Source organism: Rhodococcus sp. NPDC019647, assembly GCF_044389235.1.
GTDB classification, from domain to species: domain Bacteria; phylum Actinomycetota; class Actinomycetes; order Mycobacteriales; family Mycobacteriaceae; genus Rhodococcus_F; species Rhodococcus_F oxybenzonivorans.
Genome location: NZ_JBIRXS010000021.1, coordinates 1 through 56,144, shown reverse-complemented (window position 1 = coordinate 56,144; position 56,144 = coordinate 1). Strand labels below are relative to the sequence as shown.

The 56,144-nt window shown below is 66.9% G+C and carries 58 protein-coding genes (2 of these 58 only partly in view); 25 read left to right on the top strand and 33 right to left on the bottom strand.

Going from position 1 to position 56,144, the window contains the following annotated elements; genetic code table 11:
* A protein-coding gene (locus tag ACH49N_RS27770; protein WP_358275799.1) for a hypothetical protein crosses the window boundary here: on the top strand, positions 1-21 show its 3' end. Its footprint begins 963 nt before the window's first position; the window shows 21 of its 984 coding nt (coding positions 964-984); its start codon lies off the left edge, out of view; its stop codon occupies positions 19-21.
* Here ACH49N_RS27770 and ACH49N_RS27765 read toward each other — a convergent pair.
* On the bottom strand, positions 1-850 hold the 5' portion of the coding sequence (locus ACH49N_RS27765) for an SAM-dependent methyltransferase (protein ID WP_159928222.1). Its footprint begins 2 nt before the window's first position; only the first 850 of its 852 coding nucleotides appear in the window; it begins with the start codon at positions 848-850; its stop codon straddles the left edge of the window (only 1 of its three bases is visible, at position 1). The two genes, ACH49N_RS27770 and ACH49N_RS27765, sit on opposite strands and share 23 nt — an antisense overlap.
* A gap of 720 nt (positions 851-1,570) precedes the next feature.
* On the opposite strand from ACH49N_RS27765, the gene ACH49N_RS27760 reads away from it, so the two are divergent.
* The 6 genes from ACH49N_RS27760 to ACH49N_RS27735 all read left to right on the top strand — a co-directional run bounded on the left by ACH49N_RS27760 (position 1,571) and on the right by ACH49N_RS27735 (position 8,691).
* Positions 1,571-3,316 carry a winged helix-turn-helix domain-containing protein gene (locus tag ACH49N_RS27760; RefSeq protein ID WP_358275797.1) on the top strand — a complete coding sequence of 582 codons (1,746 nt, stop codon included), beginning with the start codon at positions 1,571-1,573 and terminating at the stop codon, positions 3,314-3,316.
* 176 nt (positions 3,317-3,492) lie between these two features.
* A complete protein-coding gene (locus ACH49N_RS27755) occupies positions 3,493-4,173 on the top strand; it encodes an MBL fold metallo-hydrolase (protein ID WP_358275915.1) in 681 nt (226 codons plus the stop codon).
* A gap of 888 nt (positions 4,174-5,061) precedes the next feature.
* Positions 5,062-5,850: a ParA family protein gene (locus tag ACH49N_RS27750; protein WP_159928218.1), complete on the top strand. Its 789-nt coding sequence runs from the start codon at positions 5,062-5,064 to the stop codon at positions 5,848-5,850.
* Positions 5,850-6,290, top strand: coding sequence for a hypothetical protein (locus ACH49N_RS27745; RefSeq protein ID WP_358275796.1), 441 nt, complete (start codon positions 5,850-5,852; stop codon positions 6,288-6,290). Before ACH49N_RS27750 ends, ACH49N_RS27745 begins: the two co-directional genes overlap by 1 nt.
* Before the next feature lie 204 nt (positions 6,291-6,494).
* Complete coding sequence (locus tag ACH49N_RS27740; protein ID WP_358275794.1) at positions 6,495-7,691, top strand: DUF2637 domain-containing protein; 1,197 nt, start codon at positions 6,495-6,497, stop codon at positions 7,689-7,691.
* A gap of 421 nt (positions 7,692-8,112) precedes the next feature.
* A complete protein-coding gene (locus ACH49N_RS27735) occupies positions 8,113-8,691 on the top strand; it encodes a hypothetical protein (protein WP_358275792.1) in 579 nt (192 codons plus the stop codon).
* 182 nt (positions 8,692-8,873) lie between these two features.
* Here the strand turns inward: ACH49N_RS27735 and ACH49N_RS27730 are convergent, their stop codons facing one another.
* The 10 genes from ACH49N_RS27730 to ACH49N_RS27685 form a co-directional block, all read right to left on the bottom strand.
* Positions 8,874-9,140: a hypothetical protein gene (locus ACH49N_RS27730; RefSeq protein WP_159928212.1), complete on the bottom strand. Its 267-nt coding sequence runs from the start codon at positions 9,138-9,140 to the stop codon at positions 8,874-8,876.
* Between the two features lie 500 nt (positions 9,141-9,640).
* Complete coding sequence (locus ACH49N_RS27725; RefSeq protein WP_159928210.1) at positions 9,641-10,333, bottom strand: pentapeptide repeat-containing protein; 693 nt, start codon at positions 10,331-10,333, stop codon at positions 9,641-9,643.
* A gap of 297 nt (positions 10,334-10,630) precedes the next feature.
* Positions 10,631-11,473 (bottom strand): hypothetical protein, encoded by an 843-nt coding sequence (locus tag ACH49N_RS27720; protein WP_358275791.1) that lies wholly within the window; start codon positions 11,471-11,473, stop codon positions 10,631-10,633.
* Positions 11,474-11,702: 229 nt separating this feature from the next.
* Positions 11,703-12,374 carry a recombinase family protein gene (locus tag ACH49N_RS27715; RefSeq protein WP_236603594.1) on the bottom strand — a complete coding sequence of 224 codons (672 nt, stop codon included), beginning with the start codon at positions 12,372-12,374 and terminating at the stop codon, positions 11,703-11,705.
* 375 nt (positions 12,375-12,749) lie between these two features.
* Complete coding sequence (locus ACH49N_RS27710; protein WP_358275789.1) at positions 12,750-13,616, bottom strand: ParB/RepB/Spo0J family partition protein; 867 nt, start codon at positions 13,614-13,616, stop codon at positions 12,750-12,752.
* Positions 13,616-14,329, bottom strand: coding sequence for a ParA family protein (locus tag ACH49N_RS27705; RefSeq protein WP_109336429.1), 714 nt, complete (start codon positions 14,327-14,329; stop codon positions 13,616-13,618). The genes ACH49N_RS27710 and ACH49N_RS27705 overlap by 1 nt, the downstream gene beginning before the upstream one ends.
* 397 nt (positions 14,330-14,726) lie before the next feature.
* Positions 14,727-15,281: a hypothetical protein gene (locus tag ACH49N_RS27700; protein WP_358275788.1), complete on the bottom strand. Its 555-nt coding sequence runs from the start codon at positions 15,279-15,281 to the stop codon at positions 14,727-14,729.
* 542 nt (positions 15,282-15,823) lie between these two features.
* Positions 15,824-16,111 (bottom strand): hypothetical protein, encoded by a 288-nt coding sequence (locus tag ACH49N_RS27695; RefSeq protein WP_397504804.1) that lies wholly within the window; start codon positions 16,109-16,111, stop codon positions 15,824-15,826.
* Positions 16,112-16,181: 70 nt separating this feature from the next.
* Positions 16,182-16,769 carry a hypothetical protein gene (locus ACH49N_RS27690; RefSeq protein WP_358275913.1) on the bottom strand — a complete coding sequence of 196 codons (588 nt, stop codon included), beginning with the start codon at positions 16,767-16,769 and terminating at the stop codon, positions 16,182-16,184.
* A 462-nt stretch (positions 16,770-17,231) separates the two neighbouring features.
* The gene (locus tag ACH49N_RS27685) at positions 17,232-17,966 is read right to left on the bottom strand and encodes a M23 family metallopeptidase (RefSeq protein WP_358275787.1); all 735 of its coding nucleotides are present in this window, start codon (positions 17,964-17,966) and stop codon (positions 17,232-17,234) included.
* Between the two features lie 639 nt (positions 17,967-18,605).
* Between ACH49N_RS27685 and ACH49N_RS27680 the strand changes: the two genes are divergently transcribed.
* The 12 genes from ACH49N_RS27680 (at position 18,606) to ACH49N_RS27625 (ending at position 30,759) form a co-directional block, all read left to right on the top strand.
* Positions 18,606-19,667 carry a multicopper oxidase domain-containing protein gene (locus tag ACH49N_RS27680; RefSeq protein WP_358275785.1) on the top strand — a complete coding sequence of 354 codons (1,062 nt, stop codon included), beginning with the start codon at positions 18,606-18,608 and terminating at the stop codon, positions 19,665-19,667.
* Positions 19,664-20,932, top strand: a complete 1,269-nt coding sequence (locus ACH49N_RS27675; RefSeq protein WP_397504803.1) for a ZIP family metal transporter — start codon at positions 19,664-19,666, stop codon at positions 20,930-20,932. Before ACH49N_RS27680 ends, ACH49N_RS27675 begins: the two co-directional genes overlap by 4 nt.
* Positions 20,929-21,342: a Rieske 2Fe-2S domain-containing protein gene (locus ACH49N_RS27670; RefSeq protein WP_358275784.1), complete on the top strand. Its 414-nt coding sequence runs from the start codon at positions 20,929-20,931 to the stop codon at positions 21,340-21,342. Before ACH49N_RS27675 ends, ACH49N_RS27670 begins: the two co-directional genes overlap by 4 nt.
* A 349-nt stretch (positions 21,343-21,691) precedes the next feature.
* Positions 21,692-22,075: a metalloregulator ArsR/SmtB family transcription factor gene (locus ACH49N_RS27665; protein WP_358275782.1), complete on the top strand. Its 384-nt coding sequence runs from the start codon at positions 21,692-21,694 to the stop codon at positions 22,073-22,075.
* Positions 22,072-24,030 carry a cation-translocating P-type ATPase gene (locus ACH49N_RS27660; protein ID WP_358275780.1) on the top strand — a complete coding sequence of 653 codons (1,959 nt, stop codon included), beginning with the start codon at positions 22,072-22,074 and terminating at the stop codon, positions 24,028-24,030. The genes ACH49N_RS27665 and ACH49N_RS27660 overlap by 4 nt, the downstream gene beginning before the upstream one ends.
* An 88-nt stretch (positions 24,031-24,118) precedes the next feature.
* Positions 24,119-24,466 (top strand): DUF3703 domain-containing protein, encoded by a 348-nt coding sequence (locus tag ACH49N_RS27655; protein WP_358275779.1) that lies wholly within the window; start codon positions 24,119-24,121, stop codon positions 24,464-24,466.
* Positions 24,467-24,636: 170 nt separating this feature from the next.
* Entirely contained in the window at positions 24,637-25,281 is a 645-nt protein-coding gene (locus ACH49N_RS27650; protein ID WP_358275778.1) for a thioredoxin domain-containing protein, read from the top strand.
* Complete coding sequence (locus tag ACH49N_RS27645) at positions 25,256-25,921, top strand: vitamin K epoxide reductase family protein (RefSeq protein WP_358275776.1); 666 nt, start codon at positions 25,256-25,258, stop codon at positions 25,919-25,921. Before ACH49N_RS27650 ends, ACH49N_RS27645 begins: the two co-directional genes overlap by 26 nt.
* A 483-nt stretch (positions 25,922-26,404) precedes the next feature.
* Positions 26,405-27,112: a hypothetical protein gene (locus ACH49N_RS27640; protein ID WP_358275774.1), complete on the top strand. Its 708-nt coding sequence runs from the start codon at positions 26,405-26,407 to the stop codon at positions 27,110-27,112.
* A gap of 77 nt (positions 27,113-27,189) precedes the next feature.
* Positions 27,190-28,530, top strand: a complete 1,341-nt coding sequence (locus ACH49N_RS27635; protein ID WP_358275772.1) for a TIGR03118 family protein — start codon at positions 27,190-27,192, stop codon at positions 28,528-28,530.
* A 12-nt stretch (positions 28,531-28,542) separates the two neighbouring features.
* A complete protein-coding gene (locus tag ACH49N_RS27630) occupies positions 28,543-29,958 on the top strand; it encodes a hypothetical protein (RefSeq protein ID WP_358275770.1) in 1,416 nt (471 codons plus the stop codon).
* Positions 29,959-30,252: 294 nt separating this feature from the next.
* The gene (locus ACH49N_RS27625) at positions 30,253-30,759 is read left to right on the top strand and encodes a hypothetical protein (protein ID WP_358275769.1); all 507 of its coding nucleotides are present in this window, start codon (positions 30,253-30,255) and stop codon (positions 30,757-30,759) included.
* Positions 30,760-31,205: 446 nt separating this feature from the next.
* Here ACH49N_RS27625 and merB read toward each other — a convergent pair whose 3' ends face one another.
* From merB to ACH49N_RS27555, 14 genes are all read right to left on the bottom strand, one after another.
* Entirely contained in the window at positions 31,206-32,063 is an 858-nt protein-coding gene (gene merB / locus ACH49N_RS27620; RefSeq protein WP_358275767.1) for an organomercurial lyase, read from the bottom strand.
* A 140-nt stretch (positions 32,064-32,203) separates the two neighbouring features.
* On the bottom strand, positions 32,204-32,464 hold the full coding sequence (locus ACH49N_RS27615) for a MerR family transcriptional regulator (protein WP_358275765.1): 261 nt from the start codon (positions 32,462-32,464) through the stop codon (positions 32,204-32,206).
* A gap of 199 nt (positions 32,465-32,663) precedes the next feature.
* Complete coding sequence (locus tag ACH49N_RS27610) at positions 32,664-33,308, bottom strand: TVP38/TMEM64 family protein (RefSeq protein WP_397504808.1); 645 nt, start codon at positions 33,306-33,308, stop codon at positions 32,664-32,666.
* Between the two features lie 170 nt (positions 33,309-33,478).
* Positions 33,479-34,714, bottom strand: a complete 1,236-nt coding sequence (locus ACH49N_RS27605; protein ID WP_358275764.1) for an Ig-like domain-containing protein — start codon at positions 34,712-34,714, stop codon at positions 33,479-33,481.
* 123 nt (positions 34,715-34,837) lie between these two features.
* Positions 34,838-35,512 (bottom strand): DUF305 domain-containing protein, encoded by a 675-nt coding sequence (locus ACH49N_RS27600; protein WP_358275762.1) that lies wholly within the window; start codon positions 35,510-35,512, stop codon positions 34,838-34,840.
* A gap of 94 nt (positions 35,513-35,606) precedes the next feature.
* On the bottom strand, positions 35,607-36,056 hold the full coding sequence (locus ACH49N_RS27595) for a DUF6153 family protein (RefSeq protein ID WP_358275907.1): 450 nt from the start codon (positions 36,054-36,056) through the stop codon (positions 35,607-35,609).
* A 125-nt stretch (positions 36,057-36,181) separates the two neighbouring features.
* Positions 36,182-38,122: a copper resistance protein CopC gene (locus ACH49N_RS27590; protein ID WP_358275761.1), complete on the bottom strand. Its 1,941-nt coding sequence runs from the start codon at positions 38,120-38,122 to the stop codon at positions 36,182-36,184.
* 6 nt (positions 38,123-38,128) lie between these two features.
* Entirely contained in the window at positions 38,129-38,947 is an 819-nt protein-coding gene (locus tag ACH49N_RS27585; RefSeq protein WP_358275759.1) for a F510_1955 family glycosylhydrolase, read from the bottom strand.
* A gap of 98 nt (positions 38,948-39,045) precedes the next feature.
* Complete coding sequence (locus ACH49N_RS27580; RefSeq protein ID WP_358275758.1) at positions 39,046-40,593, bottom strand: multicopper oxidase family protein; 1,548 nt, start codon at positions 40,591-40,593, stop codon at positions 39,046-39,048.
* A gap of 125 nt (positions 40,594-40,718) precedes the next feature.
* Complete coding sequence (locus ACH49N_RS27575; RefSeq protein ID WP_358275757.1) at positions 40,719-42,008, bottom strand: MFS transporter; 1,290 nt, start codon at positions 42,006-42,008, stop codon at positions 40,719-40,721.
* Positions 42,008-43,120: a PLP-dependent cysteine synthase family protein gene (locus ACH49N_RS27570; protein ID WP_358275755.1), complete on the bottom strand. Its 1,113-nt coding sequence runs from the start codon at positions 43,118-43,120 to the stop codon at positions 42,008-42,010. The genes ACH49N_RS27575 and ACH49N_RS27570 overlap by 1 nt, the downstream gene beginning before the upstream one ends.
* Before the next feature lie 106 nt (positions 43,121-43,226).
* Complete coding sequence (locus ACH49N_RS27565; RefSeq protein WP_358275753.1) at positions 43,227-43,616, bottom strand: hypothetical protein; 390 nt, start codon at positions 43,614-43,616, stop codon at positions 43,227-43,229.
* A gap of 115 nt (positions 43,617-43,731) precedes the next feature.
* On the bottom strand, positions 43,732-44,694 hold the full coding sequence (locus ACH49N_RS27560; protein WP_358275751.1) for a M56 family metallopeptidase: 963 nt from the start codon (positions 44,692-44,694) through the stop codon (positions 43,732-43,734).
* Entirely contained in the window at positions 44,691-45,071 is a 381-nt protein-coding gene (locus ACH49N_RS27555; protein WP_358275750.1) for a BlaI/MecI/CopY family transcriptional regulator, read from the bottom strand. Before ACH49N_RS27555 ends, ACH49N_RS27560 begins: the two co-directional genes overlap by 4 nt.
* A 325-nt stretch (positions 45,072-45,396) precedes the next feature.
* Here ACH49N_RS27555 and ACH49N_RS27550 point away from each other — a divergent pair, with 325 nt between their 5' ends.
* The 4 genes from ACH49N_RS27550 to ACH49N_RS27535 all read left to right on the top strand — a co-directional run bounded on the left by ACH49N_RS27550 (position 45,397) and on the right by ACH49N_RS27535 (position 49,049).
* A complete protein-coding gene (locus ACH49N_RS27550) occupies positions 45,397-46,038 on the top strand; it encodes a TlpA disulfide reductase family protein (RefSeq protein ID WP_358275748.1) in 642 nt (213 codons plus the stop codon).
* Positions 46,035-46,640, top strand: coding sequence for a TlpA disulfide reductase family protein (locus ACH49N_RS27545; RefSeq protein WP_358275747.1), 606 nt, complete (start codon positions 46,035-46,037; stop codon positions 46,638-46,640). The genes ACH49N_RS27550 and ACH49N_RS27545 overlap by 4 nt, the downstream gene beginning before the upstream one ends.
* The gene (locus ACH49N_RS27540) at positions 46,637-47,443 is read left to right on the top strand and encodes a cytochrome c biogenesis CcdA family protein (protein ID WP_358275746.1); all 807 of its coding nucleotides are present in this window, start codon (positions 46,637-46,639) and stop codon (positions 47,441-47,443) included. Before ACH49N_RS27545 ends, ACH49N_RS27540 begins: the two co-directional genes overlap by 4 nt.
* A gap of 727 nt (positions 47,444-48,170) precedes the next feature.
* Complete coding sequence (locus ACH49N_RS27535) at positions 48,171-49,049, top strand: peptidoglycan DD-metalloendopeptidase family protein (RefSeq protein ID WP_397504807.1); 879 nt, start codon at positions 48,171-48,173, stop codon at positions 49,047-49,049.
* Between the two features lie 34 nt (positions 49,050-49,083).
* On the opposite strand, the gene ACH49N_RS27530 is transcribed toward ACH49N_RS27535, so the two are convergent.
* Positions 49,084-49,599: a DUF2269 domain-containing protein gene (locus tag ACH49N_RS27530; protein ID WP_358275903.1), complete on the bottom strand. Its 516-nt coding sequence runs from the start codon at positions 49,597-49,599 to the stop codon at positions 49,084-49,086.
* Between the two features lie 2 nt (positions 49,600-49,601).
* Positions 49,602-49,892: a hypothetical protein gene (locus tag ACH49N_RS27525; protein WP_358275744.1), complete on the bottom strand. Its 291-nt coding sequence runs from the start codon at positions 49,890-49,892 to the stop codon at positions 49,602-49,604.
* A 107-nt stretch (positions 49,893-49,999) separates the two neighbouring features.
* Between ACH49N_RS27525 and ACH49N_RS27520 the strand changes: the two genes are divergently transcribed.
* Positions 50,000-50,575, top strand: coding sequence for a TetR/AcrR family transcriptional regulator (locus ACH49N_RS27520; protein WP_358275742.1), 576 nt, complete (start codon positions 50,000-50,002; stop codon positions 50,573-50,575).
* Positions 50,576-50,784: 209 nt separating this feature from the next.
* Here ACH49N_RS27520 and ACH49N_RS27515 read toward each other — a convergent pair whose 3' ends face one another.
* The 4 genes from ACH49N_RS27515 to ACH49N_RS27500 all read right to left on the bottom strand — a co-directional run bounded on the left by ACH49N_RS27515 (position 50,785) and on the right by ACH49N_RS27500 (position 54,413).
* On the bottom strand, positions 50,785-52,917 hold the full coding sequence (locus tag ACH49N_RS27515) for a copper-translocating P-type ATPase (protein ID WP_358275740.1): 2,133 nt from the start codon (positions 52,915-52,917) through the stop codon (positions 50,785-50,787).
* A 25-nt stretch (positions 52,918-52,942) separates the two neighbouring features.
* Positions 52,943-53,170 carry a heavy metal-associated domain-containing protein gene (locus ACH49N_RS27510; RefSeq protein ID WP_358275738.1) on the bottom strand — a complete coding sequence of 76 codons (228 nt, stop codon included), beginning with the start codon at positions 53,168-53,170 and terminating at the stop codon, positions 52,943-52,945.
* A 63-nt stretch (positions 53,171-53,233) separates the two neighbouring features.
* A complete protein-coding gene (locus ACH49N_RS27505; RefSeq protein WP_358275737.1) occupies positions 53,234-53,953 on the bottom strand; it encodes a DUF305 domain-containing protein in 720 nt (239 codons plus the stop codon).
* A 52-nt stretch (positions 53,954-54,005) separates the two neighbouring features.
* Positions 54,006-54,413 carry a four-helix bundle copper-binding protein gene (locus tag ACH49N_RS27500; RefSeq protein WP_358275736.1) on the bottom strand — a complete coding sequence of 136 codons (408 nt, stop codon included), beginning with the start codon at positions 54,411-54,413 and terminating at the stop codon, positions 54,006-54,008.
* A gap of 144 nt (positions 54,414-54,557) precedes the next feature.
* On the opposite strand from ACH49N_RS27500, the gene ACH49N_RS27495 reads away from it, so the two are divergent.
* Positions 54,558-54,950, top strand: a complete 393-nt coding sequence (locus tag ACH49N_RS27495) for a metalloregulator ArsR/SmtB family transcription factor (RefSeq protein ID WP_358275734.1) — start codon at positions 54,558-54,560, stop codon at positions 54,948-54,950.
* Between the two features lie 27 nt (positions 54,951-54,977).
* Here the strand turns inward: ACH49N_RS27495 and ACH49N_RS27490 are convergent, their stop codons facing one another.
* Together ACH49N_RS27490 and ACH49N_RS27485 are read right to left on the bottom strand one after the other, a co-directional pair.
* The gene (locus ACH49N_RS27490) at positions 54,978-55,319 is read right to left on the bottom strand and encodes a metal-sensitive transcriptional regulator (protein WP_358275901.1); all 342 of its coding nucleotides are present in this window, start codon (positions 55,317-55,319) and stop codon (positions 54,978-54,980) included.
* Between the two features lie 296 nt (positions 55,320-55,615).
* Positions 55,616-56,144, bottom strand: a 529-nt coding sequence (locus tag ACH49N_RS27485) for an HAD-IC family P-type ATPase (RefSeq protein WP_358275733.1), incomplete at its 5' end; no start/stop codon positions are given.

Genomic DNA, 56,144 nt, shown 5'->3' with positions numbered 1-56,144 from the left:
ACGGCAATCGCGACGCAATGAGCCAGGCAACCTCATGCCCTGGCTGTTCGAGGTACGGGACCTCCCTGCCAAGGGCCTGAGCGAAGCCTTTTATCGATACGGATTCGGTCACCCAACTCCATTCGGCCAGCCAATCACCGGGATCGGCCACTACGGATTTAAAGCCGTAGCCTCCTTGTTCAGTGCGCGCCGCCATCTCCTTGGACTGCGCCTCTTCAAGCGAACCGACTCCGAAATGGACGGCCAGTAGACGACTTCCGGAAGCGGAGAGCTGCGTGAGCTGTTTCATGATCTGGGCGTTCTGCTCAGTCGTGAAGTAGATGAAGACTCCCTCTACGACCCATGCAGTCGGCAGCTTTGCATCAAATCCCGCAGCGACCAGATGTGTCCCCCAATCATCGGCGAGGAGATCAGCTGCGACGTCAATGACCGGAAAAGCAGCGCCGATCGGCTTCGTGGGCGCTGAATCGAGCGCGCGCCGCTTGAAACTGAAGAGGTGCGGGAGATCCAGCTCGTAAGCCGATTCCACCCCCGGCAGGACGAGCCTTCGGGCGCGGGTGTCCAGGCCCGCGCCAAGCACGACTAGCTGCTTGACCGCACCCGAGGCAGCGGCCTCGCGCAGCGCGTCGTCCAGGAATTTCGTACGCGTGACGACCGACTGATAGACCCGCGACGCTGTCACGTCACTGAGACCGATTGACCCGATCGGCAACCCCGAAGCATCGACGAAATGCGCTGCTAAGGGGTCGGAAAAAAGGCGGTCATCACGTCCGGTCTCCAGAGCACGGAAGTGCGCGACAGCCACTGCCGTTGCGCTGATGTCGCCTTCGCTTTGGATCTCTTCGCTCATGCCCCGGTTCTACCGCATGCCGGCCCGAAGACAGGAGCGGGGATGGCGGAACCGTTATGATGCTCATATGTTGCATGTATGTTGCCAATGGTGATGATCGTATGAATTGCGTTGCTTACGGCGTGTCGTCCATCTTGAAGAGATTTTAGGCACCACAATGTCTGGCATGGCACAACCATCGACACGCCGCATAGGACGGCCAAGCAAGGGAGAACGCACACGGCTCGTTACTCGCGTGCCGGTGGAGCTCAAAGCGGCAGTGCACAGGGCCGCTCGTGAGCACGATATGACCGAAAACGACTATGTCTCCGCCATCTTGGCTGCGGAAATTGGTCTCACGGACTTAGTTGCACCAATCCAACAGGAGGTCTTGCCACGGACAGCGTGAACCGCTAGGTGGACGCGGGGCTGACCCGCGACTCAAAACTTCAACCGCAAGTGACAATCGAAAAACCCCCGGCGGGCAAGCCGAGGGTATTCGAGGTCTGAGAAACGAGTGGCCGCTCGGTTCTCTGCGGTTTTCAAATGTTCCCCGAAGGGACTGTCGTGGTAGACAGCACCCAGGGTATCACTGCATGCCCTGATGAGGTTTCCATTCATGCGCGTGTCTCAACTAACGAGCACACGCATGCTGATCTATATCAAACATTTGCGCATCAATGGTCGCCTCGCCGGACCGTCCGGGTCGACCCATCGCGCACACACGAGTACCGCGCAAGCATGGTGGTGCCGCAGCAGGCGCCTGACTATCCATGGGCGATCTATCTCGCAAGCTCGGTGGACCACCGCTTTCGGCTTCTCGCGTTCGACTTCGACTCTGCCCGTCTTGGCGCCGATCAGGCTCGTAGCGATTCGGACCGCTTCGCCGCACACCTCGACAGCCTCGGTGTCCATTACCTGCGAGCGCATTCCGGCCCGGCGGGCGGCCAACATATCTGGCTCCGCCTGAGCGAGGACGGCGCCGATTCGGCTGATGTCCGCGAACTGGCCCGCGTACTCAAACAGCACTACGCCACCTTCGACAGATCACCCCTGGAAAACCCTGGTTCGGGGGTTGTGCGGCCTCCAGGCGCACCCCATCGCAACGGAGGACGGTCCGTCCCTCACCTGGCCGGTGTCGAGCTGCACCAGGCTCTCAACCGCGTCAGCCGCGGAACGACGCCGGAAGTCGTCACCTGGCTTCTAGCGCGCCACCCCCACACCCCACCCATACCGAGGCCGACAGCCGCGACCTCGGCGACGGTGCGCGCCACACCGATCCGCATCGGTGACCCGGAGACAAACCCTCACCTCGACCGCCCACGCCGTCTGCTGTCTGCCGCCACCCAGGAGCTCCTCTCCACCGCACCCGGTAAGCGTGCCGATCGAAGCGCCATCACACACAGCATCTTTCTGGGGATGGCATGTGCGGGCCATACCCTCAGCGATGCCCGCACCGCGGCCGCATCCGCGCCCGGACTTGTCCGCCTTCGGGAAGACCGCGACAACGGCCGCGACGACGTCGCCCGTCAATGGGGCCGAGCCCTACAGCGCGCCGCCACCTTCTCCTACCTCCCCGATCGCACTCTCCCGCAGGAACCGCTCGACGAAGATCTCGACACGATCGAACGGGCCCTCACTGTCCACGCAGCGCGATTCGCTCAACCCGGTGGCGAGAGCGACGAGCGGATCCTCTACGCCCTGATCTCCTTCGCCCGTACAGCCCGTACTCGCACCCTGGACATCGACTGTCGCCGTCTTGCGCAGAGGGCGGGCCTCGCGGCGTCGACGATCTCACGGCGCCTACGTGTGCTTGCTCAGACCGGGTGGGTCACGCGGACTTCCGCTGCGGCCGGCACCAGAGCAGCCAGCTGGACTCTCAATCTTCCCCCGACAGGTTGGGAAGATGCAGCTGCAACACAAGGGAACCCGCCCCCGCTTACGGAACCCGGTCTTACAGTTCTGGCTCACCACACACACGACCTCTGGTCCCCCCGGCCCGGTCTCGGTGCTGCCGCTGCTCGTATCCACTGGGCGCTCCTCGGTGGAGCACGGACTACTCAGCAGGTCACGAGTGCGACGGGCTACTCCCCTGTGACCGTGGAAAAGACCCTACGGCGATTCAGTCGTCTCCAGCTGATTGGATCGAGTTCGCGGGGTGCGGACAGAGTGCTGAGGCGGCTTCATGGGGCCGCGCAGGAGCTAGGCGTGGCCGACGTGTCAGCTAACAGACGGGAGCGGCACATCATCGATCGGGAGCTGTTCGAATGGTGGAACGACGAACTAGCGTGGCGACGGCGGAAGGGCAAGAAGCGCGGACTCAAACGTCACTCTGAAGTCGCAACAACCCTCGCGCTGCCGATCGGCGGACCAGCCAGGATCAAGTACGGAAGATTTCCCACAAAATCCAGCGGCCGGGCCGACTACCGGACCGCACGTGACATCGTCCGTAGCTGTCTTGCACCGGCGGAAGGTGCTGTGGCGTGACTGCAATCGCACATTATCGCAGGCAATTCGTCACTGTGACGAACTATCCACCGGTGGCGGGCTACCTTATCGCCCGCGGTACCCTCCCCGACGCAGTACGCCCGCACGAGCAGAATGATGTACCACTGGCCGCGACCACCGTCGCAAATCCGCGATCAAGAAAGGTCCCACTGAACGTGGTTATTACCCTCGACCAGCCCTACACCGGTCACGTCTCACCTGGATCGAACCCCCAAGTGCGCCTCATCCCCGGCGGCCGCATCATCAAGATGTCCGTCGCGGCCGGGGACAACAACGTCTACCTCATCGAGTGCACCGCGACCGGGCAAGCGCTACTCATCGACGCCGCGAACGAACCTGAACGCGTCACAGCGCTCGTAAAGCAGGAAGCACCCGAGCTTCGCCTGGTCGTCACCACTCACCAGCACATCGACCACTGGTGGGCGCTCAAGGATGTCGTCGCGGCTACCGGCACCCTCACTGCAGCGCACCCACTCGATGCCGACGCCCTGCCCGTCACTCCAGACCGTCTTCTCGTGGACGGTGACACGATCACGATTGGTACTCTCACCTTCGAGGTCATTCATCTCCGCGGGCACACTCCCGGGTCCCTCGCTCTCGCCCTTACCGAACCCGACGGTGGGCGAACCCATCTCTTCACCGGCGATTCTCTCTTCCCCGGCGGTATCGGGAAGACTGCGGAGCCCGAGAACTTTGCCACCCTCATCGCCGACGTGGAAACAAAGATTTTCGACCGATACCCAGAGAGCACTGTCGTCTACCCCGGCCACGGCGACGACACCACCCTCGGCGTAGATCGGCCACACCTCGCCGAATGGCGCGAGCGAGGCTGGTAGCCGAGTTCCAAAGTGAGAACCACAATCCGGAATCGTGCGGTTCCATCGCGATAGACTCCCAACGGTTCTACAAGACCTGAAGCTCGATGGGCTTCCTGGGGTGTCCATCCATCCATCCATCCGGGCGAGCCGGAAATGACCGGCCCTATCCGAGAACTGGTGCCCTCACCGTCGAAACGATGAGGGCACCAGCCGTATTTGCCGCCGCGTCTCGAACGGGTCGGTGGAATCCAGCTTCCCCGAACGTGCTTTAGGTGTGGAACCGAATGCGGCCGGAAAAGGGCCGCGGGTGACTGCTTGGCCCTGTTCGGGCATCGTTGTCGACGGCGAGGACTCCGTAGAGGGAGACTGACGGACGCCGGCCGGCGTTCTTGCCGGCATAGTGAAGGTCAGCTTCTTCACGATGCCGGGCATGGAGGTGCCCTTCGCGCGTAGCGCAGTCGATCGGCTATTGACGCCCTCATGGAATCGGACTGGCCAGGTGCGGGGGTTGCCGATCGTTCGGCTTGTTAGTTGTCGATCTACGTCATCTCGATCGAATCCGAGTAGGTGCCCTAGGTGTTCATCTCGTCGTTGTGGAACACGTTGGTGTCGTGGACCTCGCACTTGGCTGAGCACAGTTTGCGTCAGCCCTGATGTCGCTGACCTGCCATTTATGAGATCAAAAGATGTTTTGGCAACTGCTCTTATCTCGCATCATCTTCCTTGAGATGTGCTTTAGGTAGCGAATATGAGCGAAAGTTTCTCTATATAACCGCATGTCATTACCCGTTAAGTGATATTGGGCTGCATACGATTCCACTATCTACCAGCACGACACCAAAGGTACGATGCTATAAGCTAATATTAGCTTATATAAGCTCCCATATGGGAATGGAAGGGAGGGGCATGACGATCACTGCGATCGCGAACCTCAAGGGCGGCGTGGGAAAGACAACGGTGGCCAATGGGCTCTCGCACGCCGCCGCCGCGATAGGCCGCACAGTTCTGCTAGTCGACGCGGACATGCAGGGCAACTCAACCAAGCACCTCACCGGTTACACGACATCCGAGCCCGCACCACACTCGCTAGCCGACGTACTCGACCGTCAGACGGATCTACCGGCCCGCGACGCGATCGTCGTGGCGCGGCGTGAAGCGATTCATGTCCTGCCATCCGGGTTCGCCGAATTGCAGGCTGTCTCAGATCAGCTCGGCACAAAGCCTGGGGGAGAGATGTCGTTCGCTCGCGCTCTCAAGCCAGTCTCGGGCGAGTACGAGCACATCCTGATCGACTGCCGTCCCGCGATTGACCTTGTCTCTCGGAGCGCCCTGTACGCCGCGGATAACGTACTGATCGTCGTTCAGCCGGAATCGGATGCCGTCGACGGGCTTGATTCGATTCGCGAGGCCCTCGAAGACCTGGCCGAGTACATGGACAAAGTCCTCCCGATAGCTGGGATCGTCATCAACAAGATCGACGGACGCCGTAACGATCACGCCGAGATCGTCAGCTATCTAAAGAACTACGCGGTTGAGGACCAGATTGCGCTCCTCGGCGACCCGATCCCGCAGAAGGCAGACATATCGAAATTGACCAACGTTGGAATGGGCTTCGATGAGCATCCCAGCCAGCCGGCGTGGTCCCGCAACCTCCATAAGAACTTCATCGAAATCCTGGAGAAGGTGGCCCTCTGATGAGCGCAATTCCCAAACCTGCCCCGCCCGCACCTCGCAGTGCACGCAACACTTTCAAGCAAGCCGCCGCGAAGACGACGGCAACGCCAGAGCCTGTTGCACCCGAGCCAGCCGCAACGTCGTCAGTCACGCCCGCAACGACCGCCCCGCGTGCAACGCCGACCGCAACGCCGCAACAGCGCAAGGCGTCGGCGCCGGCGCCGGCGAGGCAGCCAACGGAGAGAAAGCGGAAGGCTCAGACCACCGACATTCTGCTATCGCTGGAGGAAGAGTTGAAGGACCGCATGGTTGCAGCCCTCGAGCACACTCGCCCCCGTACCGGGATCAAGAGTCAGCAGGTGTTCATCCGCACCGCGATCGACCAGCTTTGCGCCAGACTCGAAAATCAGTACAACAACGGCGAACCCTTTCCCGCGCCCGCCGACGAAATCGCCATATAACCCCTACAGCCCATATGGGGTGAAATAGCCCATATGGGCGAAAGGTGCATTGCACCGAGCAGATATGCGTCCTACCAGCAGAAAGAATTGCTTAGCAGCGCGACGCGAGCGCGGTCAGCGAATGGCCGCAACGAAGAGAGACCCCTGCCGAGTGGGTCGGCAGGGGCCTCGTCGACCGGGACCCCGTGGAAGGAAAACCCGATCATGACTGACCTTAATCTCCGAGCAGCACGAATCCAGCTCCGATCCCTGATTGCAGCCCTCGCCGTTGCGATCGCCATTGCGGTGGGGATCACCTCTGGTGCATTCGTTTTGTCCTTTGCGGTGCAACGCGACCTCGCATTGCAGGCCGGTGTCCCGCAATACCTCACCTGGATCTTTCCCTCCATCGTCGACGGCGCAATCCTCGGCGCAACGATCGCGACCGTTGCGCTGAGCAAGATCAACGGAAGTGCAGCGGGGAAGAAGTTCTTCCTGACGCTGGCTGTCAGCGTGGTCCTCATCAGCGTCTACGGCAACGCCTACCACGCGCACCGGGCCGGTGAAGACGCTGCACGGAAACTCGCCGCTGGTATCGACCTGGGCTACACCCCCCTCACACCGACCGGCGCCGCTCTCCTCGCGATCATTCCGCCGCTGCTGGTTCTGGCCTTCACGCACGGCGTCGGCATTCTCATCAAGTCCATCGGGACCGCCTACGCCGAGTACAACGCCCTCATGCAGGCTGCAAGCGTCAGGGCTGAGGTGGGGCGCAACGAACTCAGCAACGTGCTCGAGGAGCAAGGTATCGAGGTGAACCACCAAGCATGGGAGGCGTTCCGACGCTTTCAGGCCAACCCTGTTGCGCCCGACGTTGCGTCGGCATCCGACGTTGCGACGGGGCCGGTTGCTGAGGCCGGCGATCCGGCACCGCGAGGGACCGCAGCTGGCGACGCGTCGGTGCCGCTTGAAGACCAGACGGACACCACGCCAGCCACTGTTGCGGTGGGTGCCGAACCGCTCGTTGCGGATGCACCCAGCGTTGCCGCCGTTGCAGACCTGGGGGAGCGGTTGGTTGCCCGCAATGCGCCCTCCGAGGCGTCACCGGAGGTCAACGTGTTGCCCGACGGGGAACAGACCATCGAGAACCTCCTGGACTTCATCGACGCCTGCGACGACTTCGACCCGACAGTCAAGGAAACCGCCCGCCTCCGGATCACCGAGAATCTCAGCTACGCGGAAATCGCAACGATTACCCACGCCAAGGCGGCTTCCACCGCAATGCGCCGATACGACAAGGTCGCGCAACGCGCTGTACAGGCGGGGTTCCGCACCCCGCCGCTGCCCGAGGTCGACGACGCAACCGACAGCCGCAATGCGGCAACGACAGGTCAGCAGTACGCACTGGTCGGTGCCCGGTGATGTCCGACCCCAGGCTGGGGGAGTGACGACCAGTTCGCGCTTTTCGACCTGACCGCCGACAACCGGTCCGAGGACAACCCCTCGACAGATCCGTTGCGGCAACAACGTCCACCGAGTCCGACGTTGCGGTGCAACATCCACACGTTGCGGCCGCACAGGAAAGTCGCCGTTGCACTCCCCGTGCAGCGCAACGAACCCAGCACCATTGGGAGGCGTGCCTGATCGGATCGTGGGGCGGGCGGCGGGTCAACGGGCGGCACTATGGGACCACGAATCTGGCTGGCAGCGCCCCGATAGGCTGTCCCGAGAAATGAGGGAGAGGACAGTGCCGATGCGCGAGCGATCGTCAGTCTTCCGGGGTGCATGGACCCGGGATGAAGTGGTTGGTGTCGCCGTAGCTACTGCTGAAATCGCGGTGGTGATGAGTGCGTTCTCTGCCGGAATCCTCGTCGTGGCAATCGCTGTCGACGAGACTAATGGTCTGACTGCGGCCGTGGCAGCGTTGAGCGTGTCGGTTGTCGCGTCCACGGTGATGCTCGCCGACCACCGCAGCGGTCATCGGCTTCCGCGCTCTGCCGCCTGGGCGCTGGGCGTGGTCGGAATGGCTTCGATATCTGCCCTCTACGTCGTCGCCCAGGCTCTAATCTCGACCACTGGTTCGGACCTGCTGCTGCTGTTGTCCGCGCTGTTAGCCGGTATCCCTGGACTGCCCACCATCCTGTACGTGTGCGAGCTTCACGCAATCGCCCAACACGATCGCCTCAAACGCCCGGTCGCGATCCTTCAGGACGGATCAGAGTCGCATGACGTCGAGGTCCGTACAAGTGACGGCGATCTACTCGATAGCTGGGTAATAGGCGCTGTGTCCGATGATCTGCCGGCGGTCATCGCCGCTCGAACAGCCCTCAGAAAGCGGCGGTGGGTGCCTGTTGGGGCATGGGTTCCGCACGCAGATGGCTCGCTCCGCCAACGGGTCGAACTCACGGCCCGTAGCCGCTGAACTTGACCAGTCCCCCGCGATGGAAGTCGTTCGTCGCCGCTGCCGAAGACGAGGGCTCCTCCGTGCTGTCCTGCCGCAGCCGTTCGACACCGAGGCCGACTTGCAGCCTGCGTAAAGTGGCCAATGCACGCCCGGAGCGGGCGACCAGCGTGTGCGTCGCCTGCTCCGACGAGCGTCGTGTGTTAGTTAAGGATGTTCGGCGGTACGAAAATCAGACGAATGTCGCGGCACGGCCACGGTTGGTTGCACTTAAGGCAGTCGGACCCGACGGACTCGGTCGCGGCGGTGTGAGCGTCCAAGCTTTTTTTCAGGACACGGGCGTGCATGCCGAGTTGTTGGGGGTCAAACGGAGTCATGGTGGCTTCGCGCGCATAGTCGGCGATGCGCGCGGCGGCGGCGCTTCTGATCGACTGATAGTCGCCACTCGGCGTGTAGTGGTCTGTGGTCACTGTCCCTAGCTTTCCGGATGATTAGGGTGCTCGCCACCGAGTACGTGAACCCGCTCGTCGTAGGCGTCAGGGTCGTCTTCTTCGCCCATCCCCAGCCGGAAGGTTGTGCGATAACTGCATCCGGTTTCGGGACAGTCGATATTGACCCACGCACCCAATTTCAGACTCCTGTCGGATCGTTGATTCACTGCCCCGGGAAACAATCGGAACGGGGACATCTTCGCATGGGTACCCGACAGCCTGACTTGCCGTCGGCCTTCGAGATCGGCTTGGCCTCGCGCTTCGTCATCGAAACGGAACGGTGCTGACCGTACTCAACTCGTGTGATCCCTGAGCGGGGGATCAGTCCTGTCTCCCTGCGTAGTTCAGTCCACGACGCCGAATGAAACGTGGTTAAGCTGCTCTGGATGACGCGCTTTTTCGTTGCCTCTCATTCAGCCGATCTGGAACTCGCGAAACGCGGGAGCAGTTGGGGAACAACGGAGTGTTAGTGCGAGTGTCTACTCGTTGCACCCTGTCCGATCTGATGGCGGTGTGAAATTTGCGGGCCACTTGGTGGAGTCATCCCAGCAGATACTTGTGAGGTTCACATCCGGTAGATGCATGCCCGCCAGCGTCGTCTCGGCCGGGTTTGCGTTGGCTAGCTCCGCGCCGGTCATTAACGCGCCGGACAGATCCGCTGCGGACAGATCCGCTCTCGTCAAGTTCGCCGCCGTCAGGATTGCGCCAGTCAAATTTGCTCCCGGCAGGTGCGCGCCGGTCAAATTTGCTTCAACCAGGTTCGCGCCGGACAGGTTCACGACCAACATGTAAGCACCGGTCATATTTGTTTGTAAGAGGATCGCGCCGGTCAAGTCTGTACCCTGAAGCTGCGCTTTCGTCAGATCTGCCTTCGAAAGTTTTGCTCCGGAAAGGTCCGCGCCGTCGAAGGTGGCACCGGACAGGCTTGCACCGCTGAAGATCGCGCCGCGCAACTGCAATCCCCCCAGGCTCTGGTCGGCAAGATCCAGTGCCGCAAACGGGCGAGGCAGATCGGCGTCCGAACTGGAGCGCTCCCGCACAAACCGTAGGTTTTCGATACGCTCCGCGCGCACTTCGGCAGCTGCTGCAATCTCTCGGTCCCTAACGGCACGCCTATCGTCGATCACCGTAGTTGCCAGTACGACCAAAGCAGACACCAACACCGCAATCACGACATCTCTGAACCACCATGGCGGATCTCGAAACCAGACACGAGCACGTCCCCAACGAGTTGAAGGACCAGGGGTCGGCGTCGGAGCCGGTGGCTGCGGCATCGGCTGCGGCGGAAGAGTCATAGAGGGGATTCTGACCCACAGACTTCAGATTCGCGACGCAGCGTGCCATGGATCGATCTGCGTAAGTCGCGCGCGAGGTCGGGCTCGGATATCCAAGTCTCCTTGGCGCGCCTCAGTGACGACCGTTACTGAGATGGTTATAGGTGCGACATCGTCCGCGCGCCTGAACCACTATTACGGGTGTGAAGGTGCCGAGTCATCCTCTGATGGCGACTGATCAAACTCGATGTTCACCGACTGGTCTATGACGATGGTAGACGTAGGACGCCCCGCCTCAGCGGACGGCGAAATGGCCTCGACAGCGGCTTGATACGCAGGTGGTAAGGCCAAAACCGTGCCAGGAATGCCGATCAAACTGGTGATCAGTGCGATCTGGACGGAAAACTTCTTCCACCACGGCTGTGCTTCGGGGCTCTCCTGAATCCGGGGCATGATCCTCGATGTGACTGTTGCGCCCACAGCTTGGTTGATTGCTTCTGCCAGCGCTTCGGGTCCTCGGATTATGAACTCACGGAATGCTCGGAGAATTCCTTCGAGCTGGTCCAGCATGAACGACTTGAGATCGGCTGGGAGGTCCTCTGCGTTGAACAGGTCATCGCGAAGATCCTGCGTCTTCTGCCAGAGGTCGTCGAGCGTTTCGGGTGCAATGCGAGGTTCGATTCGCGCGCGACCGAGCAGATTGCCGCACGCTTCGAGGTAAATGATGTCATTTGAGGAATACAACTGCTGCACACTGTGGACCGCAGACGTAAAAGCCCATGCCTGGCTCAATGCTCGGTCGACGGTGGGCCTCCACTGGAGATACCAGTCAACGTCGTCATGGTCGGGATCGGCCGCGTTGGTGACTGCGGCCGCAACCTGCTGTGGTAGCCCGATCAGATACCCGAAGCTACGCGCAAACTCGACCCCGTCGGCACTTCCTAAGATGGGCGCGAGCGCGTCCTTGGTTGAAATGTTCTTGTTTGCTTCGAGCAGTCTTTTCAGAATGTTCGCGAGCCGGGCTGCCGGGCTGTTCATGGGAGGCACAGCAATGATTCTGCCTGACCGCGATGACACCCTCGGCGATCGGAGGATAGTTGTGGACTTCTACGCAAGTCTCACATTCGATACCTTCTCGGACGCTCCGGGATCGGCACGGGCAGTCGCCGGTGACCTTTCACTACCGAACCGTTGAGTGTCGCAAACCCGTCCGACACCCTTTGGTAGCTGAATGTTCCTGCGTGCAATCGCCTTCTGAAACGGGCGGTCAAGCAGATAGTCCCGCTTCCGCCGAGCCCACGTCCGCGCCATCGCGTTCCACACGTGCCAGCTCGAGGTTGGCGTAGAGACTCGTGCGTTTGAGGCTGTAATTTTGGCTCAGGTCGGCGATCGTGAACTTGCCCGTCTCGTAGTCACGGAGCAGCAGGCTGCGGCGGAGCGGAGACAACCGGTGCTGCTTGCCGCGCATCTTGCCCTTCGCTTTCGCAACCTCGACGCCGGCCCGGGTGCGCTGCCGGTTTAGGTCCGACTCGAACTCGGCCATGATCGCGAGGAAGCCAATGAACATCTTGCCCATCGGGTCGGTCGGGTCGTACACCCGGCCGTCGATGTTGAGGGCGACGCCGTGGGCGACGAGTCCGTCGACGATCTCGTGCAAATCGCGGGCCGATCGGCCAAGCCGGTCGAGTTTGGTGACAACGAATTCGTCCCCGGCCCGGGCGACCTCGAGGGCGCGGGCGAGTGAGGGACGTTTTCTGTTGCGCCCGGTGTATCCATGGTCGGTGTAGATACGTGACTGCTCGACGCCGAGCTTGCCGAGCCAGGCGACCTGGCCGGCCAGGTCCTGAGCCTTGGTGCTGCATCGTGCGTAGCCGATTTTCACGTCCATCAGTATCTCCGGACGGTCCGACATCCACATCGTCCGGTATCGGCGCGTCATACCGGATTTTTCAACCGAACACTGAAAACGAACGACAGGGAGGGTGTCGACCGGGCACAGTTTCGCCGTAGAGCGCCGTTCTCGGGTGTACCGGTATGACGTTGGCCAAAACGGACCCTGGTGGCCGCAGAATGGCGCTCAGCCCGTTTTGCCTTGTCGGCCGGACTCGGTAACAGCTAGCGAAGCGGATGTTCGCGATCGTCAGCTACTGCTCGCCCCTTTGAATAGGTGGATGCGGGCACAGCCGACGAGAGGTGCGGACGTCGTCGGAGGCGTTAGGTCTTCGCACGTCGTGCTCGTGACGCAGTTGGTAACAAGGATTTCGATGCTGGGGCTCTTCACCACATGGTGAAGAGCCCCAGCAGGCGTCCCGAGTCAGTGTCGATCGGTGAGTGCCTTGATGAGTGCTTGCAGTCCGTCGGGGTCGAGGTAGTCGACAAGGGCGTCGGCGAGCGTGGTCGGGTCGGCGTCGAGGCGCTGGAAGGTGCGGGTTACCTTCGCGGCGGTTACCGGCACTCGTTTGACCGGCTTGTGGCCGCTGTCAGTGGGAGCCGAATCTTGTTCAATGCCTTGATGTTTTCGCTTGCGTTCGGAGTTCCAGGCCTCGACTTGCTCCTTTGGCGGAACTTGCGCGAGCGAGCGGGCGGTGCGAATGGCGAGTTCGCCGTTACGGAGGGCGGTTTGGAGTTCGGGGGTGAGTTGTAGCAGGGCCCGTCGCTGGGAGATCCAGCCCTTTGACTTCGCGAGTTTCATGGCGGCCTTCTCGACGGTTCCGCACTCGCCGATCAGGAGTTCGACGGCCTTGGCTTCTTCGATGACGTCGAAGTCGCGGCGGCCGACGTTCTCGATGACCGCCGCGGCGAGCAGGGTGACTCGGTCCTTGGCGACTTCATCTTTGACGACGATGTCGAGGTTGGGGCGGCCGAAGTTGGTGGCCGCGGCCAGTCGCCGGCACCCATTGATCACCACCCATCGGGCGAGCCCGATCGTGGTGTCGTCTTCCGGATACAGGCGCAGATAGGCGTCCCGGGTAACGACCAGGGCGGGTTGGAGTTGGGTGCCGGTGATCGAGGCCAGATCGCTGAGATCGCCGAGGTCATCACGTGGATTACGTGGATTCGGTGCCAGTTCGCTCAAGGGCACGTTGGTCGGTGTCCCACCGGCGGTGGGCCGGTCGACGGGGGAGTTCTCGCCGACGACGCCGGCGAGGGTTGCGAGGTTGGTGCGGGTGCCGCGTGCCATCACCGACCACCGTCGATCCGCAACTCCAGTGCCAGTCGGTAGAAGTCCTCACGGGCTTGCAGCGCAACCCTGTTCGCGGGGTACTCGGTGACCACCAGGCCGTCGGCGCTCGCCCGGGCATGCAATTTGTAGTGGCGGATCACGGTTTTCGCCAGTGGCCACTTGTTCGCGCGGACGAAGTCCTTGGTCTCCTCGAGATCGAGCTTGCCGTCACGGGGATCCCAGTTGTTGATCACCACCGTGTACGGAATGCCGCGCGGCTCCAAGATTTTTCGGATGGTGCGGGCGGTCGGGTCGAACGAGAGCGGTTCGGTTTCCATCGGCACGATGACGTGATCGGCAACCTCGAGGACCGTCCGCAACGCATCGGCGGCCGGTCCGCGACCGAGAGGGTCGGAGGTGTCATCGGCGGCGTTGAGGTCGATCCAGCCAGGGGTGTCGACGTACACGTGGCGGATGCCGGGCAGCTGACCCAGCTGACGGAGCCCGTTGAGGTCGTCGTGAGCCTGCACGACGTGAAAGGGCAGGTTGTCGAGGCGGTCGGCCCACCAGATCGCCGAGCCCTGCGGGTCCACGGAGACCGCGGCAACGGGAGAGGTGGCGTCGGGATCGTCGTCTTGGTTGAGTACGTCCGCGGTGACGGCGGCGAGATTGACGGCGACGGTACTTTTGCCGACGCCGCCCTTCTGATTGAGAAGGACATGAATGGTCATGGGACCCTTTCCGTTTGCTTCACCCACTCCTGTGGGCTACTTCGGACGGGATGCACGGTACGGCACCGCAGCAGTTGGAGCGGGGCCGACACGCGGAGCGTCACGCGATCGGAGGGCAAAGGTCGGCCGTCCTCGGAAAACGGATCATCGTCGAGGCCTCCACGCTTTTTTCGTGAAAGGTCCGGCTGGCGTGAAACACGCTGACGCGGCAGGCGTCCGCAGCGCTCGTCCCCGCACCGCCACCAGCACACTCTCTGCGGGTGCCCGAGCATCTCGTGCCGTTGTTTACCGCGGTAAACAAACAAGACCAATCGGTTTGGTTTGTTTACCGCGGTAAACAACGGGCAAAACGGACATCGCGATCCAGTTCCAGGTCATCGATGTTCGGCGCGCTGCGCTATCTGGCGGTGACCGTGACGTTCGTGCGGGCAGGGCCGAAGATGGTGACACCGCGGGCGGCCGCGGCGTGGGCGTTGCCGTGCAGCACGATGCGGGTGTCGTCGGTGGCGTGTACCTGCGCGTCGTCGTGCGCGTGGACGGCGGCGTAGTCGTAGGCGTAGACGGTGGTGTTCTCGCCGGCGAGGGCGAGCGCGTGGTCGACGGCGGAGACGGATGCGCGGTTGTGGGCGGTGACCCGGGCGTGATCGAAGGCGTCGACGGTGGCGGTGGTGTAGGCGTGCGCGCGGGTGTGCCCGAAGAGCTGGGCGTGGGCGGCGCCGGTGATGACGATCGCCGGGGCGTGTTTCTCTGGCCGATTGGTGGTGTCGGTGATCTGCACGCGAGATGAGCCTTCGACGCGAAGGGTGAGGCCATCGGGGAGGTCGCGCAGTTCGATGGTGGTCTCAGGTGGGCTGTCGAGGACTACCGTTCTCGCGCCCGTTGCCAATCGGGTCTGTACTTCGTGCGCGGTGCGGCACGGTTTGCGACGGACGTGCGCGGACGCGGATTTCATGCCGTGAATCTAACTTGGTGACTGGATGTTTTCCGGCTGGGAAGAGGTGGTGTCGGAAAACGGGGAGGATTAATCCGCCTGTTGGGCGAAGGCGGTCCGTAGCCGCAGCACCGCGGCCGGGGTGCGGCATCCACAACCGCAGTCGCAGCTCGCGGCTGGGTGCGGCATCCGTTGTGGTGAGGGTGAAGAGCGCCGCCGCGGCTGCGGGATCCTGGCGGGTGGTCGTGATCGCGCTTCCATGCTCGAGTTCACGCGCCTACACCGCCGCGGCGTCGTCACTGGACGCGGGGTGTGCCGAACGGGGCGCTGACGGATGGCGGGGGAGGCGGCCACCGAAGACGGGTGTCGGCGGCCAGGTCCGACGGTTGCGTCGAGACAACCCGGACCAACATAATGCGGATGCCCGAGGCAATAGCCGCGGGAAGTGGTTCGTGTAGGAGGTCTCCGGGGCGTAAGAACCCCTGTTGGCAGCCCACCCAGCGGTTTCCAGCCTTGCGCGCCCATTCCGATCGCTTCTTTCTGGTGGCGCTTGATGGCGATTGCTATAGTTTCGGTGTAGCCATCCCATCGCGGTGGGATTGGAAGTGAGCCGCAGGATTACTCGCCGGACGACGAGGCTTGAGTTCGCTCACGGCCGCCACCAGCTCGTGCCGTCGATCGGAACTGCTCCCGTGCCAGTGAACCTTCGTCTCGTGCCCAAGACGGAGCGCTTCCATCGCCTTCCGTACGGTCGGAACATCCTCCTCGTCGCACAAGGCTGCGGCGAGGAGGTACGTGTTGGGGTCGCGGTCGGGTTGGGATCCGCTCTCGTCACCCCAGGCTGTCAGCATGAGCAGCAATTCTAGGCAGGTGCCGCGACACTACTTGTCGGTCAAGGCAAGCGACGGTCGCAGCCTGCTGTTACCACAGAGTCAGGGGCATTCCGGCGGCCTCAGCCACCGCGATCCGTGTTTCGACAACGTGGGGAAGTTCGCGATCGGCCAAACCCATCCGGATCGCGGTGGCGACGGCGCGGGTGCGGCCAGCGGGGCCGCGGACGTCGGCGAGGGGGCTGGCGAGGTTACGGCGCCGCAGGTGGTACTCGGTGCGGTTAACGGCGTTGGTGCCCAACCGCAGGTGGTGGGGATTGACGCAACCGGCGAAGTCGCACTGGTGGCACAGCACCGCGTCGTCGGTGCCGGACCATCCCAGCCGGGGGATGATCCCGTATTCGCGTTGATACGCGAACAAATGGGCCGGGACGGTGCCGCGGCGGGAGGGCCCGGGCAGGCTCGCGGCCCGGAAGGAGCCGTGTCCGGTGGAGGAGACACTGCCCAGCCAGACCGTGCATCGGTCCGATTCCCTCTCATAGCATTTGGCGTCGAACCGGGCCAGTACCGAGGGGTCGTCGAGCCAGGACCGCCACAGTCGTTCGGGGACCCGGATCGGTTGCGGTTGCCCGAGCAGGGCGAGTTGTTCCACCGCCGAGACCAACTGATGTGCGGGCATCCCGGGGAGCGGAACAACGTCGTCTACGACTGCCACACTGCTCTCCCTCCGCCTCCGCGGTGCTGTTACCGGGAGGGTAGGGGCGGTGTCCGACATCAATTGTGCCGGTGGTGCAGGGAACCGCCCGGGCACGCGGACCGGAGCGAGTGGCGCAGGCGATCGGCTACGACTGCGTCATCAGATGCAATGACGACCGAATGCGTCTGTTAGAGGCCGATGTCGGTGACCGTCTCGGCGATCAGCGGTGCGTTCTCTCGGGTGTGGAGCTCGATCATCGCCGGGGGCAAGCTCGACGATTCCACGACCCGAGGTGTGGGTTGGGCTGTTTTCGAGCTAGGAACCTGGAACCAGGGCTTCCCGTGTGACCGCATCGAACGACATCGGGGTTCTGCCAGGGTCATTCGGCGCAGCGCGGCGGAATCGTGTGGAACTGACTACCGCCGGGGCGAAGTTCTAGTCAGCTCACCAGGTCACCGAGACGCCGCGGTCGCGCAGCCACTGGCTCGGGTTGAGCCGGTTGCCGCTGGCGTCCGACACCTCGAAGTGCAGGTGCGGGCCGGTCGACTGACCACGGTTGCCGACGGTGGCGATCTGCTGGCCCGCCGCGACCCGCTGGCCGACGTTGACGATGAACTCGTTGATGTGGCCGTAGACGCTGACGGCGCCGTCGTCGTGGCGCACCCGCACCCACAACCCGAACCCGGAGGCCGGGCCCGCGGAGATGACCTCACCGTCAGCCGCGGACTGGATCGGGGTGCCGATCGGGGCCGCGATGTCGAGGCCGCCGTGCTGCGCGCCCCAACGGGGGCCGTAACCGGAGGACAGCGTGCCGGACACCGGCTGCACGGTGTGGGTCTTGAGCGGGGCGGGGGCGCCCGGGTTGAGCGGGGCGGGGGTGCCCGGGTTGAGCGGGGCGGGGGTGCCCGGATTGAGCGGGGCGGGGGTGCCCGGGTTGACCGGCCCGGGCATGCCGGGCGCGGGCGGTGCGGCCGGCAGGTCGGGCAGCTCGATCGCGGGCAGCTGAACACCGGCCGGCAGTAGGCCCGGCGGGATCTCGAGCGGGCGGGCGGTCGCGGACCCGGCGCCGAACTGCGCGCCGCCGATCAGGATGGCACCGCTCGCCGCGGCGACGGTCGCGATCTTCAGGCGGCCGGTGATGGAATGAGAACGATGTGCCGTCCTGCGGTGTTTCGCCACGGTGTCTTACCTCATCTGTGTTGGCTAGGCCCGCGTTCGTAGAGATTCGCGGCCTCGGACCCCCGTCGAAAAGGAAAGTAACAAAGCGGTATCGAACTCGCTATCGTGACCTAATCGATATACAAACATGATCTTGCTCGAATATGTCCACGTCAGAGCCCTGCAGCGGGCATCGCAGACAGGTAACGACACGGGACCACCGTTCCGGAATTCCCGTCGAGCAGCACCGCGCAAGGGGAGAGAAAACCGATGATGACCTCGACGTTTACGGGGCTGGTGAGTGAGTGCAGGACTCCCGCGGCGACATCCCGCGACGCGGTCCGAGCGGCCTCGCTAACCCGCGCAAGCAGACACGCCGCGGCTCAATCAAAATGTGATATAAACCACACGCTCCGGTCCTCCAGGTGCTGGTGGGAGTGCGTGCCCTCATGCGCACCAGAATCCTGCCAGCGCCCATGTGGAACGTCTGCCACTTCTGGCACCTCTCCCGCTGATCCCGTGGATGGTTGCCGGTGATCCGCTCCCCGTCCGACTTGGATTCGGTGTATTGAAGTTCCTATTTTGGGATGCCAAACTCTAAGATGTGCCGATGCTGATCAAGGTGCGTTACGGGTGTGCGGTCCGGCCGGGGCTGGTGTGGTGAGCGCGCCGTCTCGCCGTCAGGTGCTGCTCGGTGGTGCGCTGGCGGGTTCGGCGGGTCTGGTGCTGGGTGCGGGTCGATTGACCCAACCGCCGGGCGGGCAGTATCCGGCTCCCGGCGGTGTGTCCCAGTCCTCGCACCTCTCGGGTCATACCGGGCACGGCGGCGGTAACGCCGGGCCGACGTTCCGGGCCGGTCAGCAGGTCGACCACGCGGCCAACGGGTTCCATCCCACTGCCATGCTCCGCGATTTCGACTACGGAACGACCTCCGTGTTGCCGGGCGGGCGCACGCTGCGTGAGTGGGAGGTCTTCGCCGGTGACGAGGAGATCGAGGTAGCACCCGGTGTCGTCTTCCCGGCGTGGACGTTCAATTCGCGGGTACCGGGTCCGGCGCTGCGCTGCACCGAGGGCGATCGGCTGCGGGTGCGGTTCACCAACGGGTCCGCACATCCGCACACGATGCATTTCCACGGCATCCATCCGGCGGAGATGGACGGTGTTCCCGGGGTGGGTAGGGGCATCATCGAGCCGGGGGAATCGTTCACGTACGAGTTCGACGCGACCCCGTTCGGGTTGCACCTTTACCACTGTCACGTCAGCCCGTTGGCCGAGCACATCGCCCGCGGCATGTACGGCACCTTCATCATCGATCCGGCTCGCGGTCGCCCGCCGGCGGACGAAATGGTGATGGTGATGCACGGCTACAACACCACCTTCGACGGCGAAGGCAACCAGCTCTACGCCGTCAACGGCATCCCGTTCCATTACATGCACGAACCGGTGCAGGTCAGACGCAACGAGCTGGTGCGGATCTACCTGGTCAACGTCCTCGAGTACGACCCGATCAACAGCTTCCACGTGCACGGCAACTTCTTCGACTACTACCCGACCGGGACCCGGCTCGAGCCGGCCGAGTTCACCGACACCATCATTCAGGCCCAGGGCCAGCGCGGCATCTGCGAGATGCGGTTCCCCTACCCGGGCCGCTACATGTTCCACGCCCACAAAACCGAGTTCGCCGACCTGGGCTGGATGGGGTTCTTCGAGGTGACCGAATGACGACCACCCCGGAACCACGGGCGGACGACCCGGACCGTACCGCGGCGACGGAGCCCGGCGCGGTCACCGAGACCGAATCCTCACCGGATGCAGCGGCCTCACCTGCCGGGGTGTGGATCCGTGGCCTGGGTGCGGTGATGATCATCGTCGCCGCCCTGGCGGGGGTGGCGATGCTGGCCGCGCAGAGCCTGCCCGAGCGCGCCGGCCCGCCGATCGAGGACATCGCGGTCGAGCGCACCGTCCTCGAGCCGGGGCAGATCAGTCTGACGTTGCGGAATGTCGGCCCCGACCCGGTCACCGTTGCGCAGGTGTTCGTCAACGACGCGTTCGTCGATGTCGCCGGGGGTGAGGAGCCCTTCGGCCGGTTGACGTCCGAGACGATCACCCTCGACTATCCGTGGATCACCGGCCAGCCGTATCTGATCTCGATGCTGACCAACACCGGTCTGGTCATCGAGCACGAGATCCCCGCCGCGGTGGCCACCCCGGCACCGGGGGGCGAGTTCTACCTGACGATGGCGTTGCTGGGCACCTACGTGGGAATCATCCCGGTCCTGCTGGGCATGTTGTTGCTGCCGGTGCTGCGCCGGGTGAGCGCCGACACGGTCCGGTTCGTCCTCGCCGTCACCGTGGGCCTGCTCGCGTTCCTCGCCTTCGACGGTGCCAGTGAGGGACTCGAGCTGGCAGCTGCGTCCGGCGGTGCGTTCGGCGGCACCGCCCTGGTCGTCCTCGGCGCCGCGGCGGCCTTCCTCACCCTGATGGGAATCGACCGATTCCTGCGGGCCCGGCGGGCGGGCGCCGACGCCACCGGAGCGTCCGGCCTGCGGCTGGCGGTGATGATCGCTGCCGGAATCGGACTGCATAACCTCGGTGAGGGGCTGGCGATCGGATCGGCGTACGCGGTCGGTGAGCTCGCCCTCGGCGCCTTCCTGGTCCTCGGCTTCACCCTGCACAACACCACCGAGGGCCTGGCCATCGTCGCTCCGCTCACCCGTCGCCGCACCTCGGTGCTCACCCTGCTGGGCCTGGGGATGCTCGCCGGGGCGCCGGCCATCCTCGGCGCGGTCCTCGGCGCCGGCGTCGGCAATCCCGAGATTTCCGCGCTGCTGCTCGGTGTCGGTGTCGGGGCGATCATCCAGGTGATCGTTCAGATCGCCCCCTCGCTGCGCAGCCCCGACCGCACCGAACTCGGTCCCTGGGTGCTTCTCGGCGTCGGCACCGGACTGCTGCTGATGTTCGCCACCGCGCTGGCGGTGCCCGCATGAGCATCCGTCCACCGACCAATGGCATGCCGCGGCGCACCTTCCTCGCCGCCGCCTGCGCCACCGGGTGCCTCGCTGCCGCCGGCTGCACCGGGTCGGCCACCGCCGGTGGTGGCCGCCCCGCCGACCTCGCCCGGATTCCCGTCGCCGAGGTCCCGGTCGGCGGGGGCATCGTCCTGCCCGAGCACGACCTGGTCCTCACCCAGCCGGAACCGGGGATGTTCCGGGCCTTCTCGGCGGTGTGCACCCACCAGGGCTGCACCGTCTCCGAGGTCCGCGACGGCACCATCAACTGCCCCTGCCACGGCAGCCGCTACTCGAGCACCGACGGCTCCGTGGTCCGCCGCCCCGCCCAACAGCCCCTTCCCACGTACCCCGTCACCCGCACCGGGGAGTTCCTCACCATCGGCTGAGCGACTGGTCTCGGGGAAGTTCCCAGGCCGCTGGGCATCCGGCCGCACCGATCGACTCCAGTCGTCCCGGTGCTCGAGTCCCCAAGGTATCGCCGCGGTAGGGGCCTTCACTGCTGCGGCCTCGGTCGCGACGCGTCGGCGGCTGACCTCCTTTGACCTCCTTCGACCTCGCCAGCCCGGCCTCCGGCAACCGCGTCCTGCCGACCATGATGCTCGGCCGGTCGGTGCCAGTGAGCGGGTCGTCACCGGTGGCTGCAGCCGGTTCTCGGCGCGCTAACGAGGCGCGCACGTCGGGGAACTTCGGAAACCGACTCTCTACATAATCGTTGAATCAAGTTATTATCGTCTTATGACGATTGATAGTGCGGGCGGTTGCCTCGCCTCCGGAGGAACCGGCTCGAGCCTGGATGCGGCGGTGGCGTTGTTCCACAGCCTCTCCGACGGCACCCGGCTGGCGATCGTGCGGCGCCTCGCCGACGGGGAGTCGCGGGTGGCTGATCTGGTCGGTGAGCTCGGGTTGGCACAGTCCACGGTGTCGGCGCACGTGGCCTGCCTGCGCGATTGCGGGCTGGTGCAGGGGCGCCCGCAGGGGCGGCAGGTGTTCTACTCGCTGACCCGGCCGGAACTGTTGGACCTGCTGGCATCGGCGGAAACCCTCCTCGCGGCCACCGGGAACGCGGTCGCGTTGTGCCCGAACTACGGCACCGACACCGGTACGGAGGTGACCGCGTGAGTGAGGCATGCGGCTGTGGCCACGACGACCCCCGCTCCGAGGGGGAAGAGGAGCACGAACCCGACAAGCTGTGGCAGGTCACCGAAATCCGGGCCGCCGCGATCGCCGGGGTGCTGCTGATCGCCGCCCTGATCATCGGCGCGGCAGCCGGCCCGCGCCCGGTGCAGCTGACCCTCGAGGCACTGGCACTGCTCGTCGCCGGCTACACCTTCGTCCCCTCCACCCTGAAACGGCTGGCCAAGGGCAAGATCGGGGTCGGAACCCTGATGGCGATCGCCGCCTTCGGCGCCGTCCTGCTCGGCGAGGTCGGCGAGGCCGCGATGCTCGCGTTCCTGTTCGCCATCAGCGAGGGGCTCGAGGAATACGCCGTCGCCCGCACCCGCCGCGGCCTGCGCGCCCTGCTGTCCCTGGTCCCGGACACCGCCACCGTCCTGCGCGGTGGCCGCGAACAAGTCGTCGCTCCAGCGGATTTGGCGCTCGGTGAACTGATGATCGTCACACCCGGGGAACGGATCGCCACCGACGGCACCATCCGGGCCGGCCGCACCGCCCTGGACACCTCGGCGATCACCGGCGAATCCGTGCCCGTCGAGGCCGGGCCCGGCGACGAGGTGTTCGCCGGCTCCATCAACGGCACCGGGGTCCTCGAAGTGGAGGTCACCGCGCGGGCGGAGAACAACTCGCTGGCCAAGATCGTGCGAATTGTCGAGGCCGAACAGTCCCGCAAGGGCGAGGCCCAGCGCCTCGCCGACAAGATCGCCAAACCCCTGGTCCCGACGATCATGGTCGCCGCCGCGATCATCGCCGCCGTGGGCAGCCTGCTCGGCGATCCCCGGGTGTGGACCGAACGCGCCCTGGTGGTGCTGGTCGCTGCGTCTCCGTGTGCGCTGGCCATCGCGATCCCGGTGACGGTGGTCGCCGCGATCGGCGCCGCCTCTAAGCTCGGGGTGTTAGTCAAGGGCGGTGCCGCGCTCGAGGCGTTGGGCCGCATCCGCGGTATTGCCCTGGACAAGACCGGCACCCTGACCCGCAACCGCCCGGAGGTCATCGACGTGGCGACCACCGGCGGCGTCACCCGCGGCGAGGCCCTCGGTGTTGCAGCCGCTTTGGAGGCCCGCAGCGAACACCCCCTCGCCGCGGCGATCCTCGCCGCCGTCGACGAGTACGCCCCGGCCGAGGATGTCGATGCCGTTCCCGGTGCCGGCCTGACCGGACACATCAACGGTGTCCCCGCCCGATTGGGGCGGCCCGGCTGGATCGACCCCGGACCCCTGTCCGAGGATATCGAGCGGATGCAGCACGCCGGGGCCACCGCGGTCCTGATCGAGCGCGGCGGCACCCTGATCGGGGCGGTCGCGGTGCGCGACGAACTCCGCCCCGAGGCACGCGAGGTGGTCACCGGGCTGCGCGAAGGCGGTTACCAGGTGGCGATGCTGACCGGCGACAATGCGCGCACCGCACAGGCTTTGGCCGCCGAGGTCGGGATCGAGGAGGTGCACGCGGACCTGCGCCCGGAGGACAAGGCCCGCATCGTTTCCGATCTGCGGACGCGGCGGGCGACGGCGATGGTCGGCGACGGTGTCAACGATGCCCCCGCCCTGGCCACCGCCGATCTGGGTATCGCGATGGGCGCGATGGGTACCGACGTGGCGATCGAGACCGCCGACGTCGCCTTGATGGGTGAGGACCTGCGGCACCTGCCCCAGGCGTTGGCGCATGCGCGGCGTTCGCGGGCGATCATGCTGCAGAACGTCGGCCTGTCGCTGGTGATCATCACCGTGCTGATGCCGCTGGCCCTGTTCGGGGTCCTCGGCCTGGCCGCCGTGGTCCTCGTCCACGAGGTCGCCGAGATCGTCGTTATCGCCAACGGGGTCCGTGCCGGCCGCGCCCGCGCCCTCACCGGCCCGGAAAAGGCTGCGCCCGAACCGGTTCCAGCGACCGCTATCCACCGATGACCCGCGCACCGGTGTCGAGGGTGCGGCGACGACGTCGCATCTTGATTCCTCTCGAAGCCTGCTCTGCCGAAACGAAGGAGACCATGCCATGACCGTGATGCCCACCGCCATCCGCACCGCCTACACCACCGAGATGGCCGCGGCCCGCACCACCACCGAGGACACCCGACGGTGGGCGCACCTCGAACGCGCGCACATCCTGTCCCAGCCCTATCCGTGGCCGCACACCCGCAACCACCTCGCCATGCTCGCCCTCGCCCTGCGCCAACACGACCGCCGCGAGGCCCTCGGCCAGGTGGTGCGGATCATCGTCGCCGCCCCCGGCTCGGTCCTGGGCCGCTACCCGGAGGGCAACACCGGCCGCACCCGTGCCGGACTGAGAACCCCGATGCCGATCCCCGCGGACCTCGCCGACACCCTGGCCGCGGCCCGCTGACCCCAGCTTCCTGAGAAGACGGGGCAGCGGCCAGCGCGCCCAGCCGGGTGAGGGCCACCACATCCGAGCAAGGCGCGGCCACCAGCGCGAAGTGCGGTTCGTTAGGGTGTCGCCATGTTCCGTGCGCCCTGTTTGCCCGATTTACCGGTGTCGCTGCGGCGGGGTGCACGGTGAGCCGCGGAATACGTCTGTCGGTGACGCTGGTCGTTGCATTCGCCGTCGGCCTGGGGGTGTTGTTGCTGGTCAACCGCCCGAGCTCCGAGCGGATCACCGCGGAGGGTCCGGCAGCGGCGGTGGTGCGCCCGGACAGTCACCGGCTCAACACGGTCACCGACGGCAAGGCCACGTTCGTGGAGTTCCTCGATTTCGAATGTGAGGCCTGCCGATCGGTGTACCCGGCGATCGAGCAGCTGCGCACCGACTACGGCGACCGGGTCAGCTTCGTCGTCCGCTACTTCCCGCTGCCCGGCCACTTCAACGCCGAGCGGGCGGCCCGGGCGGTCGAAGCGGCCGCCGGCCAGGGCCGCTTCGAGCAGATGTATCAGCGGATGTACGACACTCAGGCCGAGTGGGGCGAGCAACGCACTCCCAAGGATGAGGTGTTCCGCGGATACGCCGCCGACCTCGGTCTCGATCTGGCCGCCTTCGACGCCGCCTACACCGATCCCGCCACCCTCGACCGCATCCGCGCCGACGTCGCCGACGGGGAAGCGCTCGGGGTGCAGGGCACCCCGACGTTCTTCCTGAACGACGAGAAGATCGAACCCACCAGCTACCAGGATCTGACCGATGCTCTCGACGCCGCCCTCCGCTGACACCGACGGCGCCCCGCATGCCGTGGCCGTATCGCAGCCCAGTCCGGGCAGTGATGCGGCACCGTTCCCGCGGTCGCTGCCGTGGCTGCTGCTGGTCGGCGGCCTCATCGGCCTCGTGGCCGCGTTCGTCCTCACCATCGAGAAATTTGCCCACGCCGCCGACAGCGATTACATCCCGTCCTGCAGCCTCAACCCGGTCCTGAACTGTGGCTCGGTGATGGGCACCGCGCAGGCCTCGGTGTTCGGATTCCCCAACTCGCTACTCGGAATTGCCGGATTCGGGGTCGTCGCTGCCACCGGGGCGGGGCTGCTGGCCGGCGCCCGGTTCGACCACTGGTACTGGCTGGGCCTGCAGGTAGGTGTCACCGCGGCGGTGGTGTTCGTGCACTGGCTGATCGTCCAAAGCCTCTACGTGATCGGCGCCCTGTGCCCGTACTGCATGGTGGTGTGGGCGGTGACGACGCCGATCTTCTGGTACGTCACCCTGCGCAACCTCCACCACGGCACCGTCACCCGCCCGGTACCCGCGGCCGTGGTCACGGCAAGCGGAAACCATGTCCTCCCCCTGACGGTTTGGGCGCTGAGTGTGGCCGGGTTGATCGCCTACCGGTTCTGGTCCTACTGGTCCAGTCTGCTCTGATCGCTCCACCCTCGCCGCGTCGATGGGCCCCACGGACATCGACAGACGGTCGTGAAACCCTGCAACCTGGCCGCCCGGTGCGCGTGCCTTACGACATCGAAATGGTCTCCGCCGTGCCGCGCGCCGGAAGGGCTGTGACAGGTGACACAACTGTTGACTTCGGGATGCCGAAGATTTTTACTTACCTCGCCCACAAAGAAAGGGCAGGCTTAGCTACACTCTGTGAATTCGCTGAGAGGGGAGACTCGTGGTGACATCGGGACACCAGTTCGCCGCAGGCGGTATCGATAGCGGTGTGACCAGGCCCTTACCTCGGCAGTCTCTCGTCTCCGTGACTGCAACGCCCGAGCTTTGCGAGGTCTGACGGGAATCCCCTGACAGACCTTCCCATCACGGATTGGCGTCCGGGGCAGCGAGCGCCAACAACCGCACCCAGCGATGTGCGGGCGTTGTTGCGTTACTTCTCACCAGAACCGGATCCCCATGTACACCACCTCTTCCGATTCCGCCGGCGAAGCCGGGTCGCCCACCTTGATCTCACCGGTCACCCCGATCGCCCCCCGACGGCTCCGCACCGACATGGTCTCGTGGGGACCGATGCACGGCATGCCCCCTCGCGCACACAAGCGCCTGCTGCCGATTCCGCCGGGCGAGCCGGAGAAACCGCTCGTACTGCACGATTCGTGGGCGATCGTGGCCGCAGCCGCGGTAGTCGCGTCGGCGGTGGTGGCCGCGGCGGTATGGGTCTCGACGCATATCGAGGTCGACCCAGTCCTACACACTGCGGCGTTGTTCGTGCACCTCGCATCGCTCGTGCTCGGGTTCGGCGGTGTCCTGATCGCCGACTATCTGGTGTTGGTGTGGATTTCGGGCCGGTCCACGCTCGCCGAAGCCATCCGGGGCGCGGAACGACTGCACCTGCCGATCTGGGTCGGTCTAGCCGGTCTCATCGGCAGCGGAGCGTTCCTAGAACCGAACCTGAACTCTGCGCTCACTCAGACGAAAGTGATCCTGGTATTGGTGCTGACCGTCAACGGCCTGCAGGCGCTGATTCTGAGTCGCCGCATTGCGCACAGCAACGCCCCGCACCTACCTCCGCAGCTGACCGCGTGGGGCGCGGCGACCGCGACGATTTCGCAGGTCTGCTGGTGGGGTGCCGTCTGGATCGGCTTCTGGAACGCCGAACACTGATCCCCCTCGACTGCGCAGTTCCTCTTACCGCTCGCTTCCTTCTCCCGCTCAGTCCCTTGTAAGAAAGGCACCACTCGATGACCACGTCCTCCTTCCGCAGCGCCGTGGCCTGCGCCGCACTGCTCGGCACGGCGTTAGCCTCGGCGACCGCCTGCGCTCCGGCGCAATCGACCGTAGCGGCACACTCCGGACACGAAAACCGGTACACCGCAGCGACGTTGGCTGCGAATGCCGACTCGCACGGTGCGCCCCTCGTGCTCGATGACATGGTCAACGCGTGGGGGCTCGCCATCCGCCCCCAGGGCGCCGGCGGCCACTTCTGGGTCGGTGCCGGCGGTGCCTCGTTCGAGTTCGTCGGTGACGTGGCAGCCTCACCCGACCCGGCGCTGCGCACGTTGCATCAAGACGGATTACGGAAGGTCACTGTCCCCGGAGCAGACTCCGACACCTCCGACGCCGGTGGCGGAAAGACCACCGGTGTCGTGTTCAACCCCGCACCCTTGACCTCTGACAGCTTCGTCGTCTCTGGCCAGCCCGTCGAGGTGGACGGCCACCAGCAGATGTTGTCGGGGTCGTCACGATTCCTGTTCGCGACCGATTCCGGTCGTATCTCGGCCTGGACCGAGCAGGGCGCCGACGGCGGGATCGTCCGGCACGACGGACCCGCGCTGGAAATGTTCAACGGCGAGCCGCAGGGCATGAGCTTCTTCGGTCTGGCCCTCGCCCCGGACCGCGACGACACCCTGTGGGCGGCCGACTTCGGGGCCGACCCGCAGATCCGGCAGTTCGACAAGACTTGGCGGCCGATCGTGACCGAAGGGTTCGCGAATCCATTCGCCACGGGCGAGCTGATAGACCCGGCCGACCCGGGCCGGGGAAGAGATGCACGCCCCGGCGATCCGGCGCCGTTCAACATCGTTGCTTCCGGTGACCGCATCTTCGTCACCTATGCAGTGACCAAATCCGCCGAGGGATCGCCCGGCGCAACGGAATTCGCTGCGGGCGAGGAAGACTCGCTCGACGCGGAGCAAGAAGCCGCGACCGGTGACCGGCCCGATCGGGGCAAGGTCGCCGAGTTCGATGCGGCCGGCACCCTCGTGCGTGTTCTCGACGACGGTGGGCGCCTCAACGCTCCGTGGGGAATCGCCCTCGCACCCGGCGACTTCGGCAATCTCGGCGGCACGATCCTCGTCGGCAACTTCGGCGGTGCCGGCCACATCGCCGCCTTCGACGATGCCACCGGTGCGTTCGTCGACTACGTCCGCGACGAGGCCGGTACGGTTCTCGGCATCGAGGGGCTGTGGGGGTTGCTGTTCGGAAACGGTGAGAGTCTCGGCGACAGCGACTCGCTTTACTACACGGCCGGACCAGCGGACGAGCAGGACGGTATCTTCGGCCGCCTGCGCGCTGCGAACTGAACGGGCGGGACCATGACACGAGGCCTCGGACTGAGCATCGGAACCACGCGGGCCATCGCGGTGAGCCTGAGCGAGGACGGCACGTCGACGATCTCGCGTCGCTCCACCTTGACGTTCGGTACCCAGTCGACCGTGCGACTGGGTGACGATCCCGGCGGCGAGGGGGTGGTAGCGGACTTCGCGCACCGCCCCGGCGCGGTGCTCGTTGCAGGAGACGGCTGCCGCTACACGGGGCAGGATCTGATTGTTGCCGCCGCCTACTGCCTGGTGGCCGAGGCGAACCCGCCGAAGGACGTCCCCATTGTGCTCAGCACCGCGGCGGCGCACCCCCGAAGCGCCGGGAATGCGCTCCGAACAGCGTTGGACCGTGCCGGACTGCGCCGAGTCGGACTGGTCGCCGAACCCGTCGCCGCCGTTGCGTGCCTCGAGTTCGAACGCGGCCCACTCGGTGACGGCCTCGCCCTTGTCTGCAACGTCGACGCCGGCAGCCTGGACCTCACCGTCGTGGCGATCGGCTCGGCGTCAAGGTCCGACCCCATCGTCGGGCGTCCGCTGCGCTTCGACGCGCGTCGTGCGACACCACCCCTCACCAATGACCGCATTCCGACCCTAGAACTCGTCGCCGACTGTCTATCCATGGCCGAAGTGACCTGCGACGACCTCGACGTCATCGTCGTGTCCGGCGAGTCAGCCGCCGATCCCACAGTGATCCAGTCGCTGTCGCAGTTAGGCAGGCCGATCCTCTCGTGCCCGGAGCCTGGCAGCATGGCCGCTCGGGGGGCGGCCGCTCTGGCAGCGGCGTCGTCCATGGACGATGTTGCCGCAGCGACGGGCCCCCGGAACCCGTGGCCCCGGCGGGCAGCGATCGCCTCGGTCGCAGCTGCCGTCGTGCTCGCTATGCCGTTGTTGACCCGGGGCTCGGAACCAGATCCGGTCATCACCACCGCGACCAGTGGTGCACCCGGTCTCGGCGTACGGTTGGTCGAGCAGAGCGCACGACCGCACGTGGCGCCCCGGCGTATGACCCGCGACGCGCCAACCGCTCCCGCCGCAGTGGAGGAATCCGTGCTGCCGGAACATGGATTCGCGGCGGTCGTCCCTATCATCGGCCGCGCACCGGTCGTGGTAGTCCCGGCCGCCGTTGCTCCCCCGACGGACACCCATCAAACGCCCGACTCCGACAGTCCGACGAGCACACCCACCACAACAGTGTCGGCGATACCACCGCTATCACCGTCGCCTCCCACCTCGTTCCCGAAGCCGGCACCGGAACCGGACCCAGGGCCGCCGGCCACCCCGGATCCGGCCGTCGATCCCACCACGCCACGGCCCGAACCCGACCCGACCACATCACCGGAAACACCGAAACCCACTCCTGCCGACGACAGCGAACCGGATGCCGAGACCCCGGCACCGGCGACCCCCTGACATCCACCACTGGACACTTTGGTAGTGGAACTCCACACTCGATCCGCGATGTTCGATAGCGACCGCAAACCCGAAAATTCAAGAGCCGCAGTATAAAACAGATCGCTATGACCGTCGTCACAGCCATTGACTTCGCAGTTCTCGTCACGTTAACTTAGGTCGCCCTCACAGAGGGCAGGCTAACCACCTTCGCGCCGCCCCCGTGCTCACCCTCAGGTGATCCGGAGTCGGCGCACAAAGGATCACATGCGCCGCGTGCGGGAGCCCGGCGACCAACGACAAGGACAATTTCTCGTGGCTACTTCCACCAAGCGGCGCCTGGCCGGCGCCGGCATCATCGCCGGACTCTCCGCGCTCACACTGATCGCAAACCCCGCCATCGGTTCCGCAGCGATCACCGGTGCGGCGACCGTGACCGCGGACGCCGGTGCAGGCACGATCACCACCTCGATCACCGGACTGAACACCACCAAACCGTTCGTCAAGTGCGAGGGCACCGTCTACAGCGCCGACGCAACGGTCCTCGACTCCACGACGAAAGTGGGCCAGAGCTTCCCCGTGACCGGACCGACCATGGTCGCCGGTCAGGTGCTGACCAACGCGTCCGGCGTCGGCACCTCGGCTGTTTTCCCCGACGGCGAGTACCAGGTGCGCACGAAGTGCAAGGAGGAGGGCGACGTCGACTACCAGGACCCCATCGCCCCCGTGCGGGTCACTGTCAGCTCGACCACCCCCGGCGGTGGCGGCCTGGACTTCGGTCTCGACGGTCTTCTCGACCTGTTCAGCGGGTTCGGCAGCTAACAGCGGAAGCGGGGGTGGCCGCGCCCACGTGGCCACCGCCGGCCATGCTGTCGGAGTTGATGTGCCCGTCGCCGACGGTTCGCAAGGCCGGCGCGGCGCTGGCCCGGCAAGTGCGGAAGTGGGCGGCCGCGCCGGCTCCTGATAAACCGACGCACCCTGAACACGACCGATCAGGTCGGAATGTTGACTCGTCTGATGTACGCATTGACTCCCGGGCGCCTTCGATGAGCGCGATGATCACCTCGCGCACGTTGTAGCCGATCGTCTTCCACCGCGACCAGCTCGCCCTCGGCTGAGCGCATCGTGACCCGGCATCAGGTGGTGAGCGCCCCGCCGAAGATCGTCACCCCGAGCCGGGTGGCATGGTCGAGGGCGCCGACGGTGCCGCCGACCTGCGGATGCTCGTCTGCCCAGGACCGGGCGGTCGCCTCATCGGTGAAAAAAATTCAGGGAGGTGCAGCACGTGTCCGCGGACGGACCCTGCCCGGCCATCGCACCGACGAACACCACCACGGTGGCCGGGTCGCGGTGGCGCTCTCACCGCGCACGGTCACGGCGATCCGCTCACCGGTCACCGGATCAGCGGATTCGATCACCACCTCGGTGCCGAGCATCGCGGACATCCCCAGCGCATCGACCGCGCACATCGCGTAGATGGTCGTCTCACCCCCGACGCGTACCTGGTGCGGGGTCGGGGAGGCGGAGAACGGATACGCCGACGCGATGCGCCCGGCAGAGTTGAGCCGGATCACGTCCTCGGCGTGCAACCGGTCCAAAACCCGCCGACCCGACACACCGAATTCGGCTGCCACCGAGTCCAGTTTCGACATCCTCGGGCGCTTCGCCGCGATCCGCGAACGCCCGCAGAATCGCATGATGAACCGCCTGCTCGGCCGGAGTGTCTGGTCGCGCCGCGCCGCGCCATCCACCCAACCGGACAACGGGGATTCCCCCGCAGCATCCGCCGGGCAGCAGTCGCCCAGGCCATCCGCGGGCTGGCCGGCCTCGCCCACCGCAGCCAGGTGCAGCGCCTGCCGCAGTGCCACCACTGAGGGCGCGCCACCGGAGGGATAGAGCCGGCAGGACACACTCGGCACCGACCCGGGCTCGGCGAACGGGTCCACACCGTCGACGAGCAGGGTGGGTGAGCCCGTCATTCCAGCGTCGGTGGCGACCGCCGGGTCATCGATCACCCGATGCGAAATCTCCACCTCGGACTGCTGATCTGCCAGAACCTTCTCGAGCCGTTGCTCGAGCAACGCCACGTTGGGGCAACCCGGAACCTGCAGGATTTCCAACCTCATCGGTCATCTCCTTCGGTGTGCAGGGTGTGCAAGAGGGGGCAGCACCGGTCGGCCCGTGGCCGTTCGCAGGTGGCGACGAGATCGGCGAGGGACCGCTGCATGCGTTGCAGGTCGGTGATCTTCTCGGCCAGCTGAGCCAGCTAGGCCTCGGCGAGTTCTTGAGTCGTGTCGCAGTCCTCCGGTCCGCCTTCGGCCAGTTGCAGCAGGTCCTCGATCTCGTCGAGGCTGAAGCCGTGCTCCTGAGCCCGTTTGACGAATCGGACCACGGTCACAGCGTCGGCCGAGTACGCCCGATACCCGGCCGGCGACCGCGGTGGCGGCGCCAACAGGCCGCGGCGTTCGTAGTACCGCAGCGTCTGCACATTCACCCCGGTGCGGGCGGCGACCTTACTGCTACGCATGCCACCATTCTCAACCCGGTACTCAACTATCGAGTCAAGCCGCAGGAGTCGTCGCCGGCCTCGTCGTTCTCCCACGATGCCTCGCTCGGTCGGATGTACCATCACGCCTGATCTTCTATGTCCGGACGGGCATAGACGTGCGCGGGCGCGAATACCGCACGCTTCGAATACCGCCGCTAATGTTGCGGACACCCTGAAGTCAATCCCCGTGATGAGCGTCACGCCTCCTCGGCGGCACGGGCAGATGGGTGTCGACGAACAAGCCCGCCACCCCGGCCGTCACGCAGACCGCGGTCACCACCATCAGTGCCGGATTCGGCTGCCCGGTCAACGCGTCCCCGAGTAACACCACCGCGACCGTGCCCGGCAGAATCCCGACCACGGTGGCGGCGGTGTAGGGCAGCAGGCGCACCGCGGAGAGTCCGGAGCAGTAGTTGACCAGTGCGAACGGTGCCGGGGCGATGAGCCGCAGGGACCCGACGGCGAGCCATCCCCGCCGGGCCAGCCGGGCATCGATGGCCTTGACCGCGGGGTGCGTCAGCCGCGCCTGCACGGCGCTGCGCCCGAGCGCCCGCACCAGCAGGAGCGCCAGCACGGCGCTGACCGTCGTGGCGGCGATCGTGACGGCGACCCCGGCGGCGGGACCGAACAACAGCCCGGCGCTGAGGGTGAACACCGTGCGCGGCACCGGGGCGATCGTCAGCACCGCCTGGGTCAGGAAGAACACCACCACGAACGCCGAGCCCATCGACTCCGCCCAGTCCCGCACCACGGAGATCGGGGGGCGGGGGACGAGGGCGGCGGCCATTGCCAGCGCGGCCAGCACCGTCACGGTGGCGAGAATGCGGCGATCGCGCAGGATCGTTGGCACCCACCGGTTCCCGCGGCGCGGGGCGGAGGTGTCGCCAGCGGAGGGGCTCGGGCCGGCATTGTCGCGCTGGGCGAGTTCACCGCCCGAGCCGTCCACCACGGCGGTGTAGGCGGTGTAGGTGCGCGGGACCCAGGACGGTGGGGTCATGTCAGCGCGCTTCCGGCCACCCATTGATCCCAGGGCACGCTCCAGTCGCCGTTCTGCCACAGCTCGAGCGGTGCCCCACCGGTGTTGCGGACTTCGACGATGTCGCCGGGAACGGAGAAGTCGTAGAACCATTGGGCGTGGGCGCGGCTGAGATTCAGGCAGCCGTGGGAGACATTGGTGTTGCCCTGCGCCCAGATGGTGTCCTCGAGTTCGTGGAGGTAGATGCCGTCGTTGCTGATGCGGGTGGCGTAGTTGATCGTTTCCTTGTAGCCGAGCCTCGAATTGACCGGAAGCCCATAGGTCGAGGAATCCATGACCACCGGGTTGGCCTTGTCGATGACGGTGTAAATGCCGGGCTGGGTCCAGAACGTCAGGGTTTGCCCGTTGATGGTTTCGCTGCCGCCCATGCCCATCGAGGTGGGCATGGTGCGCACGACTTCCCCGTTGTTGGTGACCGTGATCTGTTTGGTGATGTCGTCGGCGATGGAGATGTGGGCGTCGCCGATGGTGAACGAGGTGGCGGCATCCTCCTGACCGAACAGTCCGCCACCGAGGTCGACGCCGTAGACGTTGGCGCGGGCGGTGACCGTGGTGCCGGGGGTGTAGTAGTTCTGGGGCCGCCAGTGCACGTTCTGATCGTCGGCCCAGTGCCAGGATCCCTGCGCCGGCGGGGTGGTTTCGACGGTCAAGGTCTTCTCGGCGGCGGCGCGGTCGGTGATCGGCTCGTCGAAGTGGGTGACGATGACGATCCCGATGCCGAAAGTGCCGCCGTCGGTGAGGAGATTGCCGCCCGAGGTGACGAAGGTCGGTTTGGTGAGGTTGCCCGGCCGCACGGTGGAGAAGGTGCTGGCCTTCTCGGTGCGGATGCCATCGTCGTGGCGCGCGGCAGCGGTGATGGTGTAGGTCCTGCCGTAACCCAAAGGGATACCGGGTTTCCAGGCGATGCGGTCGGGGGTGAAGATGCCCTCGATGACTCTGCCTTCATCGTTGGTCATCGTGACCGATTCGAGGGCCCCACCGGTGGCCTCGACCGACACCGGGTCCGCGGGGTTGACGGTGTCGGCTCCATCAGCGGGGACGAAAGTGATCGTGGGGGCTGGCGGGGCGGCCGGATTCGCATCGCCGCTCGGGCTGGATGATCCGGTTCCGGACGGGGCGCAGGCGGCCAGAACTGCGATCAGGATCGCCAGGGCGAGCAGGGCCGGGGTCCGACGCGATGGGCGAGTGTTCATGGGGTTCCTCCATACCGGCGAGGCGGCGGCGAAGCGGGGGTCAAGAAAAGGGGGGTACACGCTGTGCGTGCGTAGGGGGAGGAGGGTGGGACCGGGAAGGGGCGCGGTCCCACCCTTATCGGGTTAGTTCTGTTGCAGCAGTGCCTGCATGGTGGTGATCTCCGCCTGCTGGGCGGCGATGATGTCGGTAGCCATTTGCTTGGCGTCGGCGTTTTCTCCGTCAGCCAGTTCGGTCTGGGCCATCTCGATGGCCCCGGTGTGGTGTTCGATCATCATGTTCAGCCAGGCGGTGTCGAAGTCGGCGCCGCTCTTGCCGGCCAGATCGGTCATCTGCTCCGGTGACATCATCCCGCTCATGCCGCCGTCGGCCGCGGCGCTGGTGCCGCCGTGGTTCATTCCGCTCATGCCGCCGCTGGCGTCGGTGGAGGGGGCAGGCAGGCCGCGCTGCGCGAGCAGCGCGGTCATCTGTTCCATTTCCGGTCCTTGGGCTGCGGCAATGTTTTTGGCGAGGTCGAGTACCTGCGGATTGGTGGTGCGGCCCAGGGCCATGTTCGCCATCTCGACGGCCTGCGCGTGGTGGGGATACATCATCTGCAGGAACATCACGTCGGCGTCGTTGAAGGCGACCGCACCCGTGGTGGTGGACGAGCTCGACGTGGTGCTCGGGGCGTTGTTCGACATTTGGCTCATGTCGTGTCCGCCGCCGTTGTCGTTGCTACAGCCGGCGAGAACCAGGACTCCGGACACGGCTGCGGCGGACAGGGCGACACGGGCACGGGGGGAACGCAAAGACCACATGGATAGGGCTCCTCGAAAGGTCGGTGTGTGAAAGGTGAAGCAGGCGTGCATGAGAGACGTCTGCGTGGGTGACCCACCTGAGGTGGGGCACCTGTCACACCCGTAACACCGACAGTTGCGCGAGGGTGGGAGTTGTCCACGGCGGCGCCCGGCCGGCGCGGTGACGGAGCAGGGCCCGCAGGCGGGGTACCGCGGTGTCCCCGGTGGTGGCGGTGGCGTACCAGCGGGCGAGGACCAGGGCCGCGGCGATCGTCATTACGGACATGCACAGATGCAGGCCCGTGTGGTCGCTGCAGTCGGTGCCCTCACATCCGGTCCCGGCCAGTACGACGGGAATATCCCCGAGGGCCACCGGCACCGCGGCCGCGTCGTGGGCGTGAACGTGCCCGGCCGAAGCAGACTCCGATGAGGTGGGATGTGCAGCCGAGTGGTCGAGCAGGGGTGAGGAATGCATGAGGAGCACACCGAACAGCACCGCCACGACGGCGGTCACCCGCAGCAGTTGCTGCACCGTCGGTGTCGTCCCCAGCACTTTCACGACCATGATGTTACTGACCCGGGCCGGTGGCCGACGCGGTGAAGGCATGACCGGGTCACGGTGTCGTCGGGGGACGCCGCTGGCCGGTTGCGGGCCGGGTGGTGTCCCGACCTGATGCGATCGCCCGCCGCTCATTCCCCGCCAGGTTCCGGGTAGAGGAATCTGCGGGTGACGAGATGTTTGGTGTCGGTGAGCGTTTCCTCGCTGATCCGGCCGGCGCCGTCGAGGGTGAGCAGCACGTTCATCCCGGCGGCCGGGTAGCCGAGCGCCAGTCGCACAGTCCCATCCGGGTGCGGCAACCGGACCGCCAGCGGGGCGGTGCCATCGGCGTACGGTTCCTGCGCCAGGAAGAAGTCGGCGGGCAGGTCGAGTCGCTGCGGTTCGGGCGCGGCGGTGGTGGTGTCGCTGGTCACCGACTCGTACACGGTCAGCTCGCCCTCGGCGCGGGTCGCGGCGACGGCGCGGGCCAGGTTGTCGCCGCCGGGTGCGGTCGGCCAGGGCACGAGCAGACTGACCGTATTGCCCTGCCAGCCCGCCGCGGCCACGCCGAGGGTGAGCACGTTGTCCCCGCCCTGCCAGGTGGCCGGTGCGACGAAACACCCCGGCCCGCACCCGCGCAGGGCGAGGGCACTGTCGCCTTCCGCGGCGGCGATCCGCCCCGACAAGGTGAAGTCCTGGCCCGGTTCGGGGGCGTAGTAGTCACCGCGGCGAGGGGTGGCCAGCCGCACCACCAGTTGCCCGTCGCTGGCGGCGACCGATACCCCGACCTGCCCGGCGAGGGTCCCCAGCGGCAGGACCGGACCGGCCGGCGGCGGGGGACCGGGTTGCTGGGAGCTGCCGGCCGGGGTGGTGGAGACCAGGGCGGCGCTGGCCGCCAGGACCGCGACCAGCAACACGCTCTCGGCCCGAACCCGATTCCGCACCGAGGGGAGCCGTTCCGGGGTGCGCATCCCCCACCGGGCGGTCAGCGCCACCGCTGAGGCGGCGGCGACCAGCACCAGCTTGACCACCAGCACCTGACCGTAGGCCGTCGACAGCAGGGCGGAGACCGGGATCAGCTGCAGGGCGGTGGCGGTGCCGGTGGCGACCACGACCAGGAAGGTCCACACCGCCAGCCGGGTGTAACCCGCCAACACCCACCGCACCGCGGCCCGTTCGCTCCACCAGGCCAGCACCGCGCGGGCGGTGTGCAGCAGGGCGCCCACCCAGATCGCGGCGGCCGCTAGATGGATCGCGGTGAGCGCACCACCCCACCCGGGTGCGGCGATATTGGCGTGCGAGCGCACCCCTTCCGCCGCGATCACCAGTATCAGCGGTGCCGCCGCCCATCCCCGGCGACCGGCAAAGGCCAGCGCGGCGGCCAGCACCAATCCTGCGGCCTCGGTGAGCAAGACCAGGCCGGCACGTTCCTGCCACAGCACACTGACGGTGTCGGTGGATGCGGCCAGTGCTGCGCCGAGTCCGAGGACGCCGGCCAACCCGAGGAGGGCGCCGGCCGGCACCGGGGACCGCACCGTCGGGAGCGCCGGATTCTCGCGTCGGGCGGTGGTGGTGACGCGTTCGGCGACCAGGCCACCGAACGCGAGGGCGAGCCCGAGGAACAGCAACCACCGCAGCGCAGCATCGGTCCACGACGTCGACTCGCCGTCGCCCGCGCCCGCGGCATCGGTCAGGGCGAGACCGATGGCGAACCGGAACTCCTGCTCGACGAGATCGCCGTCGGCGCCGGTCACCAGCCAGCGCACGGTGTAGGTGCCCGGTGCCAGCGCCTCGGCCGGGCGGGCGGTGAGAGCCCGTCCGCCCCGTACGGATTCGGCGACACCCATCGGCACCGTTCGGCCGTCGCTGCCGGTGACGACGACCGCGGGCGCCCCGGGAGTGACCGGCTCGTTGAACATCAACGTGATCGTGGGTGGGGAATCGGCGACCGCGGTGTCCGATCCTGGATCGGTGAACAGCAGGGTGGGATGGGCGTTGGCCGGCCCCGCCCCGACGCCCGTCATCATGGCGAGCGCTGTCAGGGCCAGCAGAATTATCAGACTACGGAGCAGGGGTCGGGCGGGGGTGGGCATGCCGGTTCAGTTCAGGGTGTAGAGCGCCTGGGAGGTGGCGGCGTAGGCGGTGTCGTAGTTGGGGGCGGTCAGCGCGTCGACGGTGCCGACCTGGGCGCGTTTCTGCCAGTCCTGTCCTTCGCGGGTGCGCCAGGCGTACCCGTCGACGTCGATGCCCCACAGCGCATCCCCGGCGCCGGCGATCATCACCAGCTGCGGGGCGTCCGGCACGGGCGAGAACGTGCGGGCGGCGGTGGTGCTGTGTTCGAGGCCCGCTGGGGTCACCGCCCATACCCCGTTGTCGTTGATCGCCAGTGCGGCGGCGACCAGTTTCGCGCCCGGCGTCCAGGTGGTGCCGGCGTCGGTCGAGACGAGCAGCCCATCGGTGCCGTCGAATCCGACCAGGATGCGGCCGTCCGTGCTGAGGGCATGAAAATCGACCTGCCCGGCCAGGGAGCGGTCCATCCAGCTGCCGCCCCCGTCGGTGCTGCTGCGCAGCCCCAGCGGGTTGGCGGCGAAGCTGGACGGCCCGGGGTGACCGGAGGCGAACAGGTTGTCGGTGTTGGGTACACCGGTCAGTCCCATGAAGTCGTCGTCGGAGCCGCCGACGCGGGAGGTGGAGCCGGAGGTGTCGATGGCGAAGATGCCCGTGTGCGTGCCGGCCAGCACGGTGCCGTCCTTGCCCACGTGCAGTCCGTGCAGGTGGGACAGTTCGGAGCTGAAATCGACTGTCGGCACGGAGGTGTCGGGTGTCGTGGGCTCGTCGGCCCCAGAGGTGCAGCCGGTGAGCAGCAGCAGAGCGGCGGCGGTGGGCAGCAGGGTGCGGGTGATCGGGTGGGCAGCCATCTTCGGGTCTCATTCTGTACGTGAGGGGAGGGACGGGGAATCAGGGGCGCATCGACGGTCGCCACATGGCCGGCCTCGTATGCCGTTGCGGGGAGAGGTTATTCGGTGTAGGACAGCGTGGTCATCATCCCGGCCTCGCCGTGATAGAGGTTGTGGCAGTGCACCAGCCACTGGCCGGGGTTGTCCGCGTCGAGGTCGACCTCGACGCTCTGATTCGGCAGCACCAAGGTTGTGTCCTTGCGGGGACCGGCGCCCTGGCCGTCGACGACCTGGAAGGTGTGTCCGTGCAGGTGCATGGGGTGGAACATCATGGTCTTGTTGACGAACCGGAGCCGCACCCGTTGACCCTGGGTGATTTCGAGCGGGGTGTGCTCGCCGTAGGTGGCGCCGTTGATCGTCCACCGATACCCGGACATGTCCATCCCCAGCATCAGCTCGTGCACCCGGTCCGGGTTACGGCGGTCGAGTCGAACATCCTCACGCGAGCGCAGCGTCAGGCCGGTGATCGGGGGTGCGTCGAGCTCGGCAGTGCGGATGACCGGGTCGAGTCGTCCACCGGCCCCGGTGCGGATCACGGCGAACCCCTGCCCCTGCTTGCCTTCCGCGGAGGCGACGAGGGGGAAGACCCCGTCGCCGAGTGTGACGATCGCATCGAAGCGCTCACCCATGCCGATCAGCAGCGAGGACCCGGTGACCGGCTGCACGGGATATCCGTCGCTGTGGGTGACGGTCAGCTGATGGCCGCCGACCGCGACGCGGAACGCGGTGTCCGCGCCGGCGTTGATGATCCGCAACCGCACCCGTTGCCCGGGTCGGGCCCGCACCGTGAACGGGTCGGCGCCGAGGGTGCCGTTGATCAGATAGTAGGGATAGTCCACGTCGCCGGTGTCGGCGCCGAGCGGGTTGGCGGGATCGATCTGCGACCCCATGCCCATCCCGGTCATCCCGCCGTGGTCCATGCCCATGCCGTTCATCGGCATCCCACCGCGCCGCAGGGCGTCGAGTTGCCGGTCCGGGGTTGCGCCGGCCACCCCGTCGAGCCAGTCATCGAGCACGAGCACGGACTCGAGGTCGTAATCGGAGCCCTCGGCGGGATCTTCCACGATGACCGGGGCGTAGAGGCCCCGGTCGAACTGCATCCCGACATGGGGGTGGAGCCAGTGGGTACCGGCGGCCGGGGCGAGGAACTCGTAGGTGAACGGGTTGTCGGGGGCGATGGCGGCCTGGGTCAACCCGGGCACCCCGTCCATGTCGTTACGCAACGCGAGACCGTGCCAGTGGATGGTCGACTCGGCCGGCAGGTCGTTGCTCAGCTCGGCGCGGAGCAGATCGCCGCGGCGCAGCCGGATCTCCCGGCCGGGGATCCGGTCGCCGTAGGCCCAGGTATCGACCTGGACCCCGCCCAGGTCGATCCGGGTCGGACGAGCCTGCAGCGAGGCGGTGACCGTGTTCCCGGTCCCGATATTGGCTTTGCGGACCTGCTCGGCCGCCCGCACCGCCGTCGAGTCGGGGCCGACGGCGTGCGGCGCCGGTGCGGCACCGCCGCCCCTGCTGCACCCGACCGCGGTCGCTGCTACCCCCAGACCGGCCAGCGCCAGAAAGTTCCGGCGCGACAGGCGGGCGGCGCCGGGAAAAGGTTCGATCATGCACAAACTCCTGTTCGAGCGCAGAGGGCGGCACGGGACTGTCGCCGACAACCCCACCCAATCTACGTAGTTGCATAGTAGATGGGGTGAGGTCGGTGTCTGATCAGGGCGGGCACCCCGGCGGCCTAGGTCGCGGCCGGTACCTCGTCGGTCTCGGTCACCGCCGGTTCGACCGGCGGTGGGGAGAGTCGGGCGGAGCGGTCGAGTAGATACAGCGCGGCCACACACACCGCCCCGACACCGGTCAACGCCACCCAGATCAGCGCACCCAGGTCCGCATCGCGCAGGATCCCGAAGACGGCGCCGGTGCCCAGGTTGCCGAGCAGGATGCCGAGCCCGACGACGGTGTTGTAGAAGCCGTAATGGGTGGCCACGAGCCGGCCGCCGGAGAGGGCGACGACCGTGTCCATCTCGAACGGAAACACCGCGGCGGTGCCGACCGCCAACAGGGCGGCGGTCAGCACCAGGGCGCCGGCGGCGGCCAATCCGCCGGCGGTGGCCGGGCCCGGCAGCGCGATCAGCGGCAAGAACGCCACCGCCATGATCGCCATGCCGACCACCAGGGACCGCCCCGAACCCCACCGGCGGGAGAACCAGGACGTGATCCGCAACTGCCCCGCGATGGCCACCACCCCCGAGACCACGAACAGCGAGGTCACCAGGGCGGTGTCGGACCGGCCGTCGCCGACCACCACCGCCGCCTGCAGCGGCAGCGCCAGATAGATCTGGAAGGAGAGCACATAGGACCCGATCATCGCCAGCGCGAACAGGACGAAGGGCCGGTTGGCGACCACCACCCGCCAGTCCTCGAGTACGGACGTCTTGGCCGCGGCCGGTTCGGCCCGGTGCGCGGGCAGTGCCCAGATCTGCACGATCGTCAGCACGGCGAAGACCGCGGCCGCGGCCAGTGCGGTGACCCGGAAATCGAGGGTGGTCAGGGCGAGCCCGATCAGCGGGCCCAGCAGAATCCCGGCCTGATAGAACACGTTGAAGGTGGCGAACGCCTCGACCCGCCGGGGCCCGGCGTCGGCGGCCAGATATGCCCGCACCGCCGGGTTGAACAGTGCTCCGGCGAATCCGGTGGCGACCGAGGCGAGCAGGATCGCCGGCAGTGATTCCACGGCCGCGAGCAGCACGAACCCGGCGACCCGCAGCAGGCAGCCGGCCACGATGAGAGGTTTGTAGCCGAGGCGGTCGGCGAGGGTGCCGCCGAGCAGGAACATCCCCTGCTGGGAGAAGTTCCGCATACCCAGCACCAGTCCGACCGCCCACGCCGCCAGTCCCAGGGGTCCGGCCAGGTATCCGGCCAAATACGGCATCAGCATGTAGAAACCCACGTTGATGGAGAACTGGTTGACCATCAGGACCTGGGCGGGCCGGTCGAAGCTGCGGAACTGGGTCAGAAGGTTCTTCATCACACGCTCTCTGTGGGATCGACGACGGTGGCGCACCGGGTCCAGGACTGCACGATCTGGTCGGTCGGGTGGTCGATGGTGGCCGGCTCCGTCGGTGGGTTCGCGTTCAGCAGGCCGTGCTCGGCGCAGTAGTCGTCGTTGTAGATGGTGTCGAAGTAGCGCTGCGGGCCGTCGGGGAAGACGGCTGCGACCCGGGTGTCCGGAGGGCTGGTGCGGGCGATCCAGCCGGCGGTCAGGGCGACGGCGCCGACGCTCCAGCCGCCGCTGGCGTGGTGGGTGGCCGCCAGGGTGCGGCACGACCACACCGCTTCGTGTGGGGCCACCCAGTGCACTTCGTCGAACGCGGGATAGTCGATGTTGTCGGGATAGATGCTCGAGCCCAGTCCGCGCATGAGCCGGGTACTGGCGGGTTGCCCGAAGATGGTCGATCCGACGGTGTCGACGCCGACCAGTTTCAGGTGGGGGTAGAACCGGCGCAGCACCCGGGCCACACCGGCGGAGTGCCCGCCGGTGCCCACCGAGCACACCAGCGTGTCGACGCGGCCGAGCTGGGCGATGAGTTCGTGCGCGAGCGACTCGTACGCGGCGACGTTGTCGGGGTTGGTGTATTGATCCGGGCACCACGACCCCGGATGGGCGCCGAGGAGCTCACTGACCTTCTCACGCCGGGCCTGCTGCCAGCCGCCGGTGGGGTGGGGGGTGGTGACCAATTCGACGTGGGCACCGTAGGCGGCGAGCATCCGGTACACGATCGGTTCCAGACCGGGGTCGGTGACGAGGGTGACGGGATGGTGATGGGTGATCCCGGCCAACGCCAGGCCCAAACCCAGGGTGCCGCTCGTGGATTCGATGATCATCGCACCCGGGGCGAGGTCACCGCGCGCCTTCGCCTTCTCGACCATGTGCAGGGCGGGGCGGTCTTTCATCCCACCGGGATTGGAGCCTTCTAGTTTCGCCCAGAAACCCCGCCCGGCGTCGGCGAACGGTTCACCGATCCACAACACGGGGGTGTTGCCGACCATGGTGCTCGGTTGCGGGCACCGGTGAGCGGCGGCCGGCAGGGGTGCAGCGGACGATGGTGGAATCAGGGTGGTGGGAACAGCACTGTTCATGATGAAAAAATCCCTGTATGTGACTGCGACAAGAGCAGTGGGTGAGTGATGGGCAGCACGAGCTGGGCCACGAGGGAAAGTCCTCAGATGGCCTGCGGGCTGCTGATCAGCACCTGTTGATACAGAGTTCGTTCAGAACGGTCCGGCCGCGCCGGATGGGAATGGGTTGATCCGGCGGGGCCCGCGGAGTGCGCGGCGCCGACAGGACCACCAGCACCACCGCCAGGGCCATCGCGACAACCGCGGCGACGGTCAGCGGGCGGAGCGGATTGTCGGATCGGGGCATGGCGACGACGGTGTGCGCCTCGTGCGCCGCGTGGGTCGATCCGTCGTCGATGTGCGCGTGCCCGGGAGTGAGCTCCTCGGCAGGTAGGGCGGACGAGGAGGAGACGTGAACGTCCTCGCCGTGGTGACCGTGCGCGAGGAAGATGCCGCACTGGGCGATCGTGTGCGCGAGCAGATACAGGACAGCGGCGACCGCGACTACCGTCCGCATACGCGGGGGGCGTATCGCAAGTGCCGTCACAATTTCTCGACTGTAGCAGCCGTGACCTGGGCATTGGTCCAGACAGTCGGGCGATGGGCGCGGTCGCGGGTTCGATTCACGCTGGTCACCAGGCCGTCGGCAGGCACCACATGGTTCCGGTCACCTCGAGTACGGTCAGGGCGATCGGGGCGGCGGTCAGCGCGGCGGCCACGGCCGCCGACATCACCCGTACCCGGATCTTCGCCGACCGTGACGGCGGGGATGCCAGGCGTCCGGCCCGCTCCATGAGGGCGATGTTGCCGGCACCGAGGGCCCCATCGGGGACCTGCGCCGGGGCGCACAACGCGATCAGCCCGGTGAGCAGGGTCCGCGGCCCGTGCACCCGGGCGGCGCAGTCGTCGGCACACATTTCCAGCAGGCGAGCGACCTCCAGCGCGGCGGCGGTGAACACCGTGATACCAGGCAGGGCGGCGGCCAGCACTCGCAGGACGGCGAGTATCTGCGCGTGGTGCCCGGCCAGATGGGCGCGCTCGTGCGCGAGGACGGCCTGGACCTGCCGGTCATCGAGGGCCGCGAGTGCGGCGGTGGTGATCACCACCGCGTGCGGGCGACCTGCGGCGCAGTAGGCGACGCGCTCGGTGTTGTCGATGACCACCGCATCGACGCCGGACACCCGGCGTCCGATCAGGCGGGCGCGGCGGGCGTGGCCGTGCGTTTGCCTCCGCAGGCGCACCAGGCCCACCGCGAGTCGGCAACCGATCCACGCGGTGGCCGAGACCACCGTTGCGCCCACGGCGACTCCCACCATCTCGACTGCGGTGTCGGCGCCGCCGACCGTTTCCCGCAGGTGGGCCAGGCACGCGCCGATCATCGACCCGCCGGGCAGAGTGCGGTGCCGGAGTAGGTCGAGCACAACCAGCAGGGCTGCCATCGCCCACGAGAGCACCACGCTCGCAATCGCCGCCGCCCAGGCGAGCACGCCCAGCCGCGGGGCGAGGCCACCATGGGTCAGGCGGCGCAGCACCGGCGGGCCGAGAACGGCAACGAGCCCACTGAAAAGCAGGAAACACGCCGCCGCGCTCATCATCGGCCGGCGTCCTCGTCGGTGGCCATCCGCTGCAGGGCCACCCGAAGACCGGCGGCCTCCTCCTCGCTCATCTGCTCGAAGAAGTAGGTCAAGACCACATCGGACCTGCCGCCGGAGTGGAATGCCTCCCGCATCAACCGGGCGCTGTGCTCCTCCCGGGTCAGGGTGGGCCAGTACCGGAACGCCTTGCCACTGCGTTCACGCTCGAGCCACCCCTTGCGATGCAGGTTGTCCATCGTCGACATCACCGTGGTGTAGGCGATCTCCCGGCCCCGGGCCATGTCGTCGAACACCGCACGGACCGTCGTCGGCCCGTCCCGGTCCCACAGCCGCTCCATCACTACCGCTTCGAGTTCGCCGAAGCCGCGCACTCGCATGTGGCCTCCCACCAAGTTCGTCGCCCCAGCCTACGACGCGCCGGACGGTGTTCACCGCCTCGGTCCTCGCGCCCACCAGTGCGGACGCCGCAAAGGACCACCGTATCTACTATCTACGTACGTAGTACGTATATTGGGGTGCGGGATATCGCGTCCGAATCGAGGAATGGAGCCGATGATGCTGGATATGGTGAGCAACCTGCAGGCCTGGTGGGACTGCCAGATGATGATGCTCAACGGCACGATGTGCCAGATGTGCGACATGTGCTCGATGATGATGCCCTCGTAACCGGCCCGGAGACCGCAGGATCCGAAGAACCACGACATGAGTCAACCCATGCCGGTCGGAATTCGTTGGCTCGTGCCGATTCTGGCGGTGATCGTCGTGCTGATCATCGCCCTCTGGCCACGCCACACCGGGAACGATCCCTCCACCGGAGCGGGCACCGCCACGGCACTGGGCCGAGGAAGCGACCAGGGCGACCCGGACCGGCTCGCCGCCGCAGCGCTGCAGCCGTGCCCGGCGGCAGAATCGGCGACCACCGGGGCCGGAGTGTTGAGCGGCATCACCGCCCGCTGCCTCGGCTCGGCCACCGAGGTCGATCTCGGTGCCGCCCTGAACGGGGAGCCGACCCTGATCAACCTGTGGGCCTCCTGGTGTGGACCGTGCCGGGAGGAGATCCCCGTCCTCGAGGCGTACACCCACACCCCGGATGCGATCCGCGTCGTCGGCATCGATGTCGACGACAGCTCCACCGCCGCACTGGCGCTGCTCACCGAACTGGGGGCGCACTATCCGTCCTTCGGTGACACCGACGCCGCCGCGCTGCGCGGCGCGCTCGCCGCACCACCGGTACTGCCCCTGAGTTTCCTGCTGCGCCCGGACGGCTCGATCCACCGCATCACCACCCCCGCGGTCTTCGACGATCCCACCCAAATCCACCGAGCCGTTCGCGAGTTGTCATGACCACCCCGAGACCGAGGCCGAGGCGAGCCGTCCTCGCGGCCGTCTGCGCGGCACTGCTCACGGCAACGGCATGCGCCACCGGCGCGGACGCCGTCGCCCAGGGCGGCACCTTCGACTTCGTCGCCCCCGGCGGACAGACGGACATCTTCTACGACCCACCGAGCTTCCGTGGATCGATCGGAGCACTGTCCGGGGCCGAGCTGATGACGGACGAGCCGGTCTCCCTCGCCGACTACGCCGGGCAGGTCGTGGTGATCAACCTGTGGGGGCAATGGTGCGCCCCCTGCCGCAGCGAGGCCGACGACCTCGAGCGCGCGTTCACCGCTACCCGGGACCTCGGTGTGCAATTCCTCGGCATCAACGTCCGCGACCCGCACCGCGACAAGGCGCAGGACTTCGTCACAGACAACGCCGTCACCTACCCCTCCATCTACGACCCACCCATGCGCACCCTGCTCGCCCTCGGCGGCGGCTATCCGACCAGCGTCATCCCCTCCACCCTGATCCTCGACCGCGATCACAAGGTCGCCGCCGTCTACCTGCGGGCCCTGCTCACCGAGGACCTGCAACCGGTGATCGAACGAATAGCGGCCGAATCATGAACCTGCTCGCCCAAGATGTCGGCACCAGCTTCCAGGCCGCCGCGGCCACCGGCCCCCTGCTCCTGGCGCTCGGGGCCGCCGCCCTGGCCGGGCTGGTCTCCTTCGCCTCGCCGTGCTGCATTCCCCTCGTTCCGGGATACCTGTCCTACCTGGCCGGAATCGCCGGAGCCGAAACCTCCACCGACCGGGCCGGTGACCTCCGGGTGCGGACCGCGGCCAGGATCCGGGTCACCGGCGCCGCCATCTTGTTCGTCGCCGGCTTCACCGTCGTCTTCGTCCTCGCCACCGCCTCGGTCTTCGGGCTGATCAGCGTCCTGCAACTGAACCGGGAACTGCTCCAACGCCTCGGCGGCGGCGTCACCATCGTCATGGGGTTGGCCTTCCTCGGACTGATCCCGGCACTGCAGAAGGACACCCGGCCCCGCCCTCGACGGATCGGGCACCTCGCCGGCGCTCCGCTGCTCGGGGCGGTCTTCGCGCTGGGCTGGACACCGTGCCTCGGTCCCACTCTCGCCGGCGTCCTGTCGGTCACGGCCGGAACCGAAGGCGCCACGGCCGCCAGAGGTGTGGTGTTGATCATCGCCTACTGCGCCGGCCTGGGATTGCCGTTCATCCTGCTCGCGTTCGGATCGACGAGGGCCATGGCCGGGGCGGGCTGGTTGCGCCGGCATTCGCGGACCATCCAAATCGTCGGTGGGATCGCCCTCATCGTGGTCGGTGTCGCTCTGCTGATCGGGGCGTGGGATCTGTTCATTGCCTGGCTTCGGGACGAGTTCGTCAGCAACATTGTGCTACCGATCTGACTGATGTTTCTGAATGTCAGCTCTGAGGAAGAAGGGCATTAGCGGCACTGAAGGTAAGGAAATGCACTAGCGTTACGGCGTGTCGTCTTGACTTACTCACGCCGCATCGTTCGTCCGGTTGACCGTTCATTCGTGCAGAGCGTGAATTTCAGAAGGGACCGCGATGCGAGGCACAACAGGCGCTTTCGCCGCACGTAGGAGACTGACCGCGCTGGTCGTCGGCGGCTCGACCGCCACCGCCGCGCTCTTCCTCGCCAGTGCGCCGACCGCATCCGCCACCCATGTGTCCGCGCCGTCGTCGTTCGCGGCCGCGGTCGCCAATGCGCTGACCATGACCGCGGATGCCGCCGACCCGGACGTGGTCATCGTCGACCCCAGCCTCTGGCAGAAGGTGGCGAACATCGCCTCCACCAGCCTGCAGAACGCGCAGGCCAACGGATCCCTCGAGGACGCCCTGGCCGCCCAACAGATGCTCGCGAGTTGCCTGGGAGCGTGGGCGGCACACGGCGAACCCGGCATCGGCGGTGCCCTGAACGCCTGCACCAATGAACTCACCGGCATCGACGCGAGCATCGGCCCGAGATTGCTCGCCGCCCTCGAATACGACCCTGCCACCGGTGCGCCGCCGACGACCGCGGCGCAGCCGGACCTCTCCGGAACATCCACCGAATCGTCGGGTGAGAACCCCACCCCGGTCGATGAACCCACGGCCGCGGAGGATCCCGCTGTGCTCGGAGCAGCCAGCGAGCCTCCCGCCGCAACCGATTCCGCCGCACCGCAGTACGAAACCTCCCCGGAGGGGCCCAGCACACCGGGCGGCGCGAGCGCTGCACCACACCAGACCACGGCCCAGCCGGTAACGCCGTTGCCGCATGCACCGGCCTCGGACACCACGGAACTACCCCCCGAAACCGGGGTGGGGAGCGGGACCGAGGCGCACGACGAGACCGAGATTCACGACGACGGCACCGACACCCCGGACGGCACCGACACCCCGGACGGCACCGACACTCCCGGCGGCACCGACACCCCAGACGGCACCGACACTCCCGGCGGCACCGAGAACGCTGACGGCACCGAGGCCCTGGACGAGACTCGCACTACTGACGGGACCGAGCCGCACGACGAAACCGAGTCGCACGACGAAGCCGGGACGGTGCAGGAAGACCCGGCGCCAGCACCGCAACCGAAGACCTGGAATCGGCCCGGTAGCCGTGCGTTCGTTGCACCGTCGTCCGGCACGATCACCTCACCCTTCGGAGACGGGCGCGATCACGGGGGCATCGATATCGCCAACACCTTGGGCGCGCCGATCGTCGCCGTCGCCGACGGAGAGGTCATCAACGCCGGACCGGCCCAGGGATACGGGCTGTGGGTGCGGATTCGGCACGACGACGGAACCATCACCACCTACGGCCACAACAACGACAACCTCGTCGAGGTCGGCCAGCGGGTGAAGGCCGGCCAGAAGATCGCCACCATCGGAAATCGGGGCAACTCGACCGGGCCGCACCTGCACTTCGAAGTCGAAACATCCGACGGGGACAAGACCGACCCGCTCAAGTGGCTCACCAAACGAGGCGCATCGATCATCGGCCTGGACTGACGACTTCATCCCTGCTCCCAAGGTGGGTGTGGAGCTACCGGGTCGCCGCCGTACGTTGGCTTCGATACCCATACCGGGTCAGACCTCGCGGCTTGTACACCGCGAGTACGGTCGCGGCGAGCAACACCAGGACGGCGCCACCGGCGTGGACCACATGGGTCGGGTTTCTCAGCACCAGCACCTCGGCATCGGACAGGGTCGTTCTCGCGGCGATGGCGGCGGAGTGGTCGATCGACCGCGTGTACAGCCACAACACGGCCGACGCGCCGACATTGAGCACCAGTTTGAACAGCACCCAGTAGTGCCGGAGCAGGCCCCACGGGGTGCCCAGCGACGAGATGAGCCCGGTGACCAGTGATGCCAGACTGAGCGGAAGGATCACCGCCCAGACGAGAAGTTCCATCGCGGGATACAGGGTCCGCCCGGTCGACGTCCCGGAATTCATCAGCGCGGCCATGGCCAACGCCAGATACGTGAGCACCGCGCCGAGCCAGCCGACCGAGGCGCAGATGTGCACGGTGCGCGCGAGCTTCCGCAGCCCCGGCGGCATGCTCACGCAGCGACCGTCCGCGCGCCGAGACGATCACCGAGGTAACCATCGGATTGGATGACGTCGACGTCCTCGCTGAACGAAGCAGGGCCGACGGTGTTCCCGGCGGACAGGTGCCGACCGGGGCCGTGATTGCCGCCGCCGAAGATCATCAGCAGGATCACCAGCGCGAGCAGGACGCCGACGACGATGCCGACCACTTTTACCCAGCGCGGCGTGGGTTCACGCCGAGGACCGGAACCACCGGCATCGCCGGGGCGGGGGGAATCGGCGTGGGGAGTGGGTTCAGTCATCGTGGCCTCCGTCCGAGCAACAGGGAATGCTGCATAACCGATGTTTTACGATACACAGCGTCACGCCCCAATCGCACTGTGTTGTGTGCGCCGGTGCGTACACTTCAATGGTGCCGAAGCTGTGGAACGAGACGATCGAGGAGCATCGCAAAGCGGTCCGCGAGGCGGTCATGGACGCCACCGCGACGCTGGTCGCCCACCATGGGCTCGCGTCGGTGACGATGTCGCGGATCGCCGAGGACACCGGTATCGGCCGGGCGACGCTGTACAAGTACTTTCCCGACGTACAAGCGATCGTCCTGGCCTGGCACGAACGTCAGATCCTCAGGCATCTGGACTATCTCGCCGAGGTGCGGGATCGCACCGTCGGCGGCGCCGCGGCCCGGCTGGGGGCGGTGCTCGCCGCCTACGCCCTGATCCTCCACGACCATGAGCCCACGGTGGACACCGCCGCGTTGCATCGCGGTGAGCACGTCGGCCGGGCGCAACACCACCTCACCGACTTCATCACGGACCTGATCGCCGAGGCCGCCGCCGCCGGCGAGCTCAGGAACGACATCGCCGCCGACGAGCTGGCGAGGTACTGCCTGCACGCCCTGACCGCCGCCACCGGCCTTCCCACCCGGGAAGCGGTCCAGCGGCTCGTGCAGGTCACCTTGGGTGGGCTGCGCCCCGCGCGCTGACCGCGCGGCCCGCCGGGGCCGTCTGTCATTGACCGAACATTGTCAGCACCGGTCGTCGTGTGTGGGGGGAGCCGGGTCTCGTCGGTGAACATGTCGGTGGGGACCCGGATCCGGGAACGTCGGAGCGTGTTGTCCTCGAGAAGGTTTGGGCCAATATCGGCGTCCTGCTGTCCCGGTGAAACACCCGCAGCAGGGCGCGTCGCTCGGAATCAGTGCTGGACGAGCCGGTCCGGGTCGAGGTCGATCCGGCGCAGAAGCTGCGCGTTGAGCGCGACGACGATGGTTGAGACCGACATCAACACCGCCGCCACGGCCGGGGAGATGGCGACCCCGGCGAAGGCCAGCACGCCGGCGGCGAGGGGGACGGCGATGATGTTGTAACCGGTGGCCCACACCAGGTTCTGCCACATCTTGCGGTAACTGGCCCGCGAGAGGTCGATGATGGAGAGCACCGCGCGGGGGTCGTCGGCGGCAAGCACCACCCCGGCCGATTCGATCGCCACGTCGGTGCCCGCGCCGATCGCGACACCGACCTCGGCCCGGGCCAGGGCGGGGGCGTCGTTGACGCCGTCGCCGACCATCGCCACTTTGTGCCCGCGGGCCTGCAATTCGGCGACCTTCGCGTCCTTGTTCTCCGGCAGCACGTCCGCGAACACCTCGTCGATACCCAGATCGGCGGCGACGGCGTCGGCGACCTGCCGGGCGTCCCCGGTGATCATGGCGACCTTGATTCCCCGCCGGTGCAGGGCGTCGATGGCCTGGCGGGACTCGTCCCGCACCTTGTCCTCGAGGGCGAGGGCGCCGACCACGCCGCCGCCGCGGACCACGTGCAGCACCGACGCGCCGCGGCCCACCCACGGCTGGGTTGCCGCGGCGACCTCGGGCGGGACGGTGACACCGAGGTCGGCGAGCATGGCCGGTCCGCCGACCGACACGTCGGTGCCGTCGATGGTGGCGCGCACGCCGCGGCCGGGCAGGGACCGGAAGTCGGTGGCAGAGCTGCCCGCTGAAGCGGGGACCGTGGCTGCGGCGGCGGCGACGATGGCCCTGGCGACCGGATGTTCGCTGTCGGCTTCGACGGCGGCGGCGAGGGCGAGGAGGTCGTCCTCGGTGACGGCCGCACTCGCCGCGAGTCCGGTGACGGCATGCTTGCCCTGGGTGAGGGTGCCGGTCTTGTCGAACAGGACCACGTCGACGGTCCGCATCCGTTCCAGGGAGAGCCGGTCCTTGACCAAAACTCCCGCCTTGGCGGCGCGTTCGGTGGAGATGGCGATCACCAACGGGATGGCCAGGCCGAGGGCGTGGGGGCAGGCGATGACCAGGACCGTGACGGTGCGGACCACCGCCTCGTCGAGGTTGCCGATCAATGTCCAGACCGCGAAGGTGATGATGCCGGCGAGGGTGGCGAAGTAGAACAGGAAGGCGGCGGCCCGGTCGGCGAGAGCCTGGGCGCGGGAGGAGGATTCCTGCGCGTCGGCCACCATCCGCTGGATGCCGGCCAGGGCGGTGTCCTCGCCGACGGCGGACACCTGCACCCGCAGGGCGCTGTCGGTGGCCACCGTGCCGGCGACCACGGTGTCGCCCACCGCCCGGGGGACGGGCTTGGATTCGCCGGTGATCATCGATTCGTCGACCTCGGCGACGCCGTCGGTCACGGTGCCGTCCGCCGGAACCCGGGCCCCGGCCCGGACCAGGACCAGATCACCGGTGGTCAGCTCGGAGATCGGTACCTCGGTGATACCGTCGTCGGTGATCTTGTCGGCGGTGTCCGGCAGCAGCGCGGCGAGGGCCTCGAGCGCCCCGGATGCCGATCCGAGGGCGCGCATCTCGAGCCAGTGCCCGAGCAGCATGATCACGATGAGAAGGGCCAGCTCCCACCAGAAGTCGAGATTGAACCCACCGAGCTCGAGGGTGGTGATCCAGGAGGCGATGAAGGCCACCGAGATGGCCATGCCGATCAGCAGCATCATTCCGGGCTGTCGGGCTTGCAGCTCGCTCCGGGCGCCGGAGAGGAAGGGCATGCCACCGTAGAAGAAGATCACCGTGCCCAGGACAGGGGCGATCCACATCACGCCGGGAAATTCGGGCATCGTGTAGCCGAGGAGGTCGGCGACCATGTGGCTGAAGATCACCACCGGGATAGACAGGGCCAGGCTCACCCAGAATTTGCGGCGGAACACCTCCCCGTGGGCGCCGTGGCCTTTGTGTTTGTCCCGGCCGCCACCGTGATCGTGTCCGCCGTGATCGTGTCCGGCACCGTGTTTTTCGGCCGCCTGCTCCGCGTGGTGGCGGTGGTCACCGGCGTGGATGCCGGCCTCGGAATGCCCGCTCGGATGCGCCATTCGTCAATCCTTCGTGGTCCTGGGGTCAGCTCGCCGGGGTGGCGAGATGGTAACCGGCTTCTTCGACGGCGCCGCGAACCTGATCGAGCGGCAACGGCGTGTCGGCGGTGACGGCGACCCGGGACTGGCCGCCGACCGTGAGATCGATGTCGACGGCGCTCACCCCGTCGAGTTGTTCGATCTCCTCACGCACCGCTTTGACGCAGTGCTCGCAGGTCATCCCGGTGACCGCGTAGGTATTGGTAATGCTCACGAGAGCCCTTTCCGCCTCACGACCGCGGGACGGAAAGGGGTCGTGTGGCAGCCGCATATCGGTCTAGAGGGTCGACAGGATCTGTTCCATGGTGGTGATTTCCTGCTGCTGGGTGGTGATGATGTTCTGCGCCATCGCTTTCGCCTGCGCGTTCTGGCCGTCCTCCACCTCGGTCTGGGCCATGGTGATCGCACCCTTGTGGTGCTCGATCATCTGGGTGAGAAAGAGTTTGGCGGCATCAACGCCCTGGGCGTCGCGCAGGGCAGCCATGTCTTCGGCCGACATCATCCCCTCCATCTCGTCGCCGCCCTCCATCCCGGGCATGTCCATCCCCGTAGTGCCCGCCGGCGGTACCACCCCCGGTGCCTCGGGCATCTGCATCCCGGTGCCCATGGGCATGGACTCGGTCATGTTCATGCCGGTCGTGGTGGTCGCTGCGGTGCCTTGGCCCCACGCGGTCAGCCAGGCGTTGAGTTGCTCGATCTCCGGGCCCTGCGCGGCCTTGATCTGCTGGGCAAGGTCGACTACCCGGGGGTCGATCCCCTGCTTGGCGAGCAGCATGTCGCTCATCTCGATCGCCTGGCTGTGGTGGGGAACCATCCCCTGTGCGAAGGCGATATCGGCGTCGTTGTGCTCGGCGGCACCGTTCTCCGCGCTCACCGAGGTGGTGACGGCGGCCGAGGTGGTGGTCGCGGCGCTCTCCTCGGTGCCGGAATCACCACATGCGGTCAGGGCCAGCAGCAGCGCCGCCGATGCGGCGCAGGCGGCGAGGGACTTGTTCATCGACAACAACCTTCTCTCTTTCTTTTCGGCGGATGCGGTGGCGCAGACGGGGTCAGTCGAGTGCGGCGAACAACTCGCGGCAGGCGCTCTCACACCGCCGGCACGCATCGGCGCAGACCGAGCAGTGCTCGTGCATCGAGGCGTGCTCGGCGCACCGATCTGCGCACGACTTGCACGCTGTGACACACGTTTCGAGGATCGCGGAGGTGAGATCGGGGTTGAAGCCGGTGTGGCGGGAGAGCACCCGCCCGGTGGTCTCGCAGATGTCGGCGCAGTCGAGGTTGGTGCGGATGCAGGTGGTCAGGTCGGCCACCGACGGCTCACTCAGACACGCATCGGCGCAGGCCGTGCAGGTCTGCGCGCACTCGACACACGCCTCGATGCAGGCCAGAAGTTTCGGCTGGTCGATGTGCCCCAGATTCTTCGGATAGCTGTCGAGCATTCTCTCGGCTGTGCTCACGATGACTCCCTTTCCGTGAAGGGGCATGTCGGCGGCGGAAGCCGCTGACACAACGTCGGCCCCGTCACCCTATACCCGTAAACCCGTACGGGTAAACAGTCGGTCGGTCCGCGGGGTGGGTGCGTGGTGGGTCAGAATGGGTGCATGAGTCACGCGTCCATCACCGAGGGGCACCCGGTCGATCCGGAGCGGGTGGCGCATGCCCGTGAGCGGTTGCTCAGCCGCGACGACGCCGCCCGGTTGAGCAGCATTCTGAGCCTGCTCGCCGACCCCACCCGGACCCGGGTGATCTACGCGCTCGATCTGGCCGAGGAACTGTGTGTGGGCGATATCGCCCTGACTCTCGACCTCGGCGAGGACGCCGTCGGGTACGCCCTGCGGATCCTGCGCACCGCCGGTATGGTCACCCGCCGCAAGGCGGGCCGCACCGTCTATTACCGTCTCGCGGACGGGTTTCCGGAACCGCTGCGGATGCATTGCCTGCGTCGCCTCGTCGAGATTTCCGACGAGAACGCCGGGGTGGACGACGACGACTGACCCTCGGACGGTGCCGATACCGGTGCCTCAGGAGCGGACGAGCCGGGCGATCGCGTCGGTGGCCTCTTTGATCTTCGCGTCGGCTTCGGGACCGCCGGCAACGGCGGCGTCGACCACGCAGTGACTGATGTGGTCTTCGAGCAGTCCCATGGCCACGGCCTGCAAGGCCTTGGTCATCGCGGAGACCTGGGTGAGGATGTCGATGCAGTACTTGTCTTCCTCGACCATCCGCTGCAGTCCGCGGGCCTGGCCTTCGATGCGCTTGAGGCGCTTGAGGTAGGCGTCCTTTTCGGTGATGTAGCCGTGCGCGGCATGGTCATGGCCGTCGGTCTCGGCAGGTCCCTGGGTGGCCGCGGGAGTGGTGGCCATGGTGTCCTCCTGGAATCCGAGTGTCATGCCGAGCACCCCCGATTATGCCCTCCCGGGGTATTCGGGGCGGGATGTGGGCCGTCGACCCGGCGGCCGATCGCCGATGCGGCGCACCTCACCGCGCATCGGGCCGCCGCCCGGGTCGCGGGGTGTCGGGTGATGCGCACCAGGGTTGTTGTCACCGAGGACATGGCCGGTCTCCTTTCGGGGACTGCATGGGGTAAAAGGGTGTGTGGGGTGGGTGGGTGCCTGCACGCCCCGCCCACCCCACCTCCTGGGTGTCTTCCTGTCCGCGGTTATCCGGTGAGGGACCGGAATCGGCGCAGCCGCAGGCTGTTGCTGACCACGAACACCGACGAGAACGCCATCGCCGCACCGGCGAGCATCGGATTGAGCAGACCGGCCGCGGCCAGGGGGAGGGCGGCGACGTTGTAGGCGAAGGCCCAGAACAGGTTGCCCTTGATGGTGCCCAACGTCTTGCGGGCCAACCGGATTGCATCCGCGGCGGCGCGGAGGTCCCCGCGCACCAGGGTCAGGTCGCTGGCCTCGATCGCGACGTCGGTGCCGGTGCCCATCGCCAGACCGAGGTCGGCCTGCGCCAGGGCGGCTGCGTCGTTGACACCGTCGCCGACCATCGCGACGACCTTGCCCTGATCCTGCAGCCGTTTGACGACGTCCACCTTGTCGGCGGGCAGCACTTCGGCGATCACCTCGTCGATACCGACCTGGTCGGCGATCGCGCGGGCGGCGGCGGTGTTGTCGCCGGTGAGCATGATCGGCGTCAGGCCCAGCCTGCGCAGCTGTCCGATCGCCTCGGCCGAGGTG

Bases quoted from the DNA above. Each gene is read 5' to 3' on its own strand.
- ACH49N_RS27715 (WP_236603594.1), bottom strand. From the start codon at position 12,374: ATGACGCGCCGATACCGGACGATGTGGATGTCGGACCGTCCGGAGATA.
- ACH49N_RS27670 (WP_358275784.1), top strand. From the start codon at position 20,929: ATGAGCATCCGTCCACCGACCAATGGCATGCCGCGGCGCACCTTCCTC.
- ACH49N_RS27760 (WP_358275797.1), top strand. From the start codon at position 1,571: ATGGTGGTGCCGCAGCAGGCGCCTGACTATCCATGGGCGATCTATCTC.
- ACH49N_RS27705 (WP_109336429.1), bottom strand. From the start codon at position 14,329: ATGACCATTCATGTCCTTCTCAATCAGAAGGGCGGCGTCGGCAAAAGT.
- ACH49N_RS27560 (WP_358275751.1), bottom strand. From the start codon at position 44,694: ATGATGAGCGCGGCGGCGTGTTTCCTGCTTTTCAGTGGGCTCGTTGCC.
- ACH49N_RS27735 (WP_358275792.1), top strand. From the start codon at position 8,113: ATGAGTGCGTTCTCTGCCGGAATCCTCGTCGTGGCAATCGCTGTCGAC.
- ACH49N_RS27520 (WP_358275742.1), top strand. From the start codon at position 50,000: ATGGTGCCGAAGCTGTGGAACGAGACGATCGAGGAGCATCGCAAAGCG.
- ACH49N_RS27600 (WP_358275762.1), bottom strand. From the start codon at position 35,512: ATGTGGTCTTTGCGTTCCCCCCGTGCCCGTGTCGCCCTGTCCGCCGCA.
- ACH49N_RS27690 (WP_358275913.1), bottom strand. From the start codon at position 16,769: ATGCCCGCACATCAGTTGGTCTCGGCGGTGGAACAACTCGCCCTGCTC.
- ACH49N_RS27640 (WP_358275774.1), top strand. From the start codon at position 26,405: ATGTACACCACCTCTTCCGATTCCGCCGGCGAAGCCGGGTCGCCCACC.
- ACH49N_RS27555 (WP_358275750.1), bottom strand. From the start codon at position 45,071: ATGCGAGTGCGCGGCTTCGGCGAACTCGAAGCGGTAGTGATGGAGCGG.
- ACH49N_RS27655 (WP_358275779.1), top strand. From the start codon at position 24,119: ATGACCGTGATGCCCACCGCCATCCGCACCGCCTACACCACCGAGATG.
- ACH49N_RS27645 (WP_358275776.1), top strand. From the start codon at position 25,256: ATGCTCTCGACGCCGCCCTCCGCTGACACCGACGGCGCCCCGCATGCC.
- ACH49N_RS27575 (WP_358275757.1), bottom strand. From the start codon at position 42,008: ATGAAGAACCTTCTGACCCAGTTCCGCAGCTTCGACCGGCCCGCCCAG.
- ACH49N_RS27525 (WP_358275744.1), bottom strand. From the start codon at position 49,892: ATGACTGAACCCACTCCCCACGCCGATTCCCCCCGCCCCGGCGATGCC.
- ACH49N_RS27540 (WP_358275746.1), top strand. From the start codon at position 46,637: ATGAACCTGCTCGCCCAAGATGTCGGCACCAGCTTCCAGGCCGCCGCG.
- ACH49N_RS27630 (WP_358275770.1), top strand. From the start codon at position 28,543: ATGACACGAGGCCTCGGACTGAGCATCGGAACCACGCGGGCCATCGCG.
- ACH49N_RS27550 (WP_358275748.1), top strand. From the start codon at position 45,397: ATGAGTCAACCCATGCCGGTCGGAATTCGTTGGCTCGTGCCGATTCTG.
- ACH49N_RS27720 (WP_358275791.1), bottom strand. From the start codon at position 11,473: ATGAACAGCCCGGCAGCCCGGCTCGCGAACATTCTGAAAAGACTGCTC.
- ACH49N_RS27710 (WP_358275789.1), bottom strand. From the start codon at position 13,616: ATGGCACGCGGCACCCGCACCAACCTCGCAACCCTCGCCGGCGTCGTC.
- ACH49N_RS27595 (WP_358275907.1), bottom strand. From the start codon at position 36,056: ATGGTCGTGAAAGTGCTGGGGACGACACCGACGGTGCAGCAACTGCTG.
- ACH49N_RS27505 (WP_358275737.1), bottom strand. From the start codon at position 53,953: ATGAACAAGTCCCTCGCCGCCTGCGCCGCATCGGCGGCGCTGCTGCTG.
- ACH49N_RS27570 (WP_358275755.1), bottom strand. From the start codon at position 43,120: ATGAACAGTGCTGTTCCCACCACCCTGATTCCACCATCGTCCGCTGCA.
- ACH49N_RS27580 (WP_358275758.1), bottom strand. From the start codon at position 40,593: ATGATCGAACCTTTTCCCGGCGCCGCCCGCCTGTCGCGCCGGAACTTT.
- ACH49N_RS27495 (WP_358275734.1), top strand. From the start codon at position 54,558: ATGAGTCACGCGTCCATCACCGAGGGGCACCCGGTCGATCCGGAGCGG.
- merB (WP_358275767.1), bottom strand. From the start codon at position 32,063: ATGAGGTTGGAAATCCTGCAGGTTCCGGGTTGCCCCAACGTGGCGTTG.
- ACH49N_RS27740 (WP_358275794.1), top strand. From the start codon at position 6,495: ATGACTGACCTTAATCTCCGAGCAGCACGAATCCAGCTCCGATCCCTG.
- ACH49N_RS27700 (WP_358275788.1), bottom strand. From the start codon at position 15,281: ATGAAATCCGCGTCCGCGCACGTCCGTCGCAAACCGTGCCGCACCGCG.
- ACH49N_RS27530 (WP_358275903.1), bottom strand. From the start codon at position 49,599: ATGCCGCCGGGGCTGCGGAAGCTCGCGCGCACCGTGCACATCTGCGCC.
- ACH49N_RS27545 (WP_358275747.1), top strand. From the start codon at position 46,035: ATGACCACCCCGAGACCGAGGCCGAGGCGAGCCGTCCTCGCGGCCGTC.
- ACH49N_RS27615 (WP_358275765.1), bottom strand. From the start codon at position 32,464: ATGCGTAGCAGTAAGGTCGCCGCCCGCACCGGGGTGAATGTGCAGACG.
- ACH49N_RS27745 (WP_358275796.1), top strand. From the start codon at position 5,850: ATGAGCGCAATTCCCAAACCTGCCCCGCCCGCACCTCGCAGTGCACGC.
- ACH49N_RS27675 (WP_397504803.1), top strand. From the start codon at position 19,664: ATGACGACCACCCCGGAACCACGGGCGGACGACCCGGACCGTACCGCG.
- ACH49N_RS27635 (WP_358275772.1), top strand. From the start codon at position 27,190: ATGACCACGTCCTCCTTCCGCAGCGCCGTGGCCTGCGCCGCACTGCTC.
- ACH49N_RS27665 (WP_358275782.1), top strand. From the start codon at position 21,692: ATGACGATTGATAGTGCGGGCGGTTGCCTCGCCTCCGGAGGAACCGGC.
- ACH49N_RS27585 (WP_358275759.1), bottom strand. From the start codon at position 38,947: ATGGCTGCCCACCCGATCACCCGCACCCTGCTGCCCACCGCCGCCGCT.
- ACH49N_RS27515 (WP_358275740.1), bottom strand. From the start codon at position 52,917: ATGGCGCATCCGAGCGGGCATTCCGAGGCCGGCATCCACGCCGGTGAC.
- ACH49N_RS27490 (WP_358275901.1), bottom strand. From the start codon at position 55,319: ATGGCCACCACTCCCGCGGCCACCCAGGGACCTGCCGAGACCGACGGC.
- ACH49N_RS27565 (WP_358275753.1), bottom strand. From the start codon at position 43,616: ATGCGGACGGTAGTCGCGGTCGCCGCTGTCCTGTATCTGCTCGCGCAC.
- ACH49N_RS27590 (WP_358275761.1), bottom strand. From the start codon at position 38,122: ATGCCCACCCCCGCCCGACCCCTGCTCCGTAGTCTGATAATTCTGCTG.
- ACH49N_RS27750 (WP_159928218.1), top strand. From the start codon at position 5,062: ATGACGATCACTGCGATCGCGAACCTCAAGGGCGGCGTGGGAAAGACA.
- ACH49N_RS27695 (WP_397504804.1), bottom strand. From the start codon at position 16,111: ATGCTGACAGCCTGGGGTGACGAGAGCGGATCCCAACCCGACCGCGAC.
- ACH49N_RS27605 (WP_358275764.1), bottom strand. From the start codon at position 34,714: ATGAACACTCGCCCATCGCGTCGGACCCCGGCCCTGCTCGCCCTGGCG.